Origin of the sequence: Candidatus Poriferisocius sp., assembly GCF_965214065.1 — a bacterium.
GTDB lineage: Bacteria > Actinomycetota > Acidimicrobiia > Acidimicrobiales > Bin134 > Poriferisocius.
The window spans coordinates 1-55,239 of sequence record NZ_CBDCAT010000021.1; the positions used below are offsets into that span (position 1 = coordinate 1).

Genomic DNA, 55,239 nt, shown 5'->3' on the forward strand with positions numbered 1-55,239 from the left:
CAGGTTTGAGGACCCGGATGTGGCGGCTGACCTGGCCCGGATCGAGGCCAGCGTGGACTGGCCGGTCGTTCCGCTGAACTTCGTCGAGGCCAACGGCGGGTTCCTCACGAACCTGGATACCACGGAGAACAGCATCGAGTGCGCCGAGGGGATGTACATCATCGGGGCGCGGGTGCAGAACATGTGGACGAAGGCGTCGCTGGATACCAGGCTGTCCCCTTCTAGTACCGCCGTGTCAACGGTGAAGCCGGACTACAACACCCGTATCAGCGTCGAGCTTCTGGTGGAGATGAAGTCCGGTGCGGACTGGGTGGAGGTGGGCCGGTCCAACTCGCCGTATACCCGGTCTGCTCCCCATATTTCGGCTGGCCGGACCGCAGCCTACAATCCTGCGTACGTTACTGGCAATGCCCTTACTCCCCAGGTACCGAACCCGGGCAGTCTGGACGGATCGTCCGATCCGGCTTACGACGGCACTCTTTCCCCGGTAGCGGAGACGCTCTATTCGGTGATCGCCATACCATCCGGGGGTGCGGAAATCCGCTTCCGGCTGGAGCGGGGGAATGTGTTCGCTGGCCAGCAGGTTGGCGGAACAAGTTATGGATATGGCGTCTTGTCGGGCAGGCCGGGCTTTGACGGGAACACCAAGGGCCTGGTGCCCTGGGGCTTCTACGCAGACGTGCCCGCCCTCTCGTTCTTCCCGTTGGGCCGACCCACGCAGAGTGCGCCTATCGTGATCCATCCGCACATCGGCAGCTTCGAGATCATCAGCGGTAACGTCAACCCGGTAGCGGGTTCCATCGCCGGTAATACCTTCGGATACTCCTACACGATCAGCCAGGGCGGCCATGTCGGTGCTGCCCGGATCATCGGGTTCGAGGGCGCTACCAAGCCGCAGGGCTCGGCTACCGTCCTGGCCACGTTGACCGACTTCAACCTCGGCGCTGGCACCGTTGACATCCCATCGAACATCACGCTGGCGGCGGACGAGTTCTACACGCTGCGCCTCCAGGTGTTCGATGCCGGGATCACCCCGACGGCGGACACGCAGCCCGTGGGCTACCACGACATCCGCATCACCGCCCATGCCGCTGCCACTGCGAACTACCACTGGGGCCGGATCATCGTGGACTCGGGCGATGCGGACGCGGCGGCCACCGCCGCCCGGGTCGTGTTCGCCGACGACGACATCACCACTGGCAACGCAATAGCCGCCTCCTACACCGCTGCACCGCCCAGCATGGGCACGGACCTGTACCAGTTCTACCTGGCCGTCAAGGACGGGTCCCCCGAGCCTGTGGGGTGGAACAGCGCTGGCCTGGCGGCGGACTCTGCGTTCCAGGCGGCCGTCACCCGCACGATCTCCAGTGTGGACTGGAAGTTCTTCATCACCACAGCCGACTTGGCTCGCGCTTCTGCGGACGGGTCTATCACCTATTCTCCGAGGACGAGCTGATGACTGACACGACGACGACCGAGACGAATACCGAGGAACCGCAGATCACGGAGCACATGCTGAAGGCGGAGTCCCATACCAGTGGGACGCACTACGTCATGCCTGGCGCCGTCAGCTTCACACGTGAGGTCCCTGGGGCGTACAACGACGAGAATCAGGAAGTGGTGCGGTTCAAGCAGGTAGTCGTCGAGCTAGAGCGAGACGCATACGGGGGCGGCGCCGCCCGTGCTATCCACCTCCACAATCAGCATGACATGGATGGGGTCATGGGTGGGCTCAGGGCTCTTCGGCCGGACATGGCCTGGCTGAAGGTTCATAGGGAGCAGAATGATGTCACGTACCAGGGGTATCTGAACCTCGCGGACGTGACGGAAATCACCAGGACGGTTCGCGGGGGTGTCACCTACACGCATGTTCATGCAGTGTCAGGACATGGGGTATACTCATCAGAGGAGAGCCAGATCGAGATACTGGCCCAGATAAACAAGGCCATGTCTGGGGCGGCCCAGGAATCCATCTGCTGCTGCGACCCGCCGGAGGAGGAAGAGACGAAGGATGCCTAACTTCCCGGACACCAGGGGCACCGCCCAGAAGGCCGGTGCGAAGTACAAGGGCTCCACGGATCGTGTGCCCCTGACCTACGGACAGGACATCAGGACCGCGCTGTCCGCAGCCGACAGCGACAACGATCTCGATAGCATCCTGACCGAGATGTTCCAGGACAACATCGACGCCTTCGACACACTGCCCAACGCGAGCCGGTATCCGCTCGGGAAGCAGGTCTACGTCGATGATGGGCAGTACTACCGGGTGACGGAGTTCTCAACGACCGACGGTGAGTTCGTCGCGCACGTCGGCGAGTACCAGACCGGTTACTCGCATGGTGCGCCCGGCATCGTCGCTCCGAACTACGGGGCGGCGGTCCACAACCCGACCGGTCGCTTCTGGTTCATCATGTCGGTGGACGAGGGCAGCAAGAGGCGGATCGACCTGGGGCTGGACGGAACCCTTCTGAACACGATTCTGGGCCGGGATGCGAGGAGTGGTGACCAGGTCACCATCACCATCACGTCCGTCTCGGACTCGTCGATCACCGAGGATGTGGTCTTCACCTGGAACGAAAACTACAGGTTCACGAACGACGCTGGCAGCACCACTGGCAAGGTCGATGTCTATGTGTCGCCTGGGGTTACCGAGACTGTCCTCGACAAACTTCCGTCGGACGGCAAGTTCACGGTCAACGTCTACAGCGGCGCGACCACCGGGACCGCGCTCTTCACGGACACGTCCGGCGAGAAGGTCTGGACCCCGATCAACGGCGAGAAGTACGCCGACATGGCCAGAAGGACGGCCGCGCTGGAGGACAGGGCATCGCTCTTCCGGCTCGACGAGCTGCCGGACCCGTCGCTGTACCACCGGAGCAGGGTCATCCTGGTGAACGACGTGTGGTATCGCCTGGCCCGCACCAGCGTGACCGAGGCCAACCTGTTCGAGGGCACCGTCGGCAACGAGCACGAACGCCTCGGCACCGCACTCTGGCGGGGCACGAGCGGCGCATACGGGCAGAACGGTGTCCCGCACACCGGCGAGTTCACGGCGAACCCGGACCATGCGGTCGCCATGGTCATCGCCAGCGAGGCCGACCGTATCCGCATGTCGATCAAGCAGAGCGCGTTCGAGGAGGCGAAGGGGAGCCAGTTCGCCACGACCGACAAGGTGGCGTTTGAGCTGACGCTCGCCAGCGGTGCCACCGACACCGGGGTGCTCAACTACTACTCCGCATATGAGCGCGACACCGGGGACCACATCCTCTGGCAGACACGCGGCGATAGTCAGTTCAGCCTGTACTCGGCGGCCTCGAACGAGGCGTGGACGCTCAAGTTCTTCACGGTGGATGGAGACGGCAACGCTACGACGACGCCGTTCATGACCCACGAATCGGACCTCGGCCATTGGGTGGAGTGGAACCCCATCGCCGACACCACGCATGATTCCACCGGGACCGATACGGGGGGAAACACGGACCCGGGGCTTTCCGCCGGAACGAGCATCGACGCGCTGATGGACGGCCCGTCCCTTGCCCTGACGATCAACAAGCAGTACCTCTGGCTGGGCAGGCGAGAACAGAGCAGCGCCGCCCCGCTCGACGAGATCCCGCTGTTCCTGACGCCTGACGACAAGTTCGGCGACCTGACATTCCAGTGGGCGACCAAGCTCTTCAGCGCATCGGGATACGGTTCCAACCGAGGCGGCATCTCGGCGACGAGGATTCAGTTCTCGGGAGACTCCGCGCCGAAGGAGTATTTGCTCTTCGCGGCAAGGGACGTGGACTCGGACGAGAAGCTGGCTTGCGGTCTGGTACACATCACCGTTCACGACGACCGCACCATCTCGTCAACCGAGACATGGCACGGGTCCATCGGCAGCCGGACGCACACGCTCCTCGACCTCCCGGACGCGGCTGAGGACGACGTGATCCGGGACATCGCGGTCTGGCAGCAGGACGATGACGACTACTCCCACGACCAGCTTCGGGTTTGGGCCTTGAACGAGACCCAGAACCGCATCCATTCGTGTGTGGGCCTGTCGGATAACGGCACGGACAACATCGTGGACGCCGATTCCGAGCATCCCTACCTCGACCTCCCCGAGACCACCGGGCACTACGGGGGTATCGCGATACAGGCATTTGGCCGGGACACGATTCTGCACGTCTGGGATAGCTCCCTCCAGAAGACCCTCGCCTACGACGTGACCGGGGGCCAGTTCTATCGCTATCCGTTCTACGATGTCGATATGCGGTTCGTGGAGATCCCCGAGGGGGCTCGCCCTGGCGGACTCGTCTTCAATGGCGACGGCGACCGGATCTACGCGAACATCTGGGACCGCTTCACGACCAATACGAACCAGGTGAAGCGTGGTGCCGCGAGCATGATCTACGAGCGGTATCTGACCGACGAGGAGTTCGGGAGGATTCACACGCACAACGAGATCGGCAGCGCTCACAACGGCGGCGGGGTCGAGCGCACAGTGGACGTGGTCGGGAAGCCTGAGATTGATAAGATCGTCGAACTCAGGATCATCGCCAGGTTGGAGCGCGACGGGACCAATCCCCGTCCGTCCACCCACAGCGGGACTCCCTCCGATGCCCTCAACCCCATCTTCCCGGCTATCTTTCGGAAGCAGATCCGGGAACACAGCCTGTTCCTCCCATGGAACGCCAACTCGGCCCAGCGCGATACCGACGTCGCGAACGCAATCGCGGCCCATCGTTCTATCAGGTTCGGGGCTGGACCCAACACCAACAGCGCGCCGCGAGTACAGATGGGGTCCGGCGGGACGGACTCTTCCAACTGGAGCATCCGGGGCGACCTGGTATTCTGGGTAGATGATGATTCCCGCCTGATCCGGATTGGTCTGGCGAACATCCACACCAACAACACGAACTGGCACTTCAACTGGATCTACCTTGAAGACCTTGAGGTGGTCGTCCAGGACTACGAAGTGACCGGAATCGGCAAAGGAACGAAGTGATTCACAGGGAGAGGCAAAGGGCCTCTTCGATCCCCAAGGAGGAGAAACACCATGAGCGTCACCATGAAGAAGCAAGACAACTACGTCGCCATCGTCGCCCTGCTGGTCTTCATCACGGCTGCGGTCGTGATGCTGGCCGCCTGCGCCGAGCTGCCTACCGAGGCCCCGGTGGCCGAGGAGGCGTTCCCCATCGCGTCCGCGAGTGCGCGGGAGGGAAGCCCTACCCTCACGGAGGGCGGGAAGGCCGAGACCACCTGGAGCGCATGTCCGTCGCAAGCGATGGATGGCGTGGCCTGTTCGGTGGGACCGGACGGGTACGCGACCCTCTATTCCACCGACGATAACCTCGTCGAGGGCGACCGCGTATTCACGCGAAATGCGATACCTCTCAAGAGCGGCGGACGCGTAAATTCCACCATCACCGTGGAAGATGACGACATCGCCTACCTCTCGATCCGCTCGCGTGTCACTGGCAGCTCGTGGACGCAGAGGAGCGATTACAGCTCGGCGAAGCTGTGGGCGCGTCTGGTCTGTGAGGACTGGCACTTGCTAACGAGCAACCCGAACCTCATTCCCAGTCTGTGCTCCACGGATTACGAGTACATCTGGAAGTATCTCGGTACGCAGTCGGGACGATACCCCTGCACGAGTGCGGCTAGTATCATCGCATATGCAGAAAGCACCCGGCGGTCGGCAGCTTTCATGAAGATGATACGCGCATTGAAGCCGCAGTACCAGCGCGGTTGCTACACCTACGGGCAGACCAGGGAGTGGTTCGCGAGCCTGTCGAAGCCGGTGCAGATGACTGCACCTACGGGCGCATCGGTGGCTGCGTGGGTGAAGCCTGACTATTGGACCATGCAGCTCGCACGTAGCAACCGCTTTCGGATGCCCATGACGAACTACTTGGCGGAGGCTGGAGATTGGAAGCTGTCCGATCTCGTGCAGTCCAACGGCCAGGGAGCAGTCTGGACTGGCGCACTCTCTTGTGCGAAGATCGCCGACAGTTCGGGGACCCTGACATCGGGGCTGAACGGCGGCAGGGGCCAGAACGGCTACGTCAACACGAATCAGATCGTGCTTGACATCCCCGACGGTGCGGACATGTGCAGCCCATGAGCAATACATACTTCGCCAAGCACCCGTTAGAGGTACGGGGTGAGACCCTGTACCTGCCGGTCACGCACATCCAGTACCCCGAGGGGTACGACGAGCTCCTGGCCCGTGTCTGGATCGCGGACGACAGCACCGTGTCCATGCGCGCCCTGGAGGCCAAGGGCGCTTCGCACGTCGAGACGGTGCCCGACGCGGAAAGCCTTACCTTCACCGTCCCGTCGAGCTACGACCTGGAGCGGAAGGACGTACTCCAGATCAGCACCTACTTCCGGAAGAGCAACTCGGCAGAGTCGTCCATGGCTCACGGGGCGGTCTTCTTCGCCGCAGTCCCCGACAACCCGGTGAAGTCCAGGCCGAAGAAGCCCAAGCCTCCCAAGAGGCCAGTCATTCGAGAGAGAAGGAGTGCCCCTGTGATCGGACCGAACTTCATGAGGGACGTGGCTGAGGCCACCAACCTGGACCGTCTGCGCGAGCTCTACGCCTCGCTCTGGCAGTCCATGGAGAGGCAGGAGCTTATCCTGTCGCCCGAGTTCGCAGCCCTGTCGGACAAGTGGTCCGAGCTCCCCGGTGGCTGGAAGGCCCGGCCGCCCTGGGACGACGACCAGGGAGTCGTGGACGAGACAGGCGACCAGCCCGAGTTCAAGTACCTCGACGCCCGCACCGGGCTGGCCGACGACCTCACGATGGCTGAGATCAACATGGCCGAGGGGGCGCGGATGAAGCGCCATGAGGAGGCCCTGGGCCTCTTCCTGGCCTCTCAGCCCAGTACCAAGCATCTGCCCAGCGATGTGCGGGAGGAGATGTTCAACTGCCCGTTCACCTTCGGTGAGAGCTCCCCGTTCAACTACGGCGAGCCCGCCGATGGCGCGAAGTTCGGGAGCGACTGGGTGAACGTGCGGTTCATGCTGAACCAGTACGACGCGCCCGAGGTGGGTGCCCCGACCAAGCTGATGAACCTCCAGCCCTACGCCTGCTTCCCGGACATGGACGCCACGGGTATGCCCATCGTGGGTGTCTGGTTCCGTGGGGAGACCGAGCCGCACTGGGATCGGAGCTACAACCCGCCCCGCATCACGCACACCTCTGCGTCCGAGGAGTGGCCGAAGGACCGCTGGCAGGAGATCGTCAAGCGGGAGTACCAGGTCCGGCCCATCGGGGCGAAGACCTGGCGCACTGCCGCCCGCGTCCCGTGGTACAGCAGGCTCATCTCCTGCTGCAAGACGGGCGACCCTGACTACGAGTGGGAGCGGGGCCATCACTTCTACCTGCCCGTGTCGGACGAGGGTGCCGAGATCCGGTATCGCTACCACGACTACGCCACCTCGCCCTGGGGCCAGGAGCGGGTGAACTCGGAGTGGTCCAAGCCGCAGCGCATCACGAAGCTGAACACGAGCTCCGACGATCAGGGTCCGCCCTGGATGCCCTACGGGCAGGGCTGCGACCCTGGTGCCCCGGATCGTGTGATGCGGGCCGCAGACGCGATTGAGTACGTCGAGCAGTGCGTGGAGTACGGCATCCCCCTGGGCTCCTACCCCTACATCTGGCAGCAGGCGGGTGTGTGGTATGAGATCACCGGCCCGGGCGGCGAGCATTACGCGCTGGGCTCCGAGGACGACGACTGGGGGCCGCACCGTGGTGCCCAGTACATGCCGGACTTCAAACCCTACTCGAACCGCCACCGCTTCTCCGACGAGTACGATCCCCCGATCACTGCCTATGAGCGGGCTCGGGGTGATGTGTTCAACGAGAAGCAGCTTGAGGCCCAGAGACGCCTGGAGGCGGAGACGGGGTTCGTCGTCGAGGACGCGCCGGAGATTCAGACCTCGGGGCCGAACTCCTTATCCACCGACCAAGCCCGAGCCCGAGCCGGTAACCTATGGACTGAGCCTGAGCCCGAGCCCGAGCCAGAGGCAGAGAGCCCAAAGGGCCAAGTGATGGCTGCCCTCGTCAGCGCCGGTGCTCTTGTGCCCGAGCCGGAGCCAGAGCCCGAGCCGGAGCCAGAGCCGGAGCCGGAGCCAGAGCCAGAGCCGGAGCCAGAGCCAGAGCCGGAGCCCGAGCCGGAGCCCGAGCCGGAGCCCGAGCCGGAGCCGGAGCCCGCCACCTTTTTCAAGGTGGAGCACGTCACTGTGTCCACGCCTGAGCCTGAGCCGGAGCCCGAGCCCGAGCCCGAGCCCGAGCCAGAGGATGAACCCGCCGGTCCGGCGACCAAGACGGAGATGACTGACGCTCCTACCGTTGCGGTGGAAATGGGGATTTCCGAGCCGGTCGGCGGGGATCCCTCGGACCCTGCGGATCAGATCCAGCAGATCACTGGACTCAACCAGAGAATCAAAGATGCACTCATCAGCCTGCTCAGAGCCCTGGGCGGGTCCTAGACCCTAGCCGGAGGAAACCGGATGACGGACACACAAGCACAGCAAGCCGAAACCCCCACACCCACCTACGCAGAGCGCCTGCGTGAAGCCTTCGACGGCTTCACCAACTCTGTCCGCGCTCGCGGTCAGGCACAGGCAGCGGTAGCGGACGACGAGGCCGAGGTAGCGGCCCGGACGGCCAGCCTCGAAGCGGCCCAGTCGGCGCTCTCCCAGGCCATGGCTACCGTGCAGCCGACCATCGACGCATCGCTCGCAGCCCGTGACGCTCTCGTGGGGGTGCTCAACGAGTACGCCTAACCTCGGAGGTGCCCCATGGACGAGCAGACTTTCCAGGTAGTCATGGCTGGAGCGGCAGCGGGAATCGCCCTCCTGGGATGGTTCATGAAGCAGAAGGTCGAGTCGATGGAAGGCACCCTCAAGGAGCACGGTCTGGAAATCAAGCAGCTCCACAAGGATCACACCGAGGCTCGGGTGAGCCACGCTGAGATCCGTGTGGAGCTGCTTGGTATCCGGGAAGACCTCTCCGAGATCAAGGGCTCGGTGAAGGCCTGGTCCGCCTTGCGGGAATCGAACCTCTGCGATAAGTTGGTCCAACTCGATAAGGAGGGGAGAATCTAATGTTCAGATGGGTGAAGAGGTCCGAACTGAAGAAGGCGCAGCACGAGAACAAGGTGCTTCGCAACATGGTCACGGCCCTGAAAGATGCCTTGGACGAGGTGGGCAAGGCGGCCGACGAGGCCATCGTGGTCACCATGGAGATCAAGGAAGGGTCCCGGGGCAAGTGGTGGGCCAACGGCTACATCCCCCAGGCGAAGCGCAGGCGCGTGTTCGGCGGGGCCCCGTTCAACAGTCGGGAGGAGCTGGTGAACACCATCCAGAGCCTCCAGGGATGCAAGTTCAAGATCGTGGAGAAAGACTAGATGGGACTCAAGGAGAAGATGTTCGGCAACCAGCCATTTACCTGGTGGGGTCACGGATTTGTAACTCTCGCAGGTGGTTACCTGCTGACCTTGCTCCCTTGGTTCAGCCTGAGCTTCGGCCAGAGCTGCATCCCCTTCCTCGTGTTCTACACCCTTCGCGAGATCGGCGATCTGATGTCCGCCGCCCGCAAGGGCAAGGCGCTGGAGCGCGATGACCGGGGGATCAACAAGGTCGTGGACCTGCACGGCGACATCATCGGCCCGGTGCTCGTCACTGTGACCGCCCTCCTCGCTGAGTTCCTGGCGTGAGTGACGGCAATGGACAGGTCCCAGTGTGGCGTAGAATCATGCTCGCGGTCGTCACGGCCACCATCATCGTCACTGCCGCAAGGCATATGGCAGTCACGACCTTCCCCCTCACAGGCGAAGGTAGGATTGGGGCTCTCACGGGATCTGTTGCTGTCGTCTTCGGCGCACTCCTTGTGCTCTTCCTACTACTTGCCGTGGGGACCTACGACTACAAGCGCCTCTCGCATCTCGTTGAGGCCGGAAAACAGATAGGGGACAGGGGCGACAATGAGTAACATCACACCGCACTTCACCTGGAACGAGGTGAAGCTGGATCCCAACGGAATCTCCGTGGAGGTCATGGAGAACGCCGAGCGGATGGCCCAGTGGCTGGAACACGTGCGTGTCTGGTGCGGGTTCCCCCTGAAGATCAACTCGTGGTATCGGAGCCCGAGCCACCCGTTGGAGCGGGTCAAGGACGAGCCCGGTGTCCATGCCACGGGCCTGGCGGTTGACATCCAATGCACTGACGGTGGCCGAAGGCTCAAGATCGTCAAGGCGGCGATCCATAACCACGTCCGCGGCATCGGCGTGGGGCCGAACTTCATCCACCTGGACCTGGGCGAGCCCACCAAGCGTCGCCCCCGTCCCTGGATGTGGACCTACTGATGGACAGGTCGCTGAAGCGCGGCCTCATCGTCATCGGGCTGTTCGTCGTGTTCCTGGCCCTGGGGTTCTTCCTCGGCTACCGGGTGCGGGATAACCAGGGCAAGGTCGTGCTGGCCGAGGCGGAGGACCGCATCGGGGTTCTGGAGATGGAGCGCCTGTCGCTCCTGGCCCGGTCGGATTCCCTCGACCTGGCCCTGTCCCGGCTGGCCGCACTCAGCGAGGAGTCGCGGGAGCGGGTCCGCACGATCCGGGTCCCCGTCATGAGGGACACCGCCTTCTTCGCGCCCATCGACACGATCACGGACCCTGTGGTCCTGGCCATCGTGGACACGCTGCGCATCGACAACGCCCAGCTCCGTGCTGCGGTAGTGGCCCGGGACGAGCACATCGCGAACCTGGAGGTCGAGCTCGGCCTGTTGCAGGGCAAGGTGGACTCGCAGGAGCGTGAGCTCTACCTGACCATGCAGATCAACGAGCAGCTCCGGACCCAGATCGCCCAGCTCAGGAACCCGCCCTGGTACAAGCGCCAGCGGACTGGGGTCGTGGGCACGGCTGCTGCCCTCATCGGGCTGGACGCCTGGCTGGCATCGAGAAAGAAGTGAGGATGGCTCACTTCAAGGTAGTCCTGCCGGGGTTCCCGCCCACGACCAACAACCTGTACCGGAGCGGCAAGCGCGGTCTCAGGTACATGAGCACCGAGTACCGGAAGTGGAAAGCCGGGATGGTCCCCTACATCCAGGAGTCGGTCGAGACGTCCCTGCCCGACAAGACCCCGTTCTGTCTGGAGATCGCCCTGTACGGCATTGACCGCAGGAGCGACATCAGCAACAGGGTCAAGGCCATGGAGGATGCCATGGTCGAGTCCGGCGTGGTGCCCGACGACCGTTGGTGTGATCGCTGTGTCGTCGCTAGGTTGAAGGGAGACGGTCGCAAGGAGACCGTGGTATACGCTTACACCCTGGAGGATGACGATGGCAGCTAAGACATTCGGTACCGGAGGGGCCAATATCGACTCCCTGGTGGAGATGGGTGCCCTGTCCTGGGCGGATCTCAAGGACACCCTGGAGGCATGGGACAAGGAGTGGATCCAGGGGGCGAACGCCTTCCTGAAGCTGGACTCCACGCCCACGGCGGCGGAGGCCAAGAAGGCTCGGACGAAGCTGTTCCTGTTCCTGTACGGGATCTGGCTGACCCAGAACCAGGGTGGCAACGACCGCAGCCAGGAGCTGCTGATCCACCCGCAGTCCAGGCGCTTCGTCTACGAGTTCGACATCATGCTCAAGCGCGAGCCCCAGGTGCCGCTGAACCCAGCCCAGTCTTCGTAGGGATGTGGCTCAGAAGGTAAGCCCGGAGGTTGCGCTACAGGTCTTCCACAAGTGGCGGGACTCTCTCTTCTCGCGCCATCGCTGGGGGGCCAAGGGGCCCGAGCGGTTCTTCGAGCATGTGCTCGGGGTAGAGCCCCATGACTGGCAGCGTGAGTTCCTCAGGGCCTACGGCCGCGGCGACCGGAAGATCACCGTCGTCGCCTGCCACGGCCCGGGCAAGACCTTCACCGTAGCGGGCCTTGTCTGGTATCAGCTCCTGGAGTGGATGCCTCAGAAGGTCGTCATCACCGCCCCCTCCCGGGGCCAGTTGGAGGGCGCCCTTTGGGGTGAGGTGATGAAGTTCAGCCGCAACGTTCCGGATGAGATCCGCCAGTTCTACAACATCAAGAAGGGCCGCATCGAGCTGTTCGCCCGGCCGGAGGACTCCTGGGTGGAGGCCCGGACGGCCCGGGCGGAGAACCCGGAGGCCCTGCAGGGTATCCACTGCGAAGGCGGCAGGGTGCTGCTCATCGCGGATGAGGCGTCCGGGGTCAGCGACAAGATCTTCGAGTCCGCCCAGGGTTCCATGTCCGGCCAGGAATGCACGACCATCCTGATCGGCAACGGCACCCGGGCCTCCGGCTACTTCTTCGAGTCCCACAAGGGTGAGGCGGCCAAGAGCTGGACGAAGTTCTCGGTGGGCTACAAGGACAGCCCCCTGGTCACGGACGACTTCGAGGAAGAGGTCGCGCTCCAGTATGGACGGGACAGCAACCAGTACCGCATCAGGGTGCTGGGCAAGTTCCCGACGTCCGGCTCCTCTGTCATCATCCCCCGTGGCTGGGTGGACGATGCAGTGACCCGGCATGTGGACCCGGGCGCCGAGCCCATCCCGTCGGTCTGGGGCTTGGACGTCGCCGGTGGCGGTGTCCACGCAGAGGGCTCCAACGCCCTGGTCAAGAGGACCGAGCTGGGCGTGGACCCCCACATCATGTACTGGCCGGGCGACGATCCCATGCAGGTGGTGGCCAGGGTCCAGCGGGAGTTCATGCGGACACCGTCTAACGAGCGGCCCAAGTGCATCATGGTGGACATGATCGGGATCGGCGGCGGGGTCTACTCCCGGCTCCGGGAGCTGGGCCTGCCAGTGCGCGGCGTGAACGTCTCGGAGACCAGGGGCATCGACTCCAGCCGCTACCAGAACCTGAAGATCGAGCTGTGGTGGAGGGCCCGTGAATGGCTGGGCAGGCGCTCGGCCACCATGCCCGAGTGCGACGGCTCCTGTGCGGAACAGAAGCGCGACCGCTGCGTCCACATGCAACTGCGTTCAGAGCTGTCCGCCGTCCAGTATGAGGTCAGCCCCACCGGACGGATGAAGTGCGAGGAGAAGAAGAAGGTCATCGAGCGCACGGGGCTGAAGCTCGACCTGGCCGACGCCATGGTCTTGACCTTTGCGGAGGACATCGGCATCATGCACGGTACGGGACCGGGCACCGGCTGGCCGAAGGATCGGGCCACCATCAACATGGGGAGCGTGTAGTGGAAGACCTCCAGGGCGTCGTCACGGGCATGATCCAGAGCTCTGTGCGCCACTACCGGAGCTACTACGAGGGCTCCGACCGCCTGCTCACCGATCTGTTCCGTGGTGAGCGCAGGGACTACGGTGCCCTGGGCGATCTGCGGGCGAAGGAGGGTCGCTCCGGATCCATGAGCACTGACATTCGGGACGCTGTCCTGCATGTCCTGCCCCGCATCCTGGAGACCCTGCTGGCTTCCATGAAGGTCGTGCGCTTCGTACCCTCCGGGCCCCAGGACATCCTGGCTGCCGACGCGCATACGGAGACGGTGCGGCATGTCATCGCCGAGGACAACGACGGGTTCCTGGAGATGTTCCAGGCGGTGGTAGATGCCCTGGTCCTGGACATGGGCTGGGTCCGCTACTGGTGGGATGAGGGTGGCACACCGGACTGGACGACCTACCGGGGGCTGAACGAGGAACAGCTCACCGCACTGGTATCCATGCCCGGGATCACCGGCTACGACATCATCGGGCAGAGTGAGGACGAGACGTCCGGCGAGCCGGTCTTCGATTGCTCCGTGCAGAAGTCCATGCCCGGTCAGGTCAGGATCGAGGCCGTACCCAACGACGAGATGGTCTACGACTCCCGGGCCCGGGCCATGGGCGACGCAGACTGCATCGCCCACGTCCGCGCCCTGTCGGCCGACCGGGTGGTGGCCATGGGCTACGACCCCGAGGTGGTGGAGTCCTACAAGGGCAAGGTGGGGTCGCTGGACGACTGGGGCGGCCTCGGCACCCTCAGGGACTACGGCTCCCGGGACATGCCAGTCCACGAGGACGACTCCCGGATGGTGGTCGAGTTCGCAGATGCCTGGGTCCGGGTGGACCTGGACGGCGACGGGGTGGCCGAGCTACGGCACTTCCACTGCATCGGCCCGCAGTACGACATCCTGAACGGACACGGCGAGCCTGTCTCCCGGGTGCCGGTCTGTCAGTTCCTCCCGATCAAGGAGGTCCACACCATGCGGGGGCTGGGCTACGGCACCCTGCTGGCGGACGTCCAGATCCAGAAGAGCCTCCTGGAGCGTGGGCTGATGAACGCCCAGGCCAGGAGCCTCGACCCCCGCATGATCGTGAACGAGGATGCAGTCCGCTACGAGGACCTGTCCGAGACGGGCCTGCACGAGCCGATCAGGGTCATGGGTCGCTTCACGGTGGACGAGGCGATCAGGGAGATGAAGTTCGACTACCACGGTGACGCGGTGCTCCAGGGCATCGCCTACCTGAACGACAAGCGGGCGGACCGCTCCGGCATGGCCCGGGCGGCGGAGGGCAAGGATGCGGCGGCCCTCCAGTCCACGACCCAGCAGGCGGTCAGCGAGACCTTCGCCCGTGCCGACAGCATGACGATCCTGGTCATCAGGATGCTCGCGGAGACCGGGCTGCGCCCGCTCTACAAGGGCATCTCCGAGATGCTCATGAAGCACCAGGGCTACGTTCGCCGCATCATGCTGGACGATGGCAGGTTCATGGACGTGGACCCGAGGTCCTGGATCAAGACCCGGGAGTGCAGGGTCAACGTGCGGGGATGGGACACGGTGCGGGAGATCGAGTTCCTGTCCGTCATCCTCCAGATTCAGAATCAGCTCATGGAGAGGAACAGTCCCCTCGTAACGGAGATGCACATTGGCAATACTGTCAGATCACTGTTCAGAGCTACCGGCCGCACCAACGTATCCGATTACCTTGTCCCATTTGGACCGGAGGAGCAGGCCAAGTACTCACAGGCCGTCCAGCAGATGCTGGAGCAACAGCCTCCGCCAGTGGAGCAGCAGGTCATCGACGTAGAGAAGTCGAAGATGCTGCTGGAGGACGACCGGGAGCGGGAGAAGGTCGCCGTGGATGCTGCGCTCAAGGAGCTGGAGCTGGAACAGAAGTTCCAGACCGAGATCACCAGGGAGCAGATCAAGGCGAACATCGAGGTGTTCAAGGCCAAGCAGCAGGTGAAGGCCGCAAAGGAGATGCCCAGTGCCCCAGCCAGCAAGTAGCTACGAGCTAGCGAAGCTCCTGGTCAGGCTCCATGAGGAGGAGCACTTCCTCAACGAGACCAAGCACAGGGCGAAGATGCTCCTGGAGTTCAAGCCCGTGTGGCTGCTCCTGGATGCGAAGCTCACGGACGACCTGGCCCAGGCCAAGAACTCGGATGAGATCCTCGTGGCCCAGCGGATGATCCTGACTGTGGAAAAGGTCAGGTCCGCGCTCTACAAGTTGACGAAGCCGATCAAGTAGTCTACCTTCTTCCAAACCTCCAAGGAGCCGCACATGGAACCCGACGCCGTACAACCGCAAGCCCAGGAAGAGCCCAACGCCCTTGCGTCGCTCGCGGACCGCTTCCTCACCCCTGGTGACATGGAAGACCCCCAGGCTGAGCCCCAGGCTGAGCCTCAGGCCGAGGAGCCGGTGGTTGAGGAGGAGGGCGTCCAGGCCGAGGCTCCGGAGGAGGGCAAGGAAGAGGCGCCGGAGACCGACCCCCTTGACGCGATGTACAAAGTCGCTCTGGGTGAGGACGAGGTCGAGGTCCCTCTGCGGGAGCTGGTGGACAACTACCAGTACCGTGGCCACCTCCTGGCGCAGACTAGGCAGGTCGAGGCGCAGTACGGTGAGCAGATGCAGGAGCTCCAGAAGACCCAGTCAGGGTACATGGACCGGCTGCAGTCGGTGGACCGCATCCTTCAGGCGATCAACCCGAGCGAGCCCGACCTGGAGAACCTGGAGCCCGAGAAGATCCCGGAAGCCATCAAGCGCTACAAGAGCCAGAAGGCTCTGGCCGACGGCATCCAGCAGGAGATCACTCGGGAGCAGGAGGCTCAGCAGCAGTACGAGCAGCAGGCGATGGGCGCCAAGATGCAGCGGGAGGAGCAGTCTCTCCTCGCCGCCGTGCCTGAGTGGCGGGACCCCGAGGTCCGGACTCAGGAGATTCAGCAGTTGCAGCAGTTCGTGACCAACGAGATTGGTTACACTCCCGAGGAGATCCAGGCGGCCGGGTACGATCACCGGAACGTCCTTCTCTTCCGGATGGCGATGTTGGGAGCCCAGGCCCAAAGGGTCCGGGGCGACCTCCGCGCCTCTCCCCCGAAGGCGGCCCCCCAGGCGGGGAAGCCGGTACCAGCGTCAGCGAAGGTGAAGGACAAGGATCTTGATTCCCAGCTCAGGAAGCGGGCAGGATCCCCCACCGCGACGACACAGGACCGGGTAGCCTTGCTCAAGCACAGGCACCCCATCTTCTTCGGAGAGGCATAGGAGGCCACCATGGCACTGACCACCAAGCGCGCAGCCGCTGCGCTACCGTCCCAAGCAATCGTAGGTCTCCGGGAAGATCTCTCGGACCAGATCTACAACGTGGATCCCACGGGCTTCCACTTCCTGGAGAACGCACCTCGCGGCCCCGCGCCCAACGCGCTCGTTTACGAGTGGCAGTTGGACGAGGACGAGACGGTGAAGACGGCCAGCACTCCCAACACTTCGGGCAGCGACAACCACTACGACTCGGCGGTTGTTGAGGGCCACATCCCGAACTTCCGGATCGAGCCCCAGCCGCTTCGCATCGCGAACACGGTCCAGATCCAGGAAGAGTCGCTGAAGGAGACCGAGACCGTTCGCGTTGTGAACAAGGCTGGTCGGCGTGACGAGTTCGGTCGGCGGATGGAGAAGAAGATCCGCAACCTCAAGCGGCGGATGGAGTACTCGCTCTGGCGGCGTGGCTATCCCGTTCTGCCTGGCTCTAACTGGACGACCCGGAATCCCACCGCTGTGCCCAGCGATACGGGTGGGCCCAACGATGAGATCTCCGGCACTGAGACCATCCGTAAGTTCGCCGGGATCAAGGCGTTCCTCCGCAGTAACGTGGACACGTCGCTGACCAGTGGGCACACCATGCCCAAGCTCACGACCGGACTCCCTGTCGATCCTCCGGATGCTGTGAGCGGAGACAAGGAGACCCTGATCACCGCTAACGGGGCAACCCGTCCGTTCCACGAGAAGATGCTCAACGATCTCCTGGACAAGACCTTCGAGAACATCGACGAGAACATGACGTTCCAGGCCTACATGAACGTCTTCAACCGTCGCAAGTGGTCTCGCATGGCGGGCATCGTGGACGTCCAGAAGAACCTGGGCTCCGAGATGAAGAGCGTGATGATCGGCTCCGCCGACGTCTACATGGACGAGATGTACACCGTCATCGGGAACGTCAGTCGCCACATCGACCCAGAGGACATGGCGTTCATGCGCTGGGAGCACCTGGACATCTGCTACATGCGGCCCATGGGTGGCCGTGAGCTCCCGTCCATCGGTGACTACCGCGCCTGGTTCATCAATGTCGAGTGGGGATTCCGGGTCTATAACGAGAAGAACCTGGCCTGGATCGGGAAGCTGACCACCAGCTAATGGCTGGCCGCGACGGCTACATCCTCTCCCATGATCCAGAGGCGAGGATAACGACGCGGGCCTACGACATGGAGGGTGTGGCCAAGGTCAACACCCTCCTGGGCGACCAGAATGTCGGGGGCTACCCCCAGCACGGGGGTGAGGTCGTGGCCCAGGTCACGACCCAGGACTGCGGTCCCATCATGGACATGGCCAAGATGCTCAGGGACCATGGCTCCTGGAGGCGTCCGGGCTCGGGGCCGAAGGGGATGCACCACGTCGCCTTCATCCCGCAGTTCATGATCCCGCACCTGAACCGCATGGGCATCCTCAACGACCAGAAGAGACTGCGCGAGTTTCTGGACTCTCCGGAGATGGCGTACCTTCGCACCGACCCCCGGCCACTGAGTCCGAGGGGGATGAAGAGGAAGTATGGCGGACGCTGAGCTGCCCCGGGTAATGCTGGGAGTGACGGCCTCTCCGGTGGTAAGGGCGGAGTTCGCCCACCGCCTGGCCGCCAACATCAGCAACCTGGAGGGCACCGTGTCCGTCACCACCGTCTTCGCGGTGGACAGGGACATCAACGCCGCCCGGCACCAGCTCATGGACATGGCGGCGGAGGAGGACTTCCTCCAGATCGTCATGCTGGACGATTCGGTGGACCCCCATCCCTTCGCGCTGGGCCGGATCATGTCCGGCGAGCACCACGTCGTCGGGATGAACTACCTGGTCCCGGTCATGGGCGGAGTCTCCTGGTCCGCCCGGCAGGGCGTGAAGCCGGTGGCTACCCAGTCGAACTGGGAGATGACCGAGAAGGTGGACAGCTTCGGCCTCCTCTTCTTCCGCGTCTCCCTGGACAAGAAGTTCCGGGAGTGGTACGGGAAGTCCCGCCACATGTTCCACGCCCTGGACCAGAAGCCAGAGGACACCTTCGCCTCCATGGTGCGCGACAGTGGCCGGGAGCTTTACATTGATCATGGGCTGAGCAACGTCTGCGGCGTGGCCGCATACCAGTCCCTGTACCCCAAGCATGCGGAGGCATAGATGATCACCAACTACTCAGAGCTTCAGTCTCTGCTCCAGGACTGGCTGATCAAGACCGGCATGTCCGAGTCCGTGAAGGACTTCATCACGCTGGCGGAGGGCAAGCTGCGGACGGACCCCCGGGTCCGGACCACGAAGATGCTGTCCTCCTCGGCCGTCCAGGTGGCGGGCACTACGGACGACAGCACTGTGAGCCTGTCTACCATGGGTGTCGTCACGATGCCCGACGACTTCAAGTCGGTGGTCGGCTGGAGCATCCAGGACAAAGACTCCACGATCCTGATGCCCGGTACCCCCGCCTCCTTCCGTGCCGGGCTGAAGACCATCGGGACGCCGGAGGAGTTCATCATCGTCAGGGATCGTAACGCCTCGGGTGACGAGAGCGTGAAGGCCCTGGTCCGACCCGTACCGAACACGGCCGCGGTGATGACCTACCTGATCTACCGGGCGAACTTCATGCCGCTGTCAACGAGCAACGCATCGAACTGGCTGCTTAAGCTGAGCCCTGCGATCTACGTCTACTCGGCCCTGGAGCAGTCGGCGCCCTACCTGCGCGACGACCCCAGGCTCCCGACCTGGGTGGCGCTCAAGGAAGACGCACTCAACTCGCTGGCTGCCTTCGAGACTGGCTCCGAGGAGGTGATCGCGAACAACGTGATCAAGCTCCACCAGCAGCCGATGGTCAACCCGGTGAGGTAACATGATTGCCCGGTACGGGGACCTCCTGGCGGAGCTGTCTACCTGGCTCCTGGAGAACGGCATCCCCGTCCAGCCGAAGACGATCATCCAGTTGGCGGAGGAGGATCTTCGCCTGGACCCCAGGCTGGTGGACCTCTACACGGGCGACATCACCCTGGACTCGGCGTCCATCACCCTGCCCGTAGGGGTCCAGGAGATCATGTCCTGGACCATCGGGGCCCCGTATGGCATCGTCCTGCGGGTTGAGCCTGCGGCCAAGGCAGCCAGGACCTCGGATGAGCAGGGGCTACCCAGGCTGTACCACATCGTCCAGGACACGGCCTACCTGCGCCCGGCACCCGACCAGGTCTACACCTCGCGCATGACCTACCGTGCGTCTCTGCCCCGGCTCATGCAGCCGACGGACGACGAACCGAACGCGGACAAGAACGAGTACATCGAGCAGTTCGCCGGGCTCTACTGGTACGCCTGCCTGGAGCAGGCCTACACCTATGGGAGCAAGCCCGAGCTGGCATCCTACTTCGAGCAGAAGAAGGAGCAGATGATCCTGCGGGTGAAGAGCTATCAGGAGCGGAAGCGCATGGGCGGCCCGCCCTCGTTCTCCTTCCGCATGGGCGACAGCCGGTATGGGTTCTGATGACCTGGCAGCGCGTCCCCCTCAAGGTCCCACCGGGAGTGGTACGGGGCGGTAGCCCCCTGGCCTCCCAGGGCCGATGGTACGACAGCCACCTGGTCAGATGGCGGGACGGCGTCATGCAGCCGGTGGGTGGGTGGGAAGCCAAGTCCGCGGGCGTGGACGCGGAGCCCATTGATGCGTACTCCTGGGTAGGGAGATCCGGGGAGCCATGGTCGGCGTTCGGCACCGGCACCAGGCTCTACATGTTCACGGACCCCGGGGTCTCCTCCAGGGTGACGGCCGGTTCCTTCACGGGTGTCATCTTCGGGGGCACGGACCACAGGCATGGAGAGTCCCTGTCTCTGGACAACTGGGGTGGTGACCTGGTGGGAAGAATCCCGGGGACCGGGACTCCGTTCACCGTGGACACCTCCGCTGCCAGCCCGACCTCGAAGGCCCTGACCGCACCTCCGGCCGCAGGGGTTGTGGCGACGCCCGAGAGGTACCTGGTCGTGTTCGGCCTTCAGGGCGCACCGAACAGGGTCCATTGGTCTGCCCAGGCCGACCTGTCTGTGTGGGACGCCACCGACCCCGAGTCCGGGTCCGGGTTCCTGGACGTCGGGATCAAGGGCGAGATGCTGGCGGCCAAGCGGGCCAGGGGCGAGACCCTGATCTGGACCACGGCCGAGCTGTTGTCCATGCGTTGGATCAGTCTGCCCTACATCTACCGTGTGGACATCGTAGGTGAGGCTTCGTGCGTTTCCCGCAGGGGCATGGTGGTCCAGGGGTCCGCCGCCTACTGGATGGGCCGCAGGAACTTCTGGACGTATACCGGCCAGGTGCAAAGGCTGGCCTGTCCGGTGGCGGACTACGTCTTCGGCGGGATAAATCAGGCCGCCGCTCATCGTGTTTGGTGCGAGACCCATGACGAGTTCGGGGAGATCACCTGGCACTACCCCTCCGGCGCCAGCACCACCCCGGATCGCTACGTCACCTACAACTACGAGATGGGTATCTGGTACTTCGGTGCCCTGAGCAGGGCGGCGGGGTTCGGCTCCGGCGTTTTCGCCAGCGCCTATGCCGTGGGGTCGGACGGCACGATCTACGAGCATGAGACGGGCAGCTCCTACGATGGCGTAGGCCTGCCCTACGCTGTCACCGGCGCCCTGGACGTGACCGAGGGCCAGCAGACGATGATGATCGACCAGATCTATCCCGACCGGGGTACGGAGGGCGACCTCCAGTTCGAGCTCCTGGCCTCCGACAGCCCCCGGGGCCCATTCGATTCCGTCGGGAAGTGGACCGCCAGTGATCGGGTGGACACTCGGATCCTGGCCCGGCATGTCCAGATCAGGGTCGAGCAGCCTACGGACATCGAAGCCGACCCCAACATGACACCGCCCGTGGTGGGGAAGACCTTCGGCGGCTGGCGCTACGGAGTACCTCGCATCCGAATGCAACCGGCTGGCTGGAGATAGCTATGCACCTTCCTGGACATCCTGGACCCGACAAGCACCTGGCCCGGCCGGACGCGACCCGTGCCACCCCCTTCCCTCGGGGCCGGATCATGTACCCCAGCAGGGGCATCGACCCTGTCGTAGCATCCTTGATGGTGGGGGGGGGGCAACCTCCTCCGAACCCACACGGGTTCCCGCCCGGCCTACGAATGAAGACATGGCTGCCCTCTGTCAAGGAAACCATGAAGAGCGTACTGCCGAAGCTGGATTTCGAGTACGAGCACTTCGGGCGAAGCTGGGCGAAGCCCCTCATCCCCTCTGTGCAGGTGGGCGGCAGGGCAACCCCATGGACCGTGGCGCACGAGCTAGGCCATGTGATGGACAGGTCGTACCCAGTCCCGGGATTGCCCGGCGAGCTGTCCAGGGCCATGGCCAACCACACCGAGGACGTTACTCGGGGCTACGGCCCAGAGATGGCTATGGCCAACATGAGCCACGCCTCTAAGCCAAGTGAGAGGGTCGCATCCCTCTGGGCTGACTACTGGACCGACCCGAGGCGCACCGGGGACTTCGCTCAACGGGCAGACTCCACGCTACAGGCCGGACATGGCTGGGACCCCCGAAACATTGTGAAGACCAGGGCGGCTTTCCAGAGGCGCAAATGAGCATCCGCCCGCAGAACGCACCGGCCGAGTATTCCCAGACCGAGGAGTCCCAGTTCAGGGCCGACCTGGCTCGGCAGATCGAGGACTACATCGAGAACCGGGGGGTGGACCGTGGAGACCCGGCCCCGGTCGCCCAGGTCTCCGGCGCCATCAGGTGGGTCTCGGTGAACCACGTCGTGACTGCCAGCAGAGCCAGGTGGAACCTTCAGACTGTCACGGTCCCGGATGGCATGACGCTCAAGTACAAGGTGGAGAACAGTGCCTGGACCGAACTCGGCACCGTCCTCCCGGACGTGAACATCAGGGACGTCAAGGCCACTACGCCGTTCAGGTTCAGGTTCCAGGGCAGCCCGGGCGACGAGGCCCTGTCTCTTACCCTGGGCGCGTTCGATTCAGACGATGCCCTTGTCGATGTGGCTTCTTTCGCAGTACTTTTCCCCATCACGCCCACTGCGCTGAACGTGCGCGTGACGGCCCAGCCGACCGCAAGCGACGGCAGGCCCGAGGGGACCCTCTACTGGCTACCGGAGACCACATGATCAGCCTCGCTGACAAGATCCACATGAACAACCGGGTGAAGCTGACCATCACCCACGCGAACGGGATCGTGACCGAGCACGTCGCCAGGAACGGATTCTACCAAGCCCCGAAGGTGCCCACCCACGACTTGCTGCTCGTCGGTGCCGACCGTTTCATCGCGTCCTTGCTCCAGACCACTGGGTATCAGACGCTCGAAGAGCCGGTCATGGACGTCCGGGAGAACTTCATCTACAAGGTGAGCATCAACACGCCGAGCGACCGCAAGGCAGCCCTGTTCCCCGACATCGAACCGCTGAACACGCCCCACATCAACGGGGTCGTCGAAGGCGACGGCTCAGCCTACAACAACGTGGGCTACTTCTGCACCTTCTCGCAGACCACACCCCGGGGCTTCACCACCGTCACGAACCCGTGGGTCGTTCTCAAGTCGGGCGCCTCCGCCTTCGTGGACACCGATAACCCGGGACTCGACACCGCCTGGTTCCAGCTCAGGTTCGAGGACTTCAGCCCTGCTATCCCCATGAACGCGATGGAGGCCGAGAAGGTCTACTCGTTCGAGTGGCGGATCAAGCCGGAGCAGAACCTGTTTTTCAACGTGGACACCGAAGGCCCGGGCACCGGCCCGTCCGACCCGCTCACGAACTGGGTCGTCGCGAACATCGGCGGCATGAAGGGACTCTACAACGCGCTCGACATCACCGAGAACCGCGCTGGCGACAACCCGGCCGCATGGAAGAACAACCTCCCGACCAACAAGTTCGAGGAGCGCTACGAGATTCTGGAGAGCTGGGGCAAGGCGTCCCAGACCAGATGGCGCGGCACGGCTGGCCAGCTCAACTTCGCGACCACCATCCTGTCGCTCATCACGAACCGTGACGCGATCATCCAGTCGGGGAAGAACTTCAACCAGACGGCCTACAAGCAGACGAAGTTCACGAAGGCGACCATCCGTCTCGCCGGTGTCAGCGAGACGATCCTCGCCCAGTCGAACTGGAACAGATGGCCCGGCGGCGCTGGCAACACGAGCGTCGAGGCCGCGAGCCCGTTCCAGACGGGACTGAGCCAGACGTCGTTCCAGTTGCGTGGGACCACGAGCGGCCCGCTCTCGGTTGGCCAGTGCGACACCGACATCGCGACCAACACCTACGCAGGTGCCATGAAGGTGTCGCCCTACACGTTCCCGGCAGTAGGCGGCGACGTGGGCACCGGCGCGCTGCGCAGATGGTACGGCCTCTGGCTTGACAACGACGACGCCGACAGCAGGCCAGCACTCATCGACGTGAACGCGGTGAGCGACAGTGCTGTGGGCTATCCGCTCAGCATCCGCCCCCAGGCAACCCCCGATCTCTGCCTGGACATTACGTGGACTGACCCCTAACCGCCCATGCCCGGCTGGGGGCGTGGACCCGGGTCCAGAGAAGGCATATTCTGCCTCTGGGTAACGGGGCCGTCTGGGGCCGAGGCGGTCGAGTGCGTCTGGCGGAAGCACAGCGACGGCTCCTATGAGCTGGTCTGGAAGAAGCCGACTGTCCTTCACCCGTTCTCGGTCGTCAGACCGCAGGCGGTGCCCGACGCACTTGTCCTGCCACCCATGCTCGTGCCGTGGTCGGTCATCCGACCTCAGGCGGAGCCCGACCGGATCATCCTGCCGCCGCAGCTCGTGCCGTGGTCTGTCATCCGACCACAGGCGGAGCCCGACCGGATCACCCTGCCACCGCAGCTCGTACCCTGGTCGGTAGTCAGGCCGCAGGTACGGGCCGACACGCTGACGCTCCCACCCCTCGATGTGCCCTGGTCGGTGGTCAAGCCGCAGGCCCAGCCCGACAGGATCGACCTTCCACCGATGCTGGTGCCCTGGTCGGTCATCAGGCCACAGGCTGAGCCAGACCGCCTGGTTCTGCCACCGATGCTGGTGCCCTGGTCGGTCCTTCGGCCACAGGCTGAGCCAGACCGCCTGGTTCTGCCACCGATGCTGGTGCCCTGGTCCCTGCTCCAACCACAGGTGAAGGCCGACAGGATCGTCCTGCCTGCCCTGGAGGTGCCCTGGTCCCTCATCAGGCCACGGGCAGTAGCCGACAGGATCGTCCTGCCTGGGATCTTCGTACCCTGGTCCCTGGTCAGGCCGCAGGCGGAGGCCAGCAGGATCGTCCTGCCAGCCATCTCAGTCCCGGTGCTGCAGGTGAAACCGCAGGTGATGGCCGGGCCCATAGTCCTGCCCGCCCTGGAGGTGCCTTGGTCACAGGTCCGTCCACAGGTGAGGGCCGACGGGATGGTCCTGCCTGGGAGCTCCGTGCCCTGGTCCCTGCTCCGCCCACAAGTGAAGGCAGGCGGGATGGTCCTGCCCGGGAGCTCGGTGCCCTGGTCCCTGATCAGCCCGCAGGTGAAGGCCAGCAGGATCGTCCTGCCCGCCATCTCGGTCCCGGTGCTGCAGGAGAAGCCGCAGGTGAAGGCAAGCAGGGTCGTGCTGCCTGGGGCCTCCGTGCCCTGGTCCCTGGTCCAGCCACAGGTGAAGGCCAGCAGGATCACCCTGCCCGGGAGCTCGGTCCCTTGGTCCCTGGTCGGGCCACGGGTGGAGGCCAGCAGGATCACCCTGCCCGGGAGCTCGGTGCCCCAGTCCCTGATCAGCCCGCAGGTGACGGCTGGCCCCATCACCCTGCCCGGCGGTGGCGCAGGGACCGGGGTTTCTGAGACAGGGATGACCCCGCGAGTGGAGGCTGGTCCCATCGTCCTGTCCAGCGACGGCTCGGTGACCGGGGTCTCAGCCATAGGGCTGAACCCGCAGGTGACAGCAGACGGGATTGAGCTCCCGCCCCACGTCTCCATTGAGTCTACCAACGTCAACATCAAGCGGGTGGTCAGAGTTCTCGCTGATGCAGAGTTCCTGACCCGTGAGCTCACGATGGAGGCGGCAGACAATCCGACGCCGCATGTGAGCCCACCGGGCAGCATCGCTTGGAACCAGACCCCACAAGATCAGCTCATCATCAACATCAGCTTCACGCGGGTGAGACGGGACACGCAGAACAGGCGGATCAGGCAGCCGAACCGGAACGTCTACTACGACATCCAGCAGCAGAGGGGGGACGGGGCCTGGACCGACGTGGCGACCCACGTCCAGCCCCTGGGCCTGAGTGTCCGCATCGGCTCGGGAAGGTACAGGTGGCGTGTCCGGGCCACCGCAGACGGGTACCTGGATTCCTACTGGACCTACTCGAAGGCCGTGAACATCCCCCGGAACATCATGCTGCCGGAATCGACCGAGGCCACCGTTGTGCGGGTGTTGGACCTGGAGTCTCTGCCTGCCATAGTCATGCCCACCAGGGAGCTGACCGCAGAGGCGGACGACTCGGTGACGCCGGACCCGACCGCCAACAGGCGTGACATCGAGCTGAAGGACTCGGCCCGGGCCACCATCGTGCGGGAGCTGGACCTGGAGGACGACCTTCCAGTGGTGCTGACCCGGGCATTGAGTGTCGAGGTGATCGACAAGGACCCGGTGATTGATGTCATAGACAACGCCCGCGAGATCGAACTGGAGGACTCGACCAGGGCCACCGTAGTGCGGGTGGTGAGGGTTGAGGACCCCCCGGTACAGGTGCCCGTCCGGACGCTGGGCGTCAGGGCTGGCGACTCGGTGGTGCCGGACCCGGTGCCCAACAGACGCGACATCGAGCTGGAGGACTCGACGGAAGCCATCGTCGTGCGGGAGCTGGAGGTCGAGATGTTGCCTGCCGTGGTACTGACCCGGGCCCTGGGCATCAGGTCCGGCGACTCGGTGGACCCGGTACCAATGGCCAATGTCCGCCACATCGAGCTGCCGGACGAAGTCCGGGCCACCATCCTACGGGATCTGGACCTGGAAGCGGACGATGCGTTCGAGCTGGCCCGGGCACTGGGCGTAGGCTCTGGCGACTCAGTGACGCCGGACCCGGTAGCCAACAGGCGCGACATCGAGATCAAGGACTCGACGGAGGCCGTTGTCACGAGGACACTGGACCTGGAAGACGACACTCCGTTCGAGCTGGTCCGCGAGATACTCGTCTTCCCCCTCGGAGTGTCGGACATCGACCCGACTGCCAACAGGCAGGACATCGAGCTGAAGGACTCGGCCCGGGCCACCATCGTGCGGGAGCTGGACCTGGAGGAGGACGATGCGTTCGAGCTCACCCGGGCGCTGGGCGTCAGGTCTGGCGACGCGGCGGTCCCGACGACGGTAAAGAACAGACAGGACATCGAGCTGAAGGACCCGGCCGGGATCACCGTCAGGAGAGAGCTGGACCTGGAGGCGGATGATGCGTTCGAGCTCACTCGGGCCCTGGGCGTCAGGTCTGGCGATGCTATCACGTCGAAGGGAAAGCCGAACACCCCCGTGGAGTTCACGCTCACGGACGAGGATGGCTCGGTGACCTACAACGACGGGGATGCGCGGGAGATTACGGCCGATGGCTCTGCGCAGTTCCGGTCAGCCTCCTACACGCCCGCCAACATCAGCTTCACGAGCAAGTCCTCATCCCGCGTTGCCCTCACCCCTATCGAGCCGTTCTTCTTCGAGGGCATCGGCTGGATCATGAACTTCATATCGTTCTCGGCCAACGAGACTTTGATCGTTGAAATCACAGGCTCCGCGCCTGGCTACCAGCCCGTCACGAAGAGCATCATCGTCAACATCGGTCGAAGGGCGAGGATCATACGGCTCCGCGACTCGACCAGGGCAACGATCACACGCGCCCTTGACGTAGCGACCCTGTCCAACGTTGAGGTGCCTACCAGGGTTCTGGGTGTGGGGTCCGGTGACAAGGTGACCCCTGACCCGACCATGAACGCCCGCGACATCGACCTGCCGGACTCCACCGGAGTCTTCGTCACGCGGCTGCTGCGCACCGAGAGTAACCCCGTCAAGCTACTGCGCGTACTGGGCGTCGGGGCGGGCGACAGTGTGGACCCAAGGGATACGCTCAGGTCCCGCGACATCGACCTGAAGGACTCCGCGACCGCGGACGTCGTGCGGGTCCTGGAGGTGGAGGGCGGGCAGGTTCCCAAGCAGAAGGACATCTCCGACTCGACGAGGGCGACCATCGTCCGTCGCATGGCCGTCGAGGTGGAGACCGTAGAGCTGGCCAGGGCCCTGAGCGTGGGCGTGGATGACGGGGTTGAGCCGACCATAGTGAGCAGGATCCCCCAGGCGGAGTTCACCGTCAGGCAGGGCAACACGGTTTTCAAAGACGAGGACTCGGTTAGCCTGACGCTGGACTCACTCCCGATCAGCTTCTTCGTCGAAGATCTCGTGCCCACCCTGAACGCGGGCGCCGACATTGCCGTGACCAGTAGCAGCACGAGGGTGGCCGAAGTAACACAGGTCACCGATCTTCCAACCCAGAACCGCACCTTCGTGCGAGTCGCCAAGATGGCGGCGGGCCCCGCCTCTATCACATTCACGATCTCGGCCACCGGATACCGGCCACAGTCGCTGACTGTCAACCTGTTCATCGGAGTACCCGTCAGGACCAGACTTTTCAAGGACATCTACGACTCGATGAGTGCCGCAATCGAAAGGAAGCTGGACGTGATCGACCTCACACCCGTGTCCTACACCATCCAGCGGGGGTCCGACATCCTGACCGATGGGTCTGAGGTATCCGTGGAGGCTGACGAGTCAGTAATCATCAGCCTGGGTGACCTCGATCCCGTGGGAATCAACACCACCTTCAAGGTGACCTCCTCTGACACGACGGTGGCGACGATCTTTGGTCCCAACCTCGCGAGGACCGTCTGGCTTTTCAATATCCAGGGCGTGGCCGCCGGTACCTCTACCATCACGATCACCGGCATGGCGACGGGCCGAGAGAGCGTGACCAGAACGCTGAAGGCAATCGTCACCCCGTCTGGCGATGTGGGCATCGACCTCAGGGAATCGACGGACGCGGCCATCACGAGAGTGTTGGAACAGGAGCCCGGGGATGACATGCAGCAGGACCTGGCCGACTCTGCGGGCGCGACAGTCATCCGGACCATGGCCATCCTCGACCAGACCGGCGTGAAGGCGTTGCCGCCTACGAACTTCACTGCTACCTTGAGACCGTAGCGCAGGAACCCACCCGGATACGGAGAATAGTCCATGTCGCAGGTCAAGATCAGCGGCCGCATGACCATCGTTCGCACCTGCCGGAAGACTGGTGAGGTACTGGGAACCGAGGAGGACCACAACGATTTCCAGGGCACCGGACTCGCCGAAATCGCGAAGCGGTTCATCAACACCGGGAAGAGGTGGACCACGACGAGCCCGGCCGACGCGACCAACGGCCTGCTCTCGATCAATATCAAGCGGAAGAACGCCACGACGAACCAGGACATCGCCGACAGATCCATCAACGCGACCAGCGCTACCGTCAGCGGCCAGACGTTCCTCGCGACGTTCGTGGACGACAACGAGGACGCCTACAAGATCGACAACGCTGCTACCAAGGACGGCCTGCAGATCAAGCTGGACGCGATTGAGCTCTCGCACCTCGATTCGCCGACGGCGGACAAGCCTGCGGGCGAGGACTGGACCTTCCGCTGGGAGGTGTCCTTCGCGCTCACCGGGACCAACTGGAAGGCGGACAGCAACCTGGGCCGAAGCATGGCCCGCAGGCTGCTGGGGTCCGTGACCGCTGGCCCCGACGTCTTCATCCATCCCCTCACGGGCCAGGCCATCGCCGATGGGGTGGACGAGAACACCAACCTCACCTACACCCAGGTCCTGCTTGAAGGCCACCAGGGTAACAACGACGCTGCTGAAGAGGTCGGCACGGGCTCCAACACGAACGTGGTCACCATCCGAAGGCACCGGGCCAGGACTGCCGTCTACGCCGTGGGGGGCGACCGCATCCAGTTCAATGCCAGTAACATCATCGCATCGAGCAGGGACACGACCCCAGACGACGTAGGGGCACAGCGCTACGCCAACTTCACCTACACGATCACCTTCACCGATACCTAATGGCGAAGGCGGACCTGAGCTGGGACAAGCCGACCCACCGCTCCGATGGCACCAGGGTAACGGCAGGAGGGCTGTCGTATGACCTGGAGAGGAAGCCGTCCGGGGGGAGCTACACGGCCCTGCCGTCCTTCACCCAGGGGAACACCGATACCCGCGAGGACAACAACATCCCGGACCTGTACGCCGACGAGACGTACACCTACCGGATCAGGGCGCGGGAGGGACAGGGAAACTTTTCCTACGAACCCAGCGACTGGGTGGAGACGGAGCTGGAGGTGCCGGGCGACACGAGCATAGTGGCCGTCCTCCACAACACCTTCCACATCAACGCCCAAGGGAACATCGACTCGGACGAGACGGCCGACCTGGAGGCCGATGCCTCGGGCACGTGGGACACCATCTCCTACGCATGGAGCATCACCAAGGGCGGGGGCACGATCAAGGGCGACGGGGACACGGCAGTCTACACCCCGGCCTCAGGCCTCACGGGCACCGCCAACGTGACCGTCAAATGCGTGGCCACTGCCAGGGGTACAGGCACGAAGGCCCGCAACGGGACCTCTGCTACCCAAGAGGACACGGAGGACTTCAACGTGAGGGTAACCCCCACCGTGAGCTACTCCCCTGATCCCCCGGTGGCCGGAGAGGACGTAACCGCCTCCTTCTCCAGCAACGTGGGTATCAACTTCCAAAGCTACCAGTGGCAGCACAGGCGTCGTAACAACGCCTTCATCCACGACCGAGAGGGGGCCACGAGCCTCACATGGTCTGTGCCCGAAGACCTGGCGGGCAGCCAGATCAGGCTCAGGTACAAGATGATCGGGGTCGGGATGAACGACCCGGACCTCCTCAACAGGTTTTTCTACAGCGACTGGGTGACGGTGGCGGAGGCCACGGTCATACCCCCACCGCCGGTGCTCACCGATGCCGTCGCCCCCACGGTCGGCATATCGACGGCGGGCAACGAAAATGTCATTGGATCGGGGGCTACCCTGGCCCTGTCCGGAGTGTTCCAGGGCGGGACCTACGACGAGCTGCACTACTCCTGGTCCGTTGCGGGCAGCGGCACGGGTACCCTGGCCAAGAACGGGGCCAACGCCACCTACCGTGCCCCCACGGTCACTGTCCGCACGACCGTGTTGGTGACCCTTGAAGTACGCGCCGACGGTACGGGCACCAATGCAAAGAGCGGGACCAGCGCAACGGCCTCATCTACGATTGGGATCGCCGTCCTGCCCCCGGATGCTGAGCAGATAGTCGCCGTCACCTACTCGTCCGATGAGCCACTCCAGGGTGACCAGGTGACGGCCACGCTACCCAGCGGGGCGAGGAGCATCCAATGGCAGAGCCAGCGGTCGGGTAGCTCTACCTGGGAGAACAACTTCGTTGACGGCTACAACACGAAGACGATCACCCTCGACAACTTCCAGCGCGTCGGCCAGGTCTTCCGGATAACCTGGACACGCAACAACATCAAACACTTCGCAAGCAACCACGTGACGGTTGCAGCGTACACCCCACGCGCCCTGACGGTGAACGACGCCCCCACGAATCTCACGGTAGGGTGGGGGCCGGACAGGGACGGCGATAATGATTTCGAGCTTTGGTTTGATACCCCCCAAGATAGGGGCAGGGGCCTTGCGACCGACTTCCAGATCGAAGTTACTGGGACGGAGTTTGGATTCAGCCAGACACCGAAGGATTACAACACCGGATGGGGCGTAGGCAGCGGCGAAACCATCTACGACCTCTTTTATGACCCAGATGCCATCCTTTTTACAGGGCCGCCAAGCCGCTTCCGGGTCCGTGCAAATGGTGGGGGTGTAACGACCGCCTGGTCAGAGTGGAGCGAAATCGACCCCGGCTGGGGAGGAGAGTGGCCCGATACATCTGCCGGTTCTGACGTCGGAAAGCCGACCTTCTCCTGGGGTGGGGGGTTCAGCAACACCCAGGGTACGAATGAACGTGCCTCCCAGTTCCTTGACCCAGGCGAGAGCTTTTCCGGCGCCACGGTCACGGTGGACGAAAGCACGGCAACCGCCAAGGCCCAACGCTTCTTCTACTACCACAACCTCCAGGGGCCTGGCCTTGGCTCCAGCCTCACAGTAGTCGAAACCATGTCCGACTCCCACGCCTTCCCGACTATAACGAACCCTGCCAGCAACACCCTGGAAGCTCGGGCCACGTATGGCGTCTACCTGGAGAACCTAGCCTCTTCTTACGGAGACGACCCCCGCTGACCCCCTAGCGCCCCCGCCCCCCGAATCGCTAGGTTCAGGGGACACCGTAACCCATAGGGGGACACATGCCAGGACCACTACTACTCGCGGGCATCGGGGCTGGTATCGGCGCCCTGGGCGGCTTCTTCGGCTCGAAGGACAAGAACCAGGTCACGGACGCGGACAACGCCTACATCCGCAACATGCGGGGCATGGCGTCAGGCTTTGCGAACGACATCGCGAACCACCCTGGCCAGTTCTTCCTCGGCCCTGACCAACGCTCGGTGGCCGAGCAGGCCCAGGCGTTCATGAACCCGTACCAGAAGCAGGTCATTGACGGCCTGGGCACCCAGTACGACAAGCTGCGTGGCCAGGCGAACCTGGACCAGAACGCGGGGGCCACGTCGGCCGGAGCCTTCGGCGGCTCCCGCCACGCACTGACCGCCGGGGCCAGGCTGGGTGAGCTGGACGCGGCCCAGATGCAGCAGACGGGCAACCTCCTGCACCAAGGTTGGCAGTCCTCTGTCAGCCAGGGCCTCCAGTACTCCGAGTACCAGCGGGCCCTGCGCGAGCGACAGGCCCAGGAGCCCCTGTACAGGGCCCAGGCGGCCACGGGCCTGATGCAGCAGGGCATGGGCCCCGTGGGCCTGCCAGGCTCCCAGAACCCATGGGTCTCCGGTATCCTGGGCGGGATCAGCGGTGGTATGAGCGCCTACAACGCGGCCCAGGGAAGCCCGTGGTCCATGCCCCAGGCCCCGGCCAACCCGGGCACCTTCAGGGCTCCGACGTCCAACCTGGGCTGGCAGTCCCAGCCTCCGCCGCCGTCGCCCACGGGCACCATGCACCTACCCCGTCCTAACTGGGGGATGAGCGCATGACCCTCTTCCCCTACGGCGACTGGCTGGAGACCATGCAGCAGCAGGCTGCGGGCAATCCGTTCCAGCCCGAGCAGCCTGGGGGGCCACCCTCCCCGACGCCCCAGGCCGGGCAGACTGTGCCCACCGCGCCCACCGCTCCGGCGGTGGCCCCGGTGGCCACACCGCCCGTGGCCTCGGTCACCCCGGTCACCCAGCAGGTGGACCCACGCAGGATGCGGGCGGAGGTGGACCCGACGCCCCGGTTCGAGTCACCCGCCATGCCGAGCCCGGAGTCGGGCAAGGACGGCGAGCCGAAGGGTGGGTTCCTGGACAACTTCTTCTCCGGCCGTCCGATGAAGGGCGTCCCCCCGAGTGAAGAGCTGCGGGCCCGGCGGCATGGCATGGCCATGGCCGCAGCGGCCATCGGCATGGCAGGCGACAGGGGGGATGGCCTGGTCTCCGCGATCATGCAGGGCGTAGTCGCGGGCCACCAGGCGGCCGAAGGTGTACGGCAGGCCCACATGGAAGGGCAGTTGGAGTGGGCCAAGCTGGCTCCGGATACTGAGGTCCCACCCATGGGCATCCAGTTCGACCCGACCGACCCGACCAGCTACGACCGGGCCATCGCTGCCTACATGAAAGCTGGCATGGGGGAGGAAGCCAAGCGCGTAGATGACATGCGGAAGGCCAGGTTCTCCTCCCCCGAGGACCAACTGGCCCAAGAGATCCTCAGGCTGCATGGCGGCGACTTCGAGGCAGCGACTCCTGATCTGCTATCCAGGGGTCTATGGAAGCAGGTCGGCAGCATGAGGGAAGAGGCGGCCAAGGGCAGGGCCACCCTGGGCGAAAACTCCAGGATGGTAGACGTTCACGGGGATGAGATAGCTCAGGGGTTCACTGGCAGGACCCCCATCAACCTGGGCGATACGATGGCACTCATCGACGACCGCACGAGCGAGATAGTCAGGCAGTACCAGATCAACAGGGCCGCAGAAAGGGTCGGGGCACCCGTCCTTTCGCAGATGGACTACCTGGGCACTTACCAGGACGCCTTCGATGGCCATGACCAGATGGCCCAGTCCCTCTCCACCATCATGGGCGGGGGTACCCTCCAGGCCATGCTGACGGGCAACGAGGACTTCTTCTCCGACAGCTCCGGGTTCCAGGACTTCGTCCTGATGAACAACTTCCTGGAGGTCCTCGATCCGACTTCCGTGAAGAAGCTGAAGGAGATCCAGACCCTGCAGGCCATGGGCTCCATTCCTGATAGACTGGCAGGAAAGATCGGGGAATGGATCAAGGGCACCAGGCTGGACAAGAACCAGCACCGCGAGCTGGCGCTGGCCTCTATGCTCCTCGCCAAGGAACGCCTCGCCACCTACGACAGAAACCGCCAAGCCATGCTGAGAGCGGTCGCCCTGGACTACGGCGAAGACACGGCGGCAGCCGAGGCTGCAATCAGAAACTCCGTGGATCACTATGCGGACGTGCGCTCGAAGGTGGCAGAGAACGAAGCATTGCTGGAGTCCTGGCTGGAGTCCGACGACGCCAGCCGAAGGGAGGTGGCCGAGCTCTACCAACAGCGTAAGAACAGCCCGCTTTCACTGGCCACGGAAAGGGCCAGACAAGTGACCTCAGGTCTTGGCGCAACACTCCAGAACATCAGCACGGAGGAGCTCGACGAATGGAGGGCTTCGTATGGTGATCTACCTCCTATTGACTGGAACTAGACATGGACCCAGAACTCCAGAGAATCCTGCGGGAGCTGATGGCCGAGGACCCGGACCAGGCCCGTGCCTTCGCGTTGCTCCAGGTCCAGCAAGGCCGGGCCACCCAGGCCCAGGTAGACTCCATCATGGCCCAGCCGGACTCCCTTCTGGCCCAGGGCGACACCGCCGTGGCCAGGAGGATCGCTGATAGGAGGGCCCGCCGCGAGGAGCAGGCTAACCGTCGGGCCAGCGGAGCCCCCCAGGGCCTGGAAAGACTGGGCCTGAACCTCTGGGGCGGACTCCAGGGCCTGACCTTCAATCAGGCAGACGATGTCGTATCCCTGATGGGTGGGCGGGAATGGGCCCAGGGTGTCAACGCCAGGTACAACGAGCTGCCCCTGGGTGAGCGTTTGACTGCCGAGTTCGCCCCGGACCTGGGCCTGACCCTTGCGACCGGAGGACTGTTCGGTCCCGCAAAGGCAGGGGCCAAGGCCGCAGCCAAGGGTGTCGGCAAGCTGGCCAACAGATTCGGCATCGGGGCGCCGGGCAAGAGGATCGCGTCGGAGGAAGCCGCAGGGGCCGTTACCGAAGGGCTGGCCAACCAGGGTACCAGGGTCCCCAACCTCTGGCAAAGGGCCAGAGGCTGGCTGACGGGCAAGCCGCCGGAGGACCTTGTTACGGGACCGGCGAACCAGATGGAGAACATCAGCGAGACCATGGCCGCAGCCGGTCGCGGCGACAATGCCGCGGCCGAGGCGGCTGAGGGCCTGCTGAAGGAGGGCGGCCTCTTTCACCCCGGCTCCCTTGGGATCAATGATGCCGCCGGACGGACGGCCACGAGATCCTTCCCGATGTTCCAGGGCGTGGCCGAGAACGTCGGCCAACCCCTGTGGAACCTCTGGCGGCATGGACGCCTGAAACCCGACCTGGTCTCCGACAACCCACTGACAGCCAAGACCATAGGCGACGTCTTCAGCAAGGACAGGGCCAAGAGGTTTATAGGAGAGGGGGTGCTGTACGGTGCGCTGGAAGGAACCGGCCAGGCCAACTACATCACCGACTCAGAGGGTCTGGGTGACGCTTTCAGCAAGTTCAGAGGCGGACTCTTTGGCGGGAGCGCACTAGGTGCCGGAGTTGGCTATGGCGTCGGTACCGCCAGCGGTATCGGAGGCTTCGCCTACAACCGGCTCCGTCATTTCAGACGGCCCCAGACCTCGCCCGAGGTGCTGGGCGACCTGCTCACCAGGGAGACGGGCGTACAGCCTGGCTCCCCGCGCCTTCGTGAGAACCTGCAAAGCGAGACCCAGCTCCAGCCCCAGGTAGAGGAGGCCAGGCAGGGTTTCTTCGGTCCCCGCAACAGCGATGTGCAAGGCGCCCTGCGGAGCCTGGACCACAGAGGCGCCTCCGGTATCCGGCAGGAGTGGCTGGGGGAGCCTGCCCGCGAAGCCACCCAGCCCATACGTGTCAGTGGCCTTATGGCCCTGGGCTCAGAGCTCGGCCAAAGGAACAGAGACGACTTCGGTCCCCTGGAGGGTTTCTTCAAGAACTGGCGGGAGGAAGCCGTTCAGTCCTTAGAGAAGCAACGTGAAGACATGGGCCACGAGATCCTGGGCTTGCGAAGAAACCAGCCAGAGGGCTACGGAAAGGCAATTTCCAGGCTGGAGATGGATAGGTTCAAGCTGGATAAGGATGCGGACGAGCTGTTCAATCTTCGCTTCGGCGATGCTCCTCGACGTTCGCCGGAAGGCGGCATCAGAAACCCCAAGACCGGGGAGTACTTCGAAGACATCCCCCGCCCGGCTGCCGACTACGCCATCCGCAGAGGCCACGAGGCCAGCGACCCCATCTACGACTACATCGAGAGGGCCGTCCAGGAACGCCCGGAATCGCTCCTGGGACAACACGCCCCCCGGATCATGCCCGAGTCCCTGAACCGTCGTGCAGTGCCCCCCGACCGAGCCCTGGGCTACGGAGAGGCTGAGTCACTGCTGGACAGGTGGGGTGGCGATGCCCTGACCAAGGGGTTCGCCGACAGATTGCAGGCCTCGGCCACGCGGAGCGACTCCGGGTTCGCCAACCTCATGGACCTGAAGGGGCAGCTTGGGAAGGCTAATCGCAGCGTGGAGGCATCCAAGCTGGCGAAGAGGGTCCTGTCCGCAGGGCTGGACGAGGCCCCCGTCCGCTGGGACAAGGCCATGGCCGAGTACGCCAACGACCCCAAGACCCAAGACGAGTTCGGGCGCCACTACTTCGAGGGCCTGCGGAACGAACTGAGCTCCGACCCGCCCAAGGCCCGGTCCATGTTCCGCCAGCTCCTGGGCCGGAGCGAGAATGCGCGGCAGGGCATGGTCCATGTGATCGACAATGCCCCCCAGCTCTCGCACCTGAGCCGAGTCCAGAAGCAGAACCTGATCAACGAGATCGCCAAGACCGCCAACAGCGAGGCTATCCTGTCCCAGGGCGCGAACTCGGTGGTGGACTTCCTGATCCGACGGGCCGCGGGTGTGAGCACCCGCTGGTCGCTGGCCGGGACGTTCAACCGTGAGCTGGGCGGCGCGAGTGGCAGAGGTGTACCAGGGAGGACCAGGTAATGGCACTTCCAGGCATGATAGGACCGGACGGGCCTGATGATCCTCTGAAAAAAGCCCTGCTGATGATGCTCGCACAGCAAAGGATGCGGGATGAGCTGGGAGGGAGGGGGGCGAACCCCCTGGCCGAGCTGGAGGAGATGGCCATGCCCGCCGCCGAAGGGGACGTGGGGCGGGCCATGCAGGAGTACGGGGCCACCGGCCTGCCGTTCTCCCAGATCTCCGTAGACGACGCCCCTGTCATGGCCCGCATAGCGGACTTCCTGGGCCACCCAGGCACCGACGTGCCCCTGGGTGAGAGCCTGGCCATGGGAATCATCGGCAGCGTCAACCCCGCCAAGCTGGCCGGGACCGGAGCCAAGGCGGCAAGGGCAGCCTTCAAGCAGGTGCAGGGCCTTCCGGGCGTAGGAGAAGACCTGGCCAAGAGGTACGCGATTGCCAGGTACAAGGGCAACGCTTTGGCGTCCCCCATCAGCTCGGGGCCAGGCCGTAAAGCACAGACGACGGAGGGATACCTACAGGGCGAACCCTTCCCAAGGGGCCGTGACGAGTCTCTCCTGAACTTCGACGCCAGTAGGGAGCCGGAGATCAAGGCGGCCCGGGCACGGCTGGCTGAGCTCAAAGAGTCGATGGAAACGGTATCGGGGACACCCCTCCATCAGGTCTTCAAGGCTGAGGCCGATGAGCTGAGCAACCTGATAGAGACCTACCCGAATATCAACGATGCCGACGTGATCGTAGGCCGTGACGGTGCCGTTCGGAACCCCGACGTCAGGGACCGGACCCCGAGTGGGATGCCCGCTGAGACCGACATCCAGTCCAACACCCAGACCTACAGGACACCCGTTGCCGGGGCCGAGAAGCACACCAGGGACTTCCCCAACATGGGACCCATGGCCTATGGGAACGAGGGGGCCAAACCGACCATCTCCCTGCCCGGCGCCCCATCCTCCCCCCTGCGGATGGGGAACCCGCAGCAGCAGTCGCTCCTGGTCCACTCCGGGGACCGGGAGGGCAGGATCCTTAGTCCCAGTTGGCGGAGACGGTTCCAGGGTCCGGACGGGAAATCCTACGACTCCCTGGAACAGTACTACCACGCGAACAGAGGCACAAAGGGCCCGGATAACCTGGCCGACCAGATCCGGGGTACGAGCAACTCGAAGCTCATCGGGAAGCTGGGGAGAGAGTGGGAGCGGACGAAGCCGGTGGAGGGCGAACTCCAGACCATGGCCGAGGGCCTGCTAGCCAGGTACTCGCCCAACTCGCGGGACGCCAAGTTCCTGACGCGCACGGGTTCACGCCCCCTGGTCCACCACACGCCCTGGGGCAAGCAAGGCGACCCGTTCTGGGGTGTGCATCCCGAAAAGGGCGGGGAGGACGTTCTGGGCCGAATGCTGGAGGACCTGCGGTACAACCTGGCCCAGGGCAAGAACGTCTCGGCCGAGGAGCTGGCGGAAAGGGCCCGCATGTCACTGGGTGAGAAGGGCAGCAGCCTGTTCACCGAGTCCCTCCCCCAATGGCCCAAGCACGCGAACGACCCCAAGTGGCACACGCCGAGCTCCTGGTACACGGACAAGTTCGGAGAGAAAGAGGGCGCTAAGAAGTTCATGAACAGCCCGGCGGGCCGACTGCACAAAGCGAGACAGTCACCCATCTACCAGCAACTGCAGAGCCTCTGGCAAACGCCGCGCAGCGCCTTCGACAACCCAGCTGACTATGACCGTGTCGAGGGGAACCTGTTCCAGGAGCTCTCTTCCCTGCTGGCCAGAAGGGACCAGGGAGACCTCGGACAGGGCAAGCTATCCAGAGTACCCAGAGACGCTGGCGCCCCGGGCACCGGGAGCATCTTCGGAGGATACGGGTCCCACTACGTGCGACCCTTCGAGGACAACAGGCACTACCAGTCCCACCTGGGCATAGACACGTCCAAGGCAGGCAGCTTCCTGCCAAGGATGCAGATGGGGTACGACGATGCTGCCTCGAGGATGGACGTAGCCAACATCCGGGCTGCGAACGAGGCCCGGAGGGCTGGCCAGCCCAATCTGGCTGAGCTTCTGTACCCGAACAGGGACACTGACCCCAACGAGTACTTCGAACGCCTGAGGAAACTCAGGGCTGATGGCTACAGCATAGGGGACATTACAGAGGATGCTCGCAGGCGGTACGTGCCCAACTACAAGTATGCTGAGCAAATCGAGAAGGCCGCAGGCAAGCGCGACTACAGGATGGACAGGACCCACAGTAACATGGAGAGGCTATTCAGGGATGCGTTCCCTGAGAAATCCGAGGGACTTAGGGCCATGGAGGCCGCTGGCAAGGACATAACAGAAGAAACAGGCGGAGCCATCGTTGATCCTATTTCGATGACCCCAGCGGAGGTAACACGCCTGGCACAGACGGGAGACTGGGATCCAAGGCACACATTTCTTGGGAGACAGAAGTCGTCGGAACAGTTGGCCAGTGACGACTATCTGAGGAGTCCGATTGACCCCGAGGAGGCAAACGCTCTGACACAGAGGTTGCAAGTGGGCGAAGCTGGTCCAGGAGTGGACGAGATCGCTAGTGTTGGCCAGTTTTCCAATGTGGTCGAAGGCTTAGCAGACTCTCCGACCGGAGAGATGATAAAGGACTTGGCAAGCCCGAGCTCAGCTATGACCGCCGAGCAAAGGGCCGAGAAGATAGCGACTCTGGCTGAGATCCTGGACCTGGACCCAGAGGAGCTGACCAGGCGCCTGGACCTGCTCCGGAAGGGCCAACGCGGCCTGTGGAAGGACCCCAGGGAACCGAGTCCCGACCAGATCACCGACTTCTTCGCGGAGGGGGGAACGGACTCGTACGAGTTCACCACAGGCCTGCCTGGGTCCCACAGGAGACAGGGCAGGAACATGCCCAAGAAGCCCAGCAAGGACTACGAGGGGAAGAGGTAGCCCCCCCCGAGGCCCGTAGGCCCCGGAGGGGGATGAACCCCTAGAAGGGGAAGGGATCGTCGTCAGGCGGAGTGTGGGAGCCGTCGTTCTGCTCCGCCGGGCCGAACATCTTGTCCGGATCGACGGTGGCGACTCCGATGGGCTCGCCGTCGCCCAGGCGCTGGACCGACTCCAGCAGCAGAGCCACGCCCTGGCTGCCGGGATAGTCGTAGGCATGGGCCCTCAGATACATCCGGACCCGGCACCCAGGGTACATCACGTGCTCGTCATCCTGGGTGATCGGCTTGTTCTGCGCATCGAAGATCGTAGGCGGACCGATCTTCGCCGTCCTGCGAGCGGTGATGAAGTACTGCTCACGCTCATCGTCCCACTTCAGAGGGAGCTTGGCCTTCAGGCTGGCCGGGGTGTCGGCACCCCACTGGTCCTTGGCCGCATCCCGGATGCAGTTCACGATGGGATGCAGGGACTTGTCGCCCTTCGGCACGTGGAACACGATCCGCGCCGAGTAGTGGCGCTTGTTCATGAACTCCTCGGGCTCGAAGAGGTTGGGGAAGTGGAGCTCCCCCTCGGGGGTGGTGATGAAGTGCTTGGCTTTCATGCTTGGTCTCCGAACGGGCTGTCGTCTCTAACGAGGCGCTGGGAGCCCGTTGCTTCCCAGTGCCACAGGTCGTCTGGTACCGTGTGCTTCTTGATCGCTTGCGCGGGTGAGGGGATGGGGGTCTTGACCCCATTGGCGGCCAGATACCTCTCCGCCGCCGTAGCGTCCTTCCACACCCGCTTCCTCCGGGGTGGCGCGATCCTCCACCCCGGAACTCCGTTCCTCTTGACGGCCTCTCTCTTGGCCTCCTTGATCCAAAGGTTTACATCGGGTGCCAGCTCCAGCAGTCTGGCCACCTCTCTATCGCCCATGTCCTGCGGTGACTGGGCCATGAGCTCGACGAACTCCACCGCGTTGCCCAGCTTCGCCGGACAGGCTGCGGCCGCCGGGCAGAACTTGCACCACAGTCCCTCCACGACATGGGCCTCGGGGTCCTTCATCGCCCTGTCCAGAGCATCCGTCGCTTCCATGACCTGGTTGAAGAAAACCCTCAGCTCCTTCGACACGTCCACCGTCACGGACTGGACGCCACCGGCCTTGGGCTGCACGATGGTGAATGTCACCCTCCTGGTCGGCTCTGTGATGAACCTGGGGTCTGCATTGGCGATGGCCTTGGCGGCGCCCATCGCATATAGCATGAGCTGCGGGTTGTCAACAGGGGACACAGGCCAATGGCCTGTCTTCAGGTCAACGATGTGTAGCAGGCCATTGGCCCTGTCCCAGGCCACGAAGTCCGCTGTACCCCGAACCGCTTCAGCCTTGCCCAGGAGGAAGTCGAAGTCGAGCGGCATCTCGACCTCCCATACGAAGGCCTCCTTGTCACCCAGGACACTGGCCATCTCTCTGCAGTACTCGACGTAGGGCCGGATGGTCTCGGCCATCTCTGGCGTGAAGGTGTCCGGCAGGTCCTCCCAGCCCCCGTTCTCGTTGGACTTCGTGAACGTGGCCCCGACCATGACCGAGGGCCTCAGCCTCTGGATGATGGCCTTGGCGGCTGCAGCGTGCATGAGCGTGCCGTTCCACGCCGCCTCGGACTCCCCTTCCTCCCCCAGGTGGGGAAGGAAGACGGAGCTCGGACAGTTCAGCCAGCGGTGGGCGCCGGACGGGCTGATCCTGGTGTGGTGGCTGCTATAGACCTGGATCTTCACAGAAGCTCCTTCTCCAGGAAGTCGGCGATCTTGTCGAAGTCCCAGAACAGCTTGTCGTTGGCCTTCATGAGTTGATAGCAGAGATCCTCTGTTTCCCAGCCACTCCCTTCTATGGCCTCTTCCAGTACCCCCCCGACTTCCGGGGACGGAGTCGAGGCCGAGCCCGTGTGTCCGACCCATTCCTCTCTTGGAGGGCCCCAGCCTTTGGGGTCCACCAGGTCGCACAGGACGCCAAGACAGCAGTAGTTGTCATTCGTGTTCCGCAGGAACCTTATCCCCTGCTGGTAGTCTCCGGACCTCAGGGCCTCGACCCAGCGCTCGATCAGGTCGTTCTGGTCAGTCATTTAGGAAGTCCTGCTCCAAGGCGTCGGCGATCTGCTCGAAGGTCCACCCCTTGGCATCGTTGAGATCCATGAGGCTGGTCAACCAGTCATCGGTGTCCCAGAAAGGGTCCTTGGTCCACTTAGGTCCCAGGGCCGCCTCGAGCTCCTTCTGCACCCTCAGGCCCGGCGAGTGTGTCAGGTCACGATGCGCGACGAAAGCTTCGCCACCCTTGTTCCAGCCGTCTGGATCCACGAGATCGCACAGAACCCCGAGAGGGCAGTACTGGTCATCGTGGGACCGCAGCTTTCTCTGGCCCTGCTCGTACTCTCCGGAACGCAGGGCCTCGACCCAGCGCTCGATCAGGTCGTTCTTCTGGTCAGTCATCTTCTCTCTCCTTTTGTTCGGAAATGAGCTCCTCGACATTCTCCGCAACGCGGATCCTGGTCATGACGAAGCCGATCATCGAGACTATGTCCCAGAAACTCTTGCCCTGGCCGAATCCTCCCATGTCTTCGATGTCTTCCATCGCATGTTCCTCGATGTGGTCGTACATCGGCACATCAGAGATGAGCGCCAGAGCAGCCTTGGGATAGATGGCGTAGTGCGAGCCGTCGGCATCCTCCCAGACGCGCTCATCAGCCATCTCGCGTAGACGGTCGCGGAATTCATCCTCGTCGGGATCCCAGCCATCGCCCAGCATCTCCTCACGGACATCATCGACGATGTCCTTCGCCACGGTCTCGCAGTACTCCTGGAAGTTCTGGTAGGGGCTCTTATCAGTAGTCATAGTACGGATCCTCATCTGTCTCGACCATCTCGTCCACGAAAACCGGGGAGCAGGTGTCGCAGAAGTAGGCCACGTCACTCAGATGATCGTCGATGAACTCGACCTCGATCTTGGCTGCATCGTGGCAAGAACAGCACTCTTCGCCATCCCAGTGCTTATTCGCAAAGATCTCGTCCTTGATGAACGTCGGCCAGTCCGGGGCGTCAAGGCGGTTGAGGTGGTTCTTCACTACTTCCCGCAGATACTTAGCGGCCAGCCTGGGCGGAGTGAGAGCGTCCGGGACGCTGTTCCCGAATAAGCCGAAGATCGTGTTGGCCTCGGAGAGGTCTTCAAGCCCCAGGATCCTCTCGGCTGCCTTCTGGATGCTACCGTGAGCCCCCGTAGCCATCTTGGGCTCGAAGTAGAGGACGCAGTGTCCTGCGATGCAGGCTGGCGTCCCACAGAAGTCGTACTGTTCCTTGATGGACTCGGTACTGATGGCCTCGAAGGCGTCGTGTTCTTCGAGCATCACCTGCATATCCAGGATCTGGTCGTGGTAGGGATCGAGCCACTGCTCCATGTCAACGACCTCGACTTCGTTCTCGATGTAATCGGCGAGCTCTAGCATTTTCTCGGTGTTCATGCGTTTTCCCCCTCTTTCGGCTCTACTGCAAAGGTGAATGGCTTGACCGTCAGCCCTCTGTCGAAGTGCATGATGAAATACTCTACTTTCTCTGGGAGACAGAAGTAGATCTCGGTAAAGTCTGGCTGGACGATGTCTACATCGACCCCTCCGACGTTGACACGTGATCCAGGGAAGACGTCACTGATGGCGAGAGCTACAGGGCATTGATGGCAGTTCCTGCGCAATCCTGTGTCGATGTGATCCTGCGTGACTTCGATCTTCATGCGTTTGCCTCCATGGCTGCGATGATCTCCTCCGGCAGGTGGTCTACCCACATCTCGTAGCCATTGACGAAGGTGATTCTGGTGTGGCCGTCGTCATTCCCCGGCCAGAGGAATGAGATGTTCTTGGGATTCACGGTGATCCTCTTCCGTGTCTTGCAGTGGATGAGACGGATCATTCTTCCTCCTCCTCTTGTTCCATGAGTTCTTCTCGAATCTCTTCGAGACGGTCTACCATTCGTTCCAGGGCGGTGTGCAGGTCGTTGATCGCATCCCGGACGTTGTCCCGATAGTCGCCCAGGTCTAGGGTGTTTCGGGGGAAAGTGAACCTAGAGTGACATTCCGTGTTTCTGGTCCAGCCGAAGGACTCGAAGTAGTCCTCTTCATCGGGAATGTCCCCGTACAGGTGTTCGATCCTGTTGATGTACTCGCTTGCGATGTCGAACCGTTCCTGGTCCACAGGGTGCATGTCACTCACTGAACGCCTCCGGATAGGGTGTGGGCTCCAGCGCGAGACTGGCGATCCTGTTGACCACCTGCTTGATCCATCGGGGATGTGGCTTCTCCAGCTCTGTCTCGTAGACGATCATGGCTGCGACCGCCTCCTTCAGTACCACTCTGTTCCATGATTGCTTGCTCATATCAGTCCCTCCGAAATCAGATAGAGTTCGATGTCGTCGGCCAGCATGTCCATCGCCTGATCGACCTTACTCAGCCTGGTCTCATCGGGGATGGGGTATCCCCACTTGCGTTCGTGGGCGTCGTCAGCCCAGATCAGCAGGCGCCTCACGCTGATCTCGGCTACCTCCTGCTCGCGTCCCTTGGTCTTGATGTTGGCAGCGACTTTGATCCTCTTCATGCTTCCTCCAATGTGAATGTGAACGGCTCTACGGGGTTCCTCACGTCGTAATCCTTGATGAAGAGGACTGCTTCAAGCGGAAGATCATAAAGAACGCTTGTCTGGTCTTCCTCGTAGACCATTACATCAGCGCCATCTACGAGGACTATCGGCTCTCCGGGATAGGCGTCACAGATAGCTCGTGCTACCGGGCAACCTCGGCAAGACTTACGGAACCCCTGGTCGATGTGATCCTGCGTGACTTCGATCTTCATGCTCCCCCCTCGGTGTAGATGAGCTTGGGAATGTATTCCTCCAGCTCGAATGCGAATGGCTCGACGTCATCACCGTCATCGAAGAAGGAGATGAAATCAGCGACTTCGTCCGGCATCTCGTAATGCCTCTCGTAACCCATCTTGCCATTTCGCAGATAGACCCTGATGAAGTCTGATTCCACCCTGGGGACTACATCATCACAGTGGGAGTACATATCCTTGATGGCCAGTGCTACCGGGCAGCACTTGGTATTCCGGGGTGTTCCGTCGTCGATGTGGTGCTGGTATACTGTGATCTTCATGCGATTCCTACCTCCTTTTGCATTTCCATCTTGTTGGCAAGTGCCTCGATGACGTTTCTGTCTCTGGTACCGGGCATGAAGAACATGCGAGCGCGGCATGGCTCCTTCTGCCCGATGCGGTGGATCCTCTTGATCGCCTGGAGGTTCAGGTCGGGCGACCAGCCAGGCTCCATGAGGATGATCTCGTTGGCCTGCTGCAGGTTCAGCCCGGTGCCACCTGCGTCCTGCTGCACGATGAGCACACCGGGTTCCTGGCGCCACTGGTCGATGATCTTGGTCCTCTTCTCAACCGGGATTCTCCCGGTGATCTTGTAGGGGGTGACACTGCGCATCTTCAGGGCATGTTCGACTTTGTCGATCACCTCAAGGTGCTTCGCCATGATGACGAGGTGTCTGCGATTCTGGTCTCGGAACTCTGCCTCGACCATCTGGACAATGGGCAGGATCTTCTCCAGTCCGATCATCTTCATCGCTCTGGTCCAGTCCTGGTCCAACGTGTCGGTCCAACGATCTATTTCGTCGGACCTATGTGTGCCGGACATGGGCAAGGAGGTGGTCTCGACGCGCAGCGGTGGGAGCTGCAGTCTGATGTTGTCCAGCGTCCTGCGAAGCATGAACTGCTCTCCTTCGAGGAACATCTCCTTCAGCTCTTTCTTGTGTCTCACGCCATTGACCCTCTCGACCTGACGCTGCCTGGGCCCCCATCGGGTGTTTACGGTGATGCTGTACTTCTGGATCCGGCAATACCTGGTCCGCCAGCGATGGTAGCTCATCTCGGTCAGGCCTGCTACCTTGGCCGGTATCCAGAGCTCTGATGGGTCATTGGGCATCGGTGTACCCGAGAGGAACCAAGCACTCCCATACTCCTCGATCATGATGAGCGCAGCCTGAGTCCTCAGGCTCTCAGGGTTCTTGATATAGTGCGCCTCATCGAAAATGACAAGAGGCGTACTGCTCGGGTTCTGCGTGGCCTGGTAGTTCTTGAGACTGGCATAGGACATGAGATGGAACTGCGCGGTGGGCCTGGCCCTGAACCGCTGGATCTCTGTTCTCCAGTTCGGGATGAGTGAGGCTGGCGCGACCACGATGAAGTGGGTGAAGCCCGTGTCACAGGCTCCTCTGATGGCCTGAGCGGTCTTTCCCAGCCCCATGCCATCGGCCAGATAGGCGAACCTTCTCTCTCTCAGGAACTGTGCTCCCTGTTCCTGATATGGATAGAGCTCGATCATGCTACCCTGTACTGCCTCTCCCTGAGGTAGTCGGCGATCTTGATGCACCGCGTGACCTCGCTCGTGGCGCCATCGAGCACAGCATCCTCGATGCCCAGCTCATAGCTGGCGTCGTAGAGGTCCGAGAGGGCCTCCTGCATGTCCCAGCCGTGGTCGTACAGGAACGCTCTGAACAGGCACCCGAGCTGGTTGTGATCCCATTCCTTCAGTTTGTCCCACTCTGTCCAGTCAGGGTCGTAGAAAGAGCAGAACCCAGACCGAGAGGTGAACATTTCTTTGGCGCAGCCTGTCAGTGATTCTGCCTTCGTGTTACTGTAGATCCGCCTGACGACCGGCCATGCGACGTTGGCGAACAGCCTGTCCGTCGTGAAGTTGTAGAACTGGGGAGAGTCGATACCTGCGAACCTGAAGCTCTCGTCCCAGCCTTCTGCCTGATGGACTGGCGTCGGGCATTCGTGTTCGATGAACATCTTCAGGTTGTAGAGATATGCCTCGCACCAAGCTTCTTGGGCCGCGCCCCAGTTGAAGCCATGACAGCAGTGGTTCACCAGGTCCCAGTTCGGCTCACCCTGCTCCTCCGTGTCCAGGAAGCCATAGGCTATGTCGTCGATGGCGCTGTCCGAGATGGACTGATAGAATCCATCGAACGGGATGTTCATCTCACGTGTCTTCATGTCTGTCCTTCTCGATGGCCTCGGTCGCGATCCCGAAGATCTCCTGAGCCCTGAACCGGCCTCGCTGGCGAGTCATGGGGTCGATGTGGTGGGCTGGCATCCGCCGAAGGCCTTCTTGAACCAACTGAAGACCTTCGGTGATCAGGTCGTAGGCTTTCTTTGTCTCGTTCATTCTGTTTCTCCTTTGGCTTTGGCGATGGCTGCTTTGGCTTTGCTCCACGTCTCGTCATCCCACAGACCACAGAGCTCTTCGAGCGCTGTGAGCATGTCGGGCGCGGCGGCGATGAGGTGTCCATTGGCATCGTTCCATTGTTCGAGAGTGCATATCGGAGCAACTCCTGACCAGACCATCCCTCGGTCTTCGGCCCCTTCGAGAACGTACACCCATGGTCTCGGTGTGTGTGGCTTCATGCCTTGACCTTGATGACCCGGCCGTCCTTCAGCTCGATGATCGTGTAGTCATCGAACGTGACTGCTCGCCTGATGTCTTTGCCCCTGAGTGTTACCATTCCTGAGCATCCCTGACGGCTTCCTCTTCGGTCTCGAATGGGCCGAACGGGTCTCCGTCTGGCAGGCATCCAGGGAAGCAGGCCCACCAATACCATCCACGATCCATGTCTCGGTCTTCATATTCGATGAAGTGTTCATCTGAGTGGAAGACCTCGAACGATCCCCCGCCCGCCTCGGTGGCGAGCGAGGGATCGAATGAGTGATAGGACATCAGGCGTACAGCTTCCTGATGCGGGGGATGAAGATGCGGCGGTCGTTCGGGGGACGGTGGCTAGACATGCTGTCCTCCGATGGTGATCCGGGCGCCCCAGGACTGCGCGATGCGCTGGGCATTGAGCCTGACGGATTCGCGGGTCATGTTGGCGGCCCTGATGTCCTTCCTGAACTGCCTGATGGACTTAGGCGAAGGCATTGGTAATCTCCTCGATGTCAGTGTGATGGAGGTTGCTGTCGGCGAGTTCCTGAAGGAATTGCTCGATGAGCTCTGCGATGGTCATGGTTAGTTCTCCTGAAGGATTCAACTTCTCTGCGTCTACTGCTGTGACACCCTCTGTCGTCCACGAAAAAGGGGATGGTAGCCGCGATGCTGCCACGGCTACCATCCCCTTCGTCGGGCTCGTCAGGCTAGTACGGCAGGTCGTTCACCGTGCTGGCCTGGTTCTGCTGGCTCTGCTGTCCGAGCAAGGCTTCCACCATGGCCTCAAGGCGGTCCACCCTGCTGCCGGTCTGGCCATTGGCCTTCGCGGGCTTGGTGCCCTGCTGGGCGGCAGGGACCTCCTCTTCCCTGGGCTTCAGCCCAGACAGCGCCTCGATCTCCTGCGCGATGAGATCGGCGTTCCTGCGTTCGACGCCATCCTTCTCATACGTCGAATACTGGAGGTTGGCTCTCACGAGGACGCGAGTCCCTTTCTGGAGCAGGTTCCGAACGATGTCGGCGAGGCCGTTGAAGGCGACCAGATAGTGCCAGTCAGTCTTCGAGTCCTGGCCGCCATTGATCGGGCGGTCGGTCGCCACGGAGAACCGGGCGATGCGGAGCGGGTTACCCTGAGCGTCCTTCTTGGTGGCATGGACGCTGAGTTCAGGGTTGTTGCCCAGATTACCGAGAATCTGGACACGAGCGAAACTGCGGGCCATGATGTGACTCCTTTGTCAGATGAATGAAGGCCCATTCGATCTATTCCTACACGCTGCGTTGCCACAGCGGAAAGCACCAGGGGCTCAGCCTGCTACCCCCCAATATACCCATCCACCCCCCTACCCTCACCACTACCTACCAATCCAGCGGGCGCCCGGCTAGCCTCGCCCCTTTGATCTCTGAGGAACTCTGGTCTCCCGTTTCTGACTGAATCCCTGACGTATCTGAAGCCCTGACGAGATGAAGTTGCGGCTGCATGGCTAGAGGAAGACTTCTTCGCGGCGAAAGAAAAGCCGGGGCAGGTAGGCCCTTGCGAGCCTACCTGCCCCGGCTGGTCCTCAGCCCTGCTCGTGGAGTGCGGTGTCCGGTGCCGTCGGCGGATCCTCGCTACCAACGCTGCCGATGGCCTCGAACATGCTGGTGAGCCCGCGCCCAATGCCGTTCCACGCGTCCTTCGCGGCCTCTCCGGCCCTCGACCAGCCGTCTTCGGCTGCCCCGCCGACCTTGCCCGCGAGTTCCTCAGCCTGCCTGCGAGCCAGATTCTGCCACTCGGCCTGCAGGGAGGACAGCTCAGCCTGGGTCGCGGTGAGCTGCTGCTTCGTGTCCGCCAGCTCGAAGGCCATGATGACCACGATGGCTCCGAGGATGGCTGCGATGACGATACTGCCGCTGGGTGTGCGGTTCATGCGATACTCCTTCGGTTGCGACGCGATTCAGCCCTCGCGCCTGGGGCATGGGACGCCAGCGTCGGGAGTCGAACCCGAGTGGGCCTGGATACCCGCTGGCTACCAACAATCTCCATCCACCCCGCTCCCCTCACCCCTGCTTCGCCAAAGGCTCGCCGAGGATGCCCTTCCCGGACGGCGGGGGCGGCGGTCCGAGTGCGAGCTCGAAGGCTTCGTGGCGCATCTGCCTGGCAGCCCAGGCAGCGGCGCGCTGGAGCACCTCGCCATGGCAGGGCTTCGGGGCGCACCAGCAGGCCAGATCCTTCTCGGCCAGCTTGGCCAGCTCGACGATGGTGATTCGTCCGGCCTTCAGCTCAGCCCACAGCCAATGCCGATACTGCTCGATGACCTCCTCGCGGGTGCCATCCCTGCCGATCACGAAGGGGTTGCCCCACTTCGTCCTGCGATCGATGCGGACAGCGCCCTGCGGCAGGCCGTTGCCCCTCATGCTTACTACTGCCATGTCATCCTCCATGTCTGGATGGTACGATGGTACTGCTGTTCCCAAGAGAGCCATCCACCTCTCTCGGCTCACCACTACCACACAGCACAGAGGCTACGAGTGTGGTAGGCAGTGGCCCATGTATCATGCACTACAGCATGGGTAGCAGTGGACCACACAGTAGACAGAGGATGCGATGGTCTTGGCCACATAGGCCATGGGCCTCAAGCCTATGGCCGTAGGGTAGCCCCAGCAACACAGGCAGCAATGGATACACAGGGGCGTAGGAGGCTACGGCTGTGTTGCAGTGGGGTGGGGCACTGCACCTGGCCCGTAGGGCCACTGGCCGCAGGCCAGGCACCCGAGCGAAGCGAGGGTGCGGTGCAGTGGGGCGGTGGGGGAGGGGGGCCGGGGGCCACACCGTGCCGCAGGCACGGCGGCCGAAGGCCGTAGCCCCCGAGCGAAGCGAGGGGGCGGTGGCCCCCGGGGGCGGGGGACTTTGGGGGGAAGAAGGGCGGGGGCCCCAGATGCACACCGATCCGAGAATTTTCAGAAAAAAATCTGGGTTCTCTCAGCATCCCCGACCACGAGGTGCCCACCGGCACTGGGGTGACCCGTTAAAAGTGGACCCGGTGTGACACCCCCTTAAGGGGGGTGTTACACCGGGTCACTTAGGGGGGCCCCTTGTGAGCTGTGGGGGGTGACCCGGTGGTGTCCATGGGTTTTCGGCTTTATTTCGGTGTCCAAGCGCGAAAACGGGACCCTCCCCGAAGGATTTTCCGGTTCACGAGGCCCTTGGCCTTGCAGATCCGGGCCACGACGCTGTTCTCGACCCCGACATCCTCGGCAATTCGGCCCAGGACGACGAAACCTTCGGTTTCGATGGCGTAATCGACGGCATTTCGGACTTTTTCACCTTCCGAAAGCGTACTCTTCGGCCCGAACGCGCCCTGCCCGGTCGCTCTGACCGTCATGTGGTACCCATGCCCGTTGCAGAGGCTGCATTTCGGGCTTTTTCCGGTTTCCGGGTCTGTCGAGAGCTTCAATCCGGTCGAACCGCACGAAAAGCAGCCCTCCCGGACGGATCTCGGGTCCTGAATGTCCTGCAGGTGGCCGCCCTCGTCGTCGCAGCACTCGCAGCCCTTGCCAGCGCAACAGAGGCACGGAATGAACGATTCCGCGGCCCATCCGGGCCTCTGTTGGAAGTTTTCCGACCCCTCGGCGAGAGCGGTCGCGTTGGCGACGAGCTGGCCGAAGTCGGCGGGGCAGGCTTCGTAGTTCGCGGGGGGTAGATCGGGTGTTCTGAACAGCATGGTCGCTCCTCTGCGCGGGTGCGCGTAGGTGGATGGAAATGGGGACGGAGAAGCTGGGGCATTTGACTTCCCGCGTCAAGTCCGCCACTTTTGGGGCACACCCCCCACCCCCCCAGGAAAGGAAGACCCATGGACCCGAAAAACCTCCCCAACATCGACACGAGGACCCTCGACACCGCCGACGCCGCCTCGGCCCTGGTCAGCGCGGCCAAGGCCGAGAAACAGTATCAGGATGCAGTCCGGGTGGAGCACTACCGGCGCCTCGACAACCCGCTTCTGTTCTCTGAGACGGTCAAAGAGCTCGTCCTGGAGATCAAGAACCATATCGGGGCCCGCGGGTCCAGGATGGGCAGCGACGAGCTTCGGAACCTGGCTGCGGCCCTGAACCTCCTCGAAGCGCACTTCTAGGAGGTCAAATGGCCGGTAGACCCAAGCTGAACATCCTCCGACAGAAGGTTTCCAAGCGCGGGGGCTCCGATTGGATCCTGGAACAGGTCATGTCCGGCAGGACCGAGACCTCGATGATCAAGGAGCTCGAATGCGGCTGGCGGACCTGGACCTGGCTGAAACGCGAGCTGAACCTCGTCGAGCGCATCAAGGAGGTCCGAAAAGAGGCCGCAACGGCCCTTCTGGACACCAGCGGCGACGTTCTGGACGATCTGGTCGGAAAAGAGATCCTCAGCACCCAGGAAATCGGCCTCGCCCGGGCCAGGTCCGATAACATGATCAAACGGGCCGAAAAGATGAATCCGGAGGAATACGGCCGAGGACGGGACACGAAGATCGAAATCACCATCGGTGACGTCTTCTCCCAGTTCCTCCGAGAGGCCCAGGACGTCCAGGAAGGCGAATTCGAGGAAATTCCCGAGAAAAAGGCGCTCACTGATGGTACCGGGTGAAGGCTTCGGTAGGGGGCTGATGCACATGCTCGTGGTCGGTACGATCTGCACCGTCATCGTGGTCGTGGCGCTGGGCGGCCTGCTTTTCTGGGGTATCTGGGAGGCCGTGGAACACTTGAGATGGGTGGACTGACTTGACGGATCCGCCTCGATAGCCCACCTTGCCAGCAGGAGGTGAGATATGGCGAAAGTGACGGTCACGAGCACCCCGGAGGCCATTTCGGGCCTCGACGCGGACGTCTGGTACCAGGTCGAGAACTCGGGCGATGAGCCCATTTACCTCGACGAGCTGGCCTCTGCCCCGACCGATCCGGACCACACGGACGGCTTCGAGGTGCTCGCGGGCAACCGCCAGCACTCCTCGATCTCCGACAAGTGGTTGCGCGAGCGCGGGTCGGTCCAGGTCCAGAAATCCGGTGATACCGAGATCTACGCCTGGACGGTCGGCGCCGACTCGACCCTGGTGGTAAGGCGGGCCGGGTAATGCCGATCAGTAAAGGCGGAGGAACCGGCGGAGGAACCGGAGGTAGCGGTGGCGGCGGTGGGGCCATTGGCGGACTCCTGCGCCAGACTGGCGAGGACGACAAGGGCATCCACATCTCCCACCGCCAGGGCGACCTGTCGTGGCACATGCAGGCAGAAGCGGCCACCGTCGGTGAAGATGCGGTCAGCGCTGCCATGTCGTATCGGGGCGCGGGCTCCGGCAACTCGCTGAAGGTCACGTTCGATACCCCGGCAGCCGGAAATGCGAAGGGATACATCCCGCTGCTGGGCTCCGATGACGTGGAATCGTTGACCCACCTGCCCGAGACCGTCAACACCTACGACATCTTCCACTTCCAGTACGACGCGCCCGACGTGAACTCGCGCAGTGCGTTCATCGACTGGGGCGCGGTCAGGGTCACCTCTGCGAAGACGGCCGCCGCCGGAAACACCGACTGGCTCACCATCGGTGGCCGCAGCCGACTCCCGGCGTCACTCCTCAACGCGAAGGTCCGACTCAACGGGAACAGCGGGCCTGGGGCGTCGGGCGGGAAGATCGACATCCGCTCCCCGAATTTCCCCAAGTCCCGCGTGATCCGCATCTACAGCGCCAGCAAGGCCCGTATCCGGGTCACCCAGACCGTACAGGGCAACGGCGTGACCGGGATCTCGTTTTTTTATGACGCGGGCGTCACGGCGGGATCGCCGGAAGTCAGCTATACCAACTCGGGTGGTGCCACGAACCACATGATCGTGGACCTGAATGGGCAAACGAGCATCAACCAGATCATCGCGGCGATCAACGCTGCGACCGATTCCACCCAGAGCAACAAGAAGCACCTGTTCGCCGAGGGTACAACGGACGTAGATGGTCGGGCCTTCGACGGAACCGCCACCGTCAACTTCGTGAACTCGGGGACATACGCCGGTACCAGCAAGTCGGCGCCCTACGATGGCAACCTGACTGGCGGTGGAGCTGGCGCGGGCACGAACACCGGCTGGGTCCGGGTGATTACGGGGGATACGAGGACGGACCCCTCTCGGCCGATCAGGGCCATCCAGGCGGCTCCCTCGGGCGATGCGTCCAGGACTCTCATCATTGAGAGGCTGGACAGTGTCAGCAACGGGACGGTATCGGGGGCCATCAACGTAGGGTTTAGTTCGGTAGCCTCGCCCGGTGCCAACAGCGTCACCGTGGTCGGGAGCGGCACGGTCCTGGGGATCCATGTCAACGGGACCGTGACCCTTCAGGACATGGTGGATGCCTTCGGGTCCAACGGCGTGGCTGCACTCGGCGGTCGTTTCGGTGCCCGTCTGGTTGTTGCGGCCAACGCCTCGCTTTCAGTGACCTGGGGGTCCTCGGACGCAACAAGGTCGAATCAGAACCCGTCCTTTGCCGGTGGCGCGGCGGGCGCGAACCCGCTCACGGCCACCTACGACGGCACCACCAACCAGCTCTCGATCACCTGTCTGGCCGACGACACCTTCACGGAGATCGTCGCCGAGGTGGCGAAGCTGTCCCAGTTCCAGGCGGGCGACGGCACCAGTCCGGGCGACGTCTGGATCACGGACAACGGGAACACCACGGGGCTGGGGACGCACAGGCTGGACGTCCAGGGCACGGCGGGCCAATTCTTCAGCTACAACTTCGCTGGCGGTAGGGATGAGATCACCCGGGAGCCCCTGGTTGTCACGGACAGCCCGGACTTCCACTTCAACCCGAACACGCTCTACATCAACAAGTGGCTCCGCACCGACACGGTGCAGGACCTGATCGACGCCTATTCGGGCAGCCAGTTCACGATCACGGCCCCGAGCGGCAACACGACCGACCTGTTGGACGGTCCCCTGGAGCTGCGCGTTGGGTCCAGCACGGCCCAGCTCTCCGGTGGCCGGGGGCCGGTCACCCGTCAGCTTCCCACCGTCTCACTCATTGAGGCCACCCCGACCACGGCGAGCTACAGCGTCTTCTACCACGGCAGCGAGACCACGGGCGCATCGCGGACCACGCTGGCGGAGCTGAAGGACGCCTGGGACAACGTGCTGGGGTCGAACCGCCCGCTGTCGCCCGATACCGTGGTGGTCACGGGCGATGGTTCTGTCGTCGTCCGGAACGCGGGGATACCGAGCGCGCCGTCCGGCGGCCGTAACTTCGTCGCGGCGGGGCTCAACGAGGCTGAGGCCCGCCCGCTAGACGAGGTGGACGGCCCGAACATCCTCGTCAAGTACAGCACGGACGACGATCTCGACACCGTGATCGAGCACTTCCGCGAGAACAACAACGGCGGCTTCACGTTCGTGATGGTCTACGGGACCGACGGGAGCGCCGCGCCAGAGGACCCGCCGTTCAGCCGGGACTTCTACGCCCGACCGCCCACTACCCGGGCCACCGGCCCGAGCGACGGGCTCACGCAGACTGAGGTGGACGCCAGGGTCCGTGCCCTGACCAAGGGGTACGCCCAGACGGGCGGCGGCCAGGTTCCCGACTCCGACATCCCGGACGACATCGCCCGCGACTCTGAGATCCCGAACCCGACGCCGTTCAGCGAGTCTCTGTTCTCCGATGGCACCCCCTCCGCATCCGACAACGACGAGGTGCCGTTCTTCACCTCTGTTGGCGATCTTCGGAAGGCCACGTCCCAGGTCTGGCGGGCCAAGTTCAAGGGCTGGGTGGGCGAGTGGACGGACACGCCCGGGAGCTTCGTGTTCCGCGAGGGCGACCTCACGATGCACGACAGCCAGGTCTACGTCGTCACTGCGCAGACC

General features: G+C 63.3%; 63 protein-coding genes (1 of these 63 only partly in view). 39 read left to right on the forward strand and 24 right to left on the reverse strand.

Features of this window, described 5'->3' with window-relative positions:
- The 27 genes from ACOOGG_RS01070 to ACOOGG_RS01200 all read left to right on the forward strand — a co-directional run.
- Positions 1-1,456: hypothetical protein (locus tag ACOOGG_RS01070; protein WP_420431396.1), on the forward strand; the 1,456-nt coding region annotated here is incomplete at its 5' end.
- Complete coding sequence (locus ACOOGG_RS01075; RefSeq protein WP_420431398.1) at positions 1,456-2,019, forward strand: hypothetical protein; 564 nt, start codon at positions 1,456-1,458, stop codon at positions 2,017-2,019. The genes ACOOGG_RS01070 and ACOOGG_RS01075, both read left to right, overlap by 1 nt.
- Positions 2,012-4,990 carry a hypothetical protein gene (locus ACOOGG_RS01080; protein ID WP_420431400.1) on the forward strand — a complete coding sequence of 993 codons (2,979 nt, stop codon included), beginning with the start codon at positions 2,012-2,014 and terminating at the stop codon, positions 4,988-4,990. Before ACOOGG_RS01075 ends, ACOOGG_RS01080 begins: the two co-directional genes overlap by 8 nt.
- Before the next feature lie 51 nt (positions 4,991-5,041).
- Complete coding sequence (locus ACOOGG_RS01085) at positions 5,042-6,109, forward strand: hypothetical protein (protein ID WP_420431402.1); 1,068 nt, start codon at positions 5,042-5,044, stop codon at positions 6,107-6,109.
- A complete protein-coding gene (locus tag ACOOGG_RS01090; RefSeq protein WP_420431404.1) occupies positions 6,106-8,481 on the forward strand; it encodes a hypothetical protein in 2,376 nt (791 codons plus the stop codon). The genes ACOOGG_RS01085 and ACOOGG_RS01090 overlap by 4 nt, the downstream gene beginning before the upstream one ends.
- 21 nt (positions 8,482-8,502) lie before the next feature.
- Positions 8,503-8,778, forward strand: a complete 276-nt coding sequence (locus tag ACOOGG_RS01095) for a hypothetical protein (protein WP_420431406.1) — start codon at positions 8,503-8,505, stop codon at positions 8,776-8,778.
- A 15-nt stretch (positions 8,779-8,793) separates the two neighbouring features.
- The gene (locus tag ACOOGG_RS01100) at positions 8,794-9,099 is read left to right on the forward strand and encodes a hypothetical protein (protein WP_420431408.1); all 306 of its coding nucleotides are present in this window, start codon (positions 8,794-8,796) and stop codon (positions 9,097-9,099) included.
- A gap of 11 nt (positions 9,100-9,110) precedes the next feature.
- Positions 9,111-9,401, forward strand: a complete 291-nt coding sequence (locus ACOOGG_RS01105) for a hypothetical protein (protein ID WP_420431410.1) — start codon at positions 9,111-9,113, stop codon at positions 9,399-9,401.
- The gene (locus tag ACOOGG_RS01110) at positions 9,402-9,710 is read left to right on the forward strand and encodes a hypothetical protein (RefSeq protein ID WP_420431412.1); all 309 of its coding nucleotides are present in this window, start codon (positions 9,402-9,404) and stop codon (positions 9,708-9,710) included. It abuts the gene before it with no gap.
- Positions 9,711-9,748: 38 nt separating this feature from the next.
- Positions 9,749-9,985 carry a hypothetical protein gene (locus tag ACOOGG_RS01115; protein WP_420431414.1) on the forward strand — a complete coding sequence of 79 codons (237 nt, stop codon included), beginning with the start codon at positions 9,749-9,751 and terminating at the stop codon, positions 9,983-9,985.
- On the forward strand, positions 9,978-10,358 hold the full coding sequence (locus ACOOGG_RS01120) for a D-Ala-D-Ala carboxypeptidase family metallohydrolase (protein WP_420431416.1): 381 nt from the start codon (positions 9,978-9,980) through the stop codon (positions 10,356-10,358). The genes ACOOGG_RS01115 and ACOOGG_RS01120 overlap by 8 nt, the downstream gene beginning before the upstream one ends.
- Positions 10,358-10,960: a hypothetical protein gene (locus tag ACOOGG_RS01125; protein WP_420431418.1), complete on the forward strand. Its 603-nt coding sequence runs from the start codon at positions 10,358-10,360 to the stop codon at positions 10,958-10,960. The genes ACOOGG_RS01120 and ACOOGG_RS01125 overlap by 1 nt, the downstream gene beginning before the upstream one ends.
- A gap of 2 nt (positions 10,961-10,962) precedes the next feature.
- Entirely contained in the window at positions 10,963-11,340 is a 378-nt protein-coding gene (locus tag ACOOGG_RS01130) for a RusA family crossover junction endodeoxyribonuclease (RefSeq protein WP_420431420.1), read from the forward strand.
- Positions 11,324-11,683, forward strand: coding sequence for a hypothetical protein (locus tag ACOOGG_RS01135; RefSeq protein WP_420431422.1), 360 nt, complete (start codon positions 11,324-11,326; stop codon positions 11,681-11,683). The genes ACOOGG_RS01130 and ACOOGG_RS01135 overlap by 17 nt, the downstream gene beginning before the upstream one ends.
- Before the next feature lie 4 nt (positions 11,684-11,687).
- The gene (locus ACOOGG_RS01140; RefSeq protein ID WP_420431424.1) at positions 11,688-13,202 is read left to right on the forward strand and encodes a hypothetical protein; all 1,515 of its coding nucleotides are present in this window, start codon (positions 11,688-11,690) and stop codon (positions 13,200-13,202) included.
- Positions 13,202-15,229 (forward strand): portal protein, encoded by a 2,028-nt coding sequence (locus ACOOGG_RS01145; protein ID WP_420431426.1) that lies wholly within the window; start codon positions 13,202-13,204, stop codon positions 15,227-15,229. The genes ACOOGG_RS01140 and ACOOGG_RS01145 overlap by 1 nt, the downstream gene beginning before the upstream one ends.
- The gene (locus ACOOGG_RS01150; protein WP_420431428.1) at positions 15,210-15,470 is read left to right on the forward strand and encodes a hypothetical protein; all 261 of its coding nucleotides are present in this window, start codon (positions 15,210-15,212) and stop codon (positions 15,468-15,470) included. The genes ACOOGG_RS01145 and ACOOGG_RS01150 overlap by 20 nt, the downstream gene beginning before the upstream one ends.
- 33 nt (positions 15,471-15,503) lie before the next feature.
- Positions 15,504-16,481 (forward strand): hypothetical protein, encoded by a 978-nt coding sequence (locus tag ACOOGG_RS01155; RefSeq protein WP_420431430.1) that lies wholly within the window; start codon positions 15,504-15,506, stop codon positions 16,479-16,481.
- Between the two features lie 9 nt (positions 16,482-16,490).
- Positions 16,491-17,627, forward strand: coding sequence for an SU10 major capsid protein (locus ACOOGG_RS01160; RefSeq protein WP_420431432.1), 1,137 nt, complete (start codon positions 16,491-16,493; stop codon positions 17,625-17,627).
- Complete coding sequence (locus ACOOGG_RS01165) at positions 17,627-18,052, forward strand: hypothetical protein (RefSeq protein WP_420431434.1); 426 nt, start codon at positions 17,627-17,629, stop codon at positions 18,050-18,052. Before ACOOGG_RS01160 ends, ACOOGG_RS01165 begins: the two co-directional genes overlap by 1 nt.
- The gene (locus tag ACOOGG_RS01170) at positions 18,039-18,650 is read left to right on the forward strand and encodes a hypothetical protein (protein WP_420431436.1); all 612 of its coding nucleotides are present in this window, start codon (positions 18,039-18,041) and stop codon (positions 18,648-18,650) included. Before ACOOGG_RS01165 ends, ACOOGG_RS01170 begins: the two co-directional genes overlap by 14 nt.
- Complete coding sequence (locus tag ACOOGG_RS01175) at positions 18,651-19,349, forward strand: phage adaptor protein (protein WP_420431438.1); 699 nt, start codon at positions 18,651-18,653, stop codon at positions 19,347-19,349.
- Between the two features lies 1 nt (position 19,350).
- Positions 19,351-19,986: a hypothetical protein gene (locus tag ACOOGG_RS01180; RefSeq protein WP_420431440.1), complete on the forward strand. Its 636-nt coding sequence runs from the start codon at positions 19,351-19,353 to the stop codon at positions 19,984-19,986.
- Positions 19,986-21,443, forward strand: a complete 1,458-nt coding sequence (locus tag ACOOGG_RS01185) for a hypothetical protein (protein WP_420431442.1) — start codon at positions 19,986-19,988, stop codon at positions 21,441-21,443. Before ACOOGG_RS01180 ends, ACOOGG_RS01185 begins: the two co-directional genes overlap by 1 nt.
- Positions 21,444-21,664: 221 nt before the next feature.
- Entirely contained in the window at positions 21,665-22,087 is a 423-nt protein-coding gene (locus ACOOGG_RS01190; protein ID WP_420431444.1) for a hypothetical protein, read from the forward strand.
- The gene (locus ACOOGG_RS01195; RefSeq protein ID WP_420431446.1) at positions 22,084-22,626 is read left to right on the forward strand and encodes a hypothetical protein; all 543 of its coding nucleotides are present in this window, start codon (positions 22,084-22,086) and stop codon (positions 22,624-22,626) included. The genes ACOOGG_RS01190 and ACOOGG_RS01195 overlap by 4 nt, the downstream gene beginning before the upstream one ends.
- A complete protein-coding gene (locus ACOOGG_RS01200; RefSeq protein WP_420431448.1) occupies positions 22,623-24,005 on the forward strand; it encodes a hypothetical protein in 1,383 nt (460 codons plus the stop codon). Before ACOOGG_RS01195 ends, ACOOGG_RS01200 begins: the two co-directional genes overlap by 4 nt.
- 242 nt (positions 24,006-24,247) lie before the next feature.
- Here the strand turns inward: ACOOGG_RS01200 and ACOOGG_RS01205 are convergent, their stop codons facing one another.
- Complete coding sequence (locus tag ACOOGG_RS01205; RefSeq protein ID WP_420431450.1) at positions 24,248-24,493, reverse strand: hypothetical protein; 246 nt, start codon at positions 24,491-24,493, stop codon at positions 24,248-24,250.
- A gap of 136 nt (positions 24,494-24,629) precedes the next feature.
- Between ACOOGG_RS01205 and ACOOGG_RS01210 the strand changes: the two genes are divergently transcribed.
- The 4 genes from ACOOGG_RS01210 to ACOOGG_RS01225 all read left to right on the forward strand — a co-directional run bounded on the left by ACOOGG_RS01210 (position 24,630) and on the right by ACOOGG_RS01225 (position 32,703).
- The gene (locus tag ACOOGG_RS01210) at positions 24,630-28,709 is read left to right on the forward strand and encodes a hypothetical protein (RefSeq protein ID WP_420431452.1); all 4,080 of its coding nucleotides are present in this window, start codon (positions 24,630-24,632) and stop codon (positions 28,707-28,709) included.
- 33 nt (positions 28,710-28,742) lie between these two features.
- Positions 28,743-29,606: a hypothetical protein gene (locus ACOOGG_RS01215; RefSeq protein ID WP_420431454.1), complete on the forward strand. Its 864-nt coding sequence runs from the start codon at positions 28,743-28,745 to the stop codon at positions 29,604-29,606.
- Positions 29,606-31,846, forward strand: coding sequence for a hypothetical protein (locus ACOOGG_RS01220; protein ID WP_420431456.1), 2,241 nt, complete (start codon positions 29,606-29,608; stop codon positions 31,844-31,846). The genes ACOOGG_RS01215 and ACOOGG_RS01220 overlap by 1 nt, the downstream gene beginning before the upstream one ends.
- 65 nt (positions 31,847-31,911) lie before the next feature.
- The gene (locus tag ACOOGG_RS01225) at positions 31,912-32,703 is read left to right on the forward strand and encodes a hypothetical protein (RefSeq protein WP_420431458.1); all 792 of its coding nucleotides are present in this window, start codon (positions 31,912-31,914) and stop codon (positions 32,701-32,703) included.
- Between the two features lie 10 nt (positions 32,704-32,713).
- Here the strand turns inward: ACOOGG_RS01225 and ACOOGG_RS01230 are convergent, their stop codons facing one another.
- Positions 32,714-32,962, reverse strand: a complete 249-nt coding sequence (locus ACOOGG_RS01230) for a hypothetical protein (protein WP_420431460.1) — start codon at positions 32,960-32,962, stop codon at positions 32,714-32,716.
- Here ACOOGG_RS01230 and ACOOGG_RS01235 point away from each other — a divergent pair.
- The 3 genes from ACOOGG_RS01235 to ACOOGG_RS01245 are packed head-to-tail and all read left to right on the forward strand — an operon-like array spanning position 32,961 to position 39,906.
- A complete protein-coding gene (locus tag ACOOGG_RS01235) occupies positions 32,961-34,412 on the forward strand; it encodes a hypothetical protein (RefSeq protein ID WP_420431462.1) in 1,452 nt (483 codons plus the stop codon). The genes ACOOGG_RS01230 and ACOOGG_RS01235 overlap by 2 nt on opposite strands.
- Before the next feature lie 2 nt (positions 34,413-34,414).
- Positions 34,415-36,982, forward strand: a complete 2,568-nt coding sequence (locus tag ACOOGG_RS01240; protein WP_420431464.1) for a hypothetical protein — start codon at positions 34,415-34,417, stop codon at positions 36,980-36,982.
- Entirely contained in the window at positions 36,982-39,906 is a 2,925-nt protein-coding gene (locus ACOOGG_RS01245; RefSeq protein ID WP_420431466.1) for an NADAR family protein, read from the forward strand. Before ACOOGG_RS01240 ends, ACOOGG_RS01245 begins: the two co-directional genes overlap by 1 nt.
- Before the next feature lie 40 nt (positions 39,907-39,946).
- On the opposite strand, the gene ACOOGG_RS01250 is transcribed toward ACOOGG_RS01245, so the two are convergent.
- The 18 genes from ACOOGG_RS01250 to ACOOGG_RS01335 form a co-directional block, all read right to left on the reverse strand.
- Complete coding sequence (locus ACOOGG_RS01250) at positions 39,947-40,504, reverse strand: ssDNA-binding protein (RefSeq protein WP_420431468.1); 558 nt, start codon at positions 40,502-40,504, stop codon at positions 39,947-39,949.
- Positions 40,501-41,652 carry a DUF2800 domain-containing protein gene (locus ACOOGG_RS01255; RefSeq protein WP_420431470.1) on the reverse strand — a complete coding sequence of 384 codons (1,152 nt, stop codon included), beginning with the start codon at positions 41,650-41,652 and terminating at the stop codon, positions 40,501-40,503. Before ACOOGG_RS01255 ends, ACOOGG_RS01250 begins: the two co-directional genes overlap by 4 nt.
- A complete protein-coding gene (locus ACOOGG_RS01260; protein ID WP_420431472.1) occupies positions 41,649-41,996 on the reverse strand; it encodes a hypothetical protein in 348 nt (115 codons plus the stop codon). Before ACOOGG_RS01260 ends, ACOOGG_RS01255 begins: the two co-directional genes overlap by 4 nt.
- Positions 41,989-42,360 carry a hypothetical protein gene (locus ACOOGG_RS01265; RefSeq protein WP_420431474.1) on the reverse strand — a complete coding sequence of 124 codons (372 nt, stop codon included), beginning with the start codon at positions 42,358-42,360 and terminating at the stop codon, positions 41,989-41,991. The genes ACOOGG_RS01260 and ACOOGG_RS01265 overlap by 8 nt, the downstream gene beginning before the upstream one ends.
- Positions 42,353-42,763, reverse strand: coding sequence for a hypothetical protein (locus ACOOGG_RS01270; protein WP_420431476.1), 411 nt, complete (start codon positions 42,761-42,763; stop codon positions 42,353-42,355). Before ACOOGG_RS01270 ends, ACOOGG_RS01265 begins: the two co-directional genes overlap by 8 nt.
- A complete protein-coding gene (locus ACOOGG_RS01275) occupies positions 42,753-43,385 on the reverse strand; it encodes a hypothetical protein (protein WP_420431478.1) in 633 nt (210 codons plus the stop codon). The genes ACOOGG_RS01270 and ACOOGG_RS01275 overlap by 11 nt, the downstream gene beginning before the upstream one ends.
- Positions 43,382-43,651 (reverse strand): hypothetical protein, encoded by a 270-nt coding sequence (locus tag ACOOGG_RS01280; protein ID WP_420431480.1) that lies wholly within the window; start codon positions 43,649-43,651, stop codon positions 43,382-43,384. Before ACOOGG_RS01280 ends, ACOOGG_RS01275 begins: the two co-directional genes overlap by 4 nt.
- Complete coding sequence (locus tag ACOOGG_RS01285; protein WP_420431482.1) at positions 43,648-43,827, reverse strand: hypothetical protein; 180 nt, start codon at positions 43,825-43,827, stop codon at positions 43,648-43,650. Before ACOOGG_RS01285 ends, ACOOGG_RS01280 begins: the two co-directional genes overlap by 4 nt.
- Positions 43,824-44,126 carry a hypothetical protein gene (locus ACOOGG_RS01290; RefSeq protein WP_420431484.1) on the reverse strand — a complete coding sequence of 101 codons (303 nt, stop codon included), beginning with the start codon at positions 44,124-44,126 and terminating at the stop codon, positions 43,824-43,826. The genes ACOOGG_RS01285 and ACOOGG_RS01290 overlap by 4 nt, the downstream gene beginning before the upstream one ends.
- Positions 44,119-44,289 carry a hypothetical protein gene (locus tag ACOOGG_RS01295; RefSeq protein WP_420431486.1) on the reverse strand — a complete coding sequence of 57 codons (171 nt, stop codon included), beginning with the start codon at positions 44,287-44,289 and terminating at the stop codon, positions 44,119-44,121. The genes ACOOGG_RS01290 and ACOOGG_RS01295 overlap by 8 nt, the downstream gene beginning before the upstream one ends.
- Positions 44,286-44,507, reverse strand: coding sequence for a hypothetical protein (locus ACOOGG_RS01300; RefSeq protein ID WP_420431488.1), 222 nt, complete (start codon positions 44,505-44,507; stop codon positions 44,286-44,288). The genes ACOOGG_RS01295 and ACOOGG_RS01300 overlap by 4 nt, the downstream gene beginning before the upstream one ends.
- Positions 44,504-44,761 (reverse strand): hypothetical protein, encoded by a 258-nt coding sequence (locus tag ACOOGG_RS01305; protein ID WP_420431490.1) that lies wholly within the window; start codon positions 44,759-44,761, stop codon positions 44,504-44,506. Before ACOOGG_RS01305 ends, ACOOGG_RS01300 begins: the two co-directional genes overlap by 4 nt.
- Positions 44,758-45,063: a hypothetical protein gene (locus ACOOGG_RS01310; protein WP_420431492.1), complete on the reverse strand. Its 306-nt coding sequence runs from the start codon at positions 45,061-45,063 to the stop codon at positions 44,758-44,760. Before ACOOGG_RS01310 ends, ACOOGG_RS01305 begins: the two co-directional genes overlap by 4 nt.
- A complete protein-coding gene (locus tag ACOOGG_RS01315; RefSeq protein ID WP_420431494.1) occupies positions 45,060-46,292 on the reverse strand; it encodes a DEAD/DEAH box helicase in 1,233 nt (410 codons plus the stop codon). The genes ACOOGG_RS01310 and ACOOGG_RS01315 overlap by 4 nt, the downstream gene beginning before the upstream one ends.
- Positions 46,289-46,966, reverse strand: coding sequence for a hypothetical protein (locus ACOOGG_RS01320; RefSeq protein WP_420431496.1), 678 nt, complete (start codon positions 46,964-46,966; stop codon positions 46,289-46,291). The genes ACOOGG_RS01315 and ACOOGG_RS01320 overlap by 4 nt, the downstream gene beginning before the upstream one ends.
- Positions 46,953-47,138, reverse strand: coding sequence for a hypothetical protein (locus tag ACOOGG_RS01325; protein WP_420431498.1), 186 nt, complete (start codon positions 47,136-47,138; stop codon positions 46,953-46,955). Before ACOOGG_RS01325 ends, ACOOGG_RS01320 begins: the two co-directional genes overlap by 14 nt.
- A complete protein-coding gene (locus tag ACOOGG_RS01330) occupies positions 47,135-47,377 on the reverse strand; it encodes a hypothetical protein (RefSeq protein WP_420431500.1) in 243 nt (80 codons plus the stop codon). The genes ACOOGG_RS01325 and ACOOGG_RS01330 overlap by 4 nt, the downstream gene beginning before the upstream one ends.
- A 91-nt stretch (positions 47,378-47,468) precedes the next feature.
- Positions 47,469-47,687, reverse strand: coding sequence for a hypothetical protein (locus tag ACOOGG_RS01335; RefSeq protein ID WP_420431502.1), 219 nt, complete (start codon positions 47,685-47,687; stop codon positions 47,469-47,471).
- Positions 47,688-47,766: 79 nt separating this feature from the next.
- Between ACOOGG_RS01335 and ACOOGG_RS01340 the strand changes: the two genes are divergently transcribed.
- On the forward strand, positions 47,767-47,979 hold the full coding sequence (locus ACOOGG_RS01340) for a hypothetical protein (RefSeq protein WP_420431504.1): 213 nt from the start codon (positions 47,767-47,769) through the stop codon (positions 47,977-47,979).
- A gap of 121 nt (positions 47,980-48,100) precedes the next feature.
- On the opposite strand, the gene ACOOGG_RS01345 is transcribed toward ACOOGG_RS01340, so the two are convergent.
- The 4 genes from ACOOGG_RS01345 to ACOOGG_RS01360 all read right to left on the reverse strand — a co-directional run bounded on the left by ACOOGG_RS01345 (position 48,101) and on the right by ACOOGG_RS01360 (position 51,091).
- Positions 48,101-48,610, reverse strand: a complete 510-nt coding sequence (locus ACOOGG_RS01345; protein ID WP_420431506.1) for a single-stranded DNA-binding protein — start codon at positions 48,608-48,610, stop codon at positions 48,101-48,103.
- A gap of 339 nt (positions 48,611-48,949) precedes the next feature.
- Positions 48,950-49,297, reverse strand: a complete 348-nt coding sequence (locus ACOOGG_RS01350) for a hypothetical protein (protein WP_420431508.1) — start codon at positions 49,295-49,297, stop codon at positions 48,950-48,952.
- Between the two features lie 130 nt (positions 49,298-49,427).
- On the reverse strand, positions 49,428-49,811 hold the full coding sequence (locus ACOOGG_RS01355; protein ID WP_420431510.1) for a DUF4326 domain-containing protein: 384 nt from the start codon (positions 49,809-49,811) through the stop codon (positions 49,428-49,430).
- 698 nt (positions 49,812-50,509) lie between these two features.
- Entirely contained in the window at positions 50,510-51,091 is a 582-nt protein-coding gene (locus ACOOGG_RS01360; protein ID WP_420431512.1) for a hypothetical protein, read from the reverse strand.
- 129 nt (positions 51,092-51,220) lie between these two features.
- On the opposite strand from ACOOGG_RS01360, the gene ACOOGG_RS01365 reads away from it, so the two are divergent.
- From ACOOGG_RS01365 to ACOOGG_RS01380, 4 genes are all read left to right on the forward strand, one after another.
- Positions 51,221-51,499 (forward strand): hypothetical protein, encoded by a 279-nt coding sequence (locus ACOOGG_RS01365; RefSeq protein ID WP_420431514.1) that lies wholly within the window; start codon positions 51,221-51,223, stop codon positions 51,497-51,499.
- A gap of 8 nt (positions 51,500-51,507) precedes the next feature.
- Entirely contained in the window at positions 51,508-51,990 is a 483-nt protein-coding gene (locus ACOOGG_RS01370) for a hypothetical protein (protein WP_420431516.1), read from the forward strand.
- Positions 51,991-52,171: 181 nt separating this feature from the next.
- Positions 52,172-52,474, forward strand: a complete 303-nt coding sequence (locus tag ACOOGG_RS01375; RefSeq protein WP_420431518.1) for a hypothetical protein — start codon at positions 52,172-52,174, stop codon at positions 52,472-52,474.
- Positions 52,474-55,239 carry part of the coding region annotated (locus tag ACOOGG_RS01380; protein WP_420431520.1) for a hypothetical protein on the forward strand (this coding region is incomplete at its 3' end). Its footprint extends 492 nt past the window's final position, so 2,766 of the 3,258 annotated nt are shown. The genes ACOOGG_RS01375 and ACOOGG_RS01380, both read left to right, overlap by 1 nt.

Coding starts and splice junctions, on each gene's coding strand:
- ACOOGG_RS01075 (WP_420431398.1), top strand. CDS start 1,456: ATGACTGACACGACGACGACCGAGACGAATACCGAGGAACCGCAGATC.
- ACOOGG_RS01080 (WP_420431400.1), top strand. CDS start 2,012: ATGCCTAACTTCCCGGACACCAGGGGCACCGCCCAGAAGGCCGGTGCG.
- ACOOGG_RS01085 (WP_420431402.1), top strand. CDS start 5,042: ATGAGCGTCACCATGAAGAAGCAAGACAACTACGTCGCCATCGTCGCC.
- ACOOGG_RS01090 (WP_420431404.1), top strand. CDS start 6,106: ATGAGCAATACATACTTCGCCAAGCACCCGTTAGAGGTACGGGGTGAG.
- ACOOGG_RS01095 (WP_420431406.1), top strand. CDS start 8,503: ATGACGGACACACAAGCACAGCAAGCCGAAACCCCCACACCCACCTAC.
- ACOOGG_RS01100 (WP_420431408.1), top strand. CDS start 8,794: ATGGACGAGCAGACTTTCCAGGTAGTCATGGCTGGAGCGGCAGCGGGA.
- ACOOGG_RS01110 (WP_420431412.1), top strand. CDS start 9,402: ATGGGACTCAAGGAGAAGATGTTCGGCAACCAGCCATTTACCTGGTGG.
- ACOOGG_RS01115 (WP_420431414.1), top strand. CDS start 9,749: ATGCTCGCGGTCGTCACGGCCACCATCATCGTCACTGCCGCAAGGCAT.
- ACOOGG_RS01120 (WP_420431416.1), top strand. CDS start 9,978: ATGAGTAACATCACACCGCACTTCACCTGGAACGAGGTGAAGCTGGAT.
- ACOOGG_RS01125 (WP_420431418.1), top strand. CDS start 10,358: ATGGACAGGTCGCTGAAGCGCGGCCTCATCGTCATCGGGCTGTTCGTC.
- ACOOGG_RS01130 (WP_420431420.1), top strand. CDS start 10,963: ATGGCTCACTTCAAGGTAGTCCTGCCGGGGTTCCCGCCCACGACCAAC.
- ACOOGG_RS01135 (WP_420431422.1), top strand. CDS start 11,324: ATGACGATGGCAGCTAAGACATTCGGTACCGGAGGGGCCAATATCGAC.
- ACOOGG_RS01155 (WP_420431430.1), top strand. CDS start 15,504: ATGGAACCCGACGCCGTACAACCGCAAGCCCAGGAAGAGCCCAACGCC.
- ACOOGG_RS01160 (WP_420431432.1), top strand. CDS start 16,491: ATGGCACTGACCACCAAGCGCGCAGCCGCTGCGCTACCGTCCCAAGCA.
- ACOOGG_RS01165 (WP_420431434.1), top strand. CDS start 17,627: ATGGCTGGCCGCGACGGCTACATCCTCTCCCATGATCCAGAGGCGAGG.
- ACOOGG_RS01170 (WP_420431436.1), top strand. CDS start 18,039: ATGGCGGACGCTGAGCTGCCCCGGGTAATGCTGGGAGTGACGGCCTCT.
- ACOOGG_RS01175 (WP_420431438.1), top strand. CDS start 18,651: ATGATCACCAACTACTCAGAGCTTCAGTCTCTGCTCCAGGACTGGCTG.
- ACOOGG_RS01180 (WP_420431440.1), top strand. CDS start 19,351: ATGATTGCCCGGTACGGGGACCTCCTGGCGGAGCTGTCTACCTGGCTC.
- ACOOGG_RS01185 (WP_420431442.1), top strand. CDS start 19,986: ATGACCTGGCAGCGCGTCCCCCTCAAGGTCCCACCGGGAGTGGTACGG.
- ACOOGG_RS01190 (WP_420431444.1), top strand. CDS start 21,665: ATGAAGAGCGTACTGCCGAAGCTGGATTTCGAGTACGAGCACTTCGGG.
- ACOOGG_RS01195 (WP_420431446.1), top strand. CDS start 22,084: ATGAGCATCCGCCCGCAGAACGCACCGGCCGAGTATTCCCAGACCGAG.
- ACOOGG_RS01200 (WP_420431448.1), top strand. CDS start 22,623: ATGATCAGCCTCGCTGACAAGATCCACATGAACAACCGGGTGAAGCTG.
- ACOOGG_RS01205 (WP_420431450.1), bottom strand. CDS start 24,493: ATGACCGACCAGGGCACCAGCATCGGTGGAAGGTCGATCCTGTCGGGC.
- ACOOGG_RS01215 (WP_420431454.1), top strand. CDS start 28,743: ATGTCGCAGGTCAAGATCAGCGGCCGCATGACCATCGTTCGCACCTGC.
- ACOOGG_RS01220 (WP_420431456.1), top strand. CDS start 29,606: ATGGCGAAGGCGGACCTGAGCTGGGACAAGCCGACCCACCGCTCCGAT.
- ACOOGG_RS01225 (WP_420431458.1), top strand. CDS start 31,912: ATGCCAGGACCACTACTACTCGCGGGCATCGGGGCTGGTATCGGCGCC.
- ACOOGG_RS01235 (WP_420431462.1), top strand. CDS start 32,961: ATGCCGAGCCCGGAGTCGGGCAAGGACGGCGAGCCGAAGGGTGGGTTC.
- ACOOGG_RS01230 (WP_420431460.1), bottom strand. CDS start 32,962: ATGGCGGGTGACTCGAACCGGGGCGTCGGGTCCACCTCCGCCCGCATC.
- ACOOGG_RS01240 (WP_420431464.1), top strand. CDS start 34,415: ATGGACCCAGAACTCCAGAGAATCCTGCGGGAGCTGATGGCCGAGGAC.
- ACOOGG_RS01245 (WP_420431466.1), top strand. CDS start 36,982: ATGGCACTTCCAGGCATGATAGGACCGGACGGGCCTGATGATCCTCTG.
- ACOOGG_RS01250 (WP_420431468.1), bottom strand. CDS start 40,504: ATGAAAGCCAAGCACTTCATCACCACCCCCGAGGGGGAGCTCCACTTC.
- ACOOGG_RS01260 (WP_420431472.1), bottom strand. CDS start 41,996: ATGACTGACCAGAACGACCTGATCGAGCGCTGGGTCGAGGCCCTGAGG.
- ACOOGG_RS01265 (WP_420431474.1), bottom strand. CDS start 42,360: ATGACTGACCAGAAGAACGACCTGATCGAGCGCTGGGTCGAGGCCCTG.
- ACOOGG_RS01270 (WP_420431476.1), bottom strand. CDS start 42,763: ATGACTACTGATAAGAGCCCCTACCAGAACTTCCAGGAGTACTGCGAG.
- ACOOGG_RS01275 (WP_420431478.1), bottom strand. CDS start 43,385: ATGAACACCGAGAAAATGCTAGAGCTCGCCGATTACATCGAGAACGAA.
- ACOOGG_RS01280 (WP_420431480.1), bottom strand. CDS start 43,651: ATGAAGATCGAAGTCACGCAGGATCACATCGACACAGGATTGCGCAGG.
- ACOOGG_RS01285 (WP_420431482.1), bottom strand. CDS start 43,827: ATGATCCGTCTCATCCACTGCAAGACACGGAAGAGGATCACCGTGAAT.
- ACOOGG_RS01295 (WP_420431486.1), bottom strand. CDS start 44,289: ATGAGCAAGCAATCATGGAACAGAGTGGTACTGAAGGAGGCGGTCGCA.
- ACOOGG_RS01300 (WP_420431488.1), bottom strand. CDS start 44,507: ATGAAGAGGATCAAAGTCGCTGCCAACATCAAGACCAAGGGACGCGAG.
- ACOOGG_RS01305 (WP_420431490.1), bottom strand. CDS start 44,761: ATGAAGATCGAAGTCACGCAGGATCACATCGACCAGGGGTTCCGTAAG.
- ACOOGG_RS01310 (WP_420431492.1), bottom strand. CDS start 45,063: ATGAAGATCACAGTATACCAGCACCACATCGACGACGGAACACCCCGG.
- ACOOGG_RS01315 (WP_420431494.1), bottom strand. CDS start 46,292: ATGATCGAGCTCTATCCATATCAGGAACAGGGAGCACAGTTCCTGAGA.
- ACOOGG_RS01320 (WP_420431496.1), bottom strand. CDS start 46,966: ATGAAGACACGTGAGATGAACATCCCGTTCGATGGATTCTATCAGTCC.
- ACOOGG_RS01325 (WP_420431498.1), bottom strand. CDS start 47,138: ATGAACGAGACAAAGAAAGCCTACGACCTGATCACCGAAGGTCTTCAG.
- ACOOGG_RS01330 (WP_420431500.1), bottom strand. CDS start 47,377: ATGAAGCCACACACACCGAGACCATGGGTGTACGTTCTCGAAGGGGCC.
- ACOOGG_RS01335 (WP_420431502.1), bottom strand. CDS start 47,687: ATGTCCTATCACTCATTCGATCCCTCGCTCGCCACCGAGGCGGGCGGG.
- ACOOGG_RS01340 (WP_420431504.1), top strand. CDS start 47,767: ATGGTGATCCGGGCGCCCCAGGACTGCGCGATGCGCTGGGCATTGAGC.
- ACOOGG_RS01345 (WP_420431506.1), bottom strand. CDS start 48,610: ATGGCCCGCAGTTTCGCTCGTGTCCAGATTCTCGGTAATCTGGGCAAC.
- ACOOGG_RS01350 (WP_420431508.1), bottom strand. CDS start 49,297: ATGAACCGCACACCCAGCGGCAGTATCGTCATCGCAGCCATCCTCGGA.
- ACOOGG_RS01355 (WP_420431510.1), bottom strand. CDS start 49,811: ATGGAGGATGACATGGCAGTAGTAAGCATGAGGGGCAACGGCCTGCCG.
- ACOOGG_RS01360 (WP_420431512.1), bottom strand. CDS start 51,091: ATGCTGTTCAGAACACCCGATCTACCCCCCGCGAACTACGAAGCCTGC.
- ACOOGG_RS01365 (WP_420431514.1), top strand. CDS start 51,221: ATGGACCCGAAAAACCTCCCCAACATCGACACGAGGACCCTCGACACC.
- ACOOGG_RS01370 (WP_420431516.1), top strand. CDS start 51,508: ATGGCCGGTAGACCCAAGCTGAACATCCTCCGACAGAAGGTTTCCAAG.
- ACOOGG_RS01375 (WP_420431518.1), top strand. CDS start 52,172: ATGGCGAAAGTGACGGTCACGAGCACCCCGGAGGCCATTTCGGGCCTC.